The organism is Streptomyces celluloflavus, from assembly GCA_000720995.1.
Taxonomy (GTDB): Bacteria; Actinomycetota; Actinomycetes; order Streptomycetales; family Streptomycetaceae; genus Streptomyces; species Streptomyces celluloflavus.
Map to the genome: position 1 here is coordinate 1 of JOEL01000035.1, position 56,520 is coordinate 56,520.

55 protein-coding genes (1 of these 55 only partly in view) are annotated in these 56,520 nt (G+C 72.3%); 11 read left to right on the plus strand and 44 right to left on the minus strand.

What is annotated here, in order from left to right; translation table 11 throughout:
- Window positions 1-177: 177 nt before the first annotated feature.
- From IH09_RS25855 to IH09_RS25920, 14 genes are all read right to left on the minus strand, one after another.
- Window positions 178-1,815, minus strand: coding sequence for a YifB family Mg chelatase-like AAA ATPase (locus tag IH09_RS25855; protein WP_052859890.1), 1,638 nt, complete (start codon window positions 1,813-1,815; stop codon window positions 178-180).
- On the minus strand, window positions 1,815-2,135 hold the full coding sequence (locus tag IH09_RS25860; protein ID WP_052859942.1) for a YraN family protein: 321 nt from the start codon (window positions 2,133-2,135) through the stop codon (window positions 1,815-1,817). Before IH09_RS25860 ends, IH09_RS25855 begins: the two co-directional genes overlap by 1 nt.
- 442 nt (window positions 2,136-2,577) lie before the next feature.
- A complete protein-coding gene (locus tag IH09_RS25865) occupies window positions 2,578-2,886 on the minus strand; it encodes a DUF2469 domain-containing protein (RefSeq protein ID WP_003980220.1) in 309 nt (102 codons plus the stop codon).
- A gap of 38 nt (window positions 2,887-2,924) precedes the next feature.
- Window positions 2,925-3,446 (minus strand): NUDIX hydrolase, encoded by a 522-nt coding sequence (locus IH09_RS25870; protein WP_052859891.1) that lies wholly within the window; start codon window positions 3,444-3,446, stop codon window positions 2,925-2,927.
- The gene (gene lepB, locus IH09_RS25875) at window positions 3,439-4,167 is read right to left on the minus strand and encodes a signal peptidase I (RefSeq protein WP_052859892.1); all 729 of its coding nucleotides are present in this window, start codon (window positions 4,165-4,167) and stop codon (window positions 3,439-3,441) included. The genes IH09_RS25870 and lepB (IH09_RS25875) overlap by 8 nt, the downstream gene beginning before the upstream one ends.
- A gap of 54 nt (window positions 4,168-4,221) precedes the next feature.
- On the minus strand, window positions 4,222-4,995 hold the full coding sequence (lepB, locus tag IH09_RS25880) for a signal peptidase I (RefSeq protein ID WP_052859893.1): 774 nt from the start codon (window positions 4,993-4,995) through the stop codon (window positions 4,222-4,224).
- A 91-nt stretch (window positions 4,996-5,086) separates the two neighbouring features.
- Entirely contained in the window at window positions 5,087-6,112 is a 1,026-nt protein-coding gene (gene lepB, locus IH09_RS25885; RefSeq protein ID WP_052859894.1) for a signal peptidase I, read from the minus strand.
- Window positions 6,105-6,869, minus strand: coding sequence for a signal peptidase I (gene lepB, locus IH09_RS25890; protein ID WP_052859895.1), 765 nt, complete (start codon window positions 6,867-6,869; stop codon window positions 6,105-6,107). Before lepB (IH09_RS25890) ends, lepB (IH09_RS25885) begins: the two co-directional genes overlap by 8 nt.
- Before the next feature lie 96 nt (window positions 6,870-6,965).
- Window positions 6,966-7,313 (minus strand): 50S ribosomal protein L19, encoded by a 348-nt coding sequence (gene rplS, locus IH09_RS25895; RefSeq protein WP_052859896.1) that lies wholly within the window; start codon window positions 7,311-7,313, stop codon window positions 6,966-6,968.
- A 131-nt stretch (window positions 7,314-7,444) separates the two neighbouring features.
- On the minus strand, window positions 7,445-8,254 hold the full coding sequence (gene trmD, locus IH09_RS25900; RefSeq protein ID WP_052859897.1) for a tRNA (guanosine(37)-N1)-methyltransferase TrmD: 810 nt from the start codon (window positions 8,252-8,254) through the stop codon (window positions 7,445-7,447).
- Entirely contained in the window at window positions 8,254-8,799 is a 546-nt protein-coding gene (gene rimM / locus IH09_RS25905) for a ribosome maturation factor RimM (protein ID WP_052859898.1), read from the minus strand. Before rimM ends, trmD begins: the two co-directional genes overlap by 1 nt.
- Window positions 8,800-9,000: 201 nt before the next feature.
- Entirely contained in the window at window positions 9,001-9,240 is a 240-nt protein-coding gene (locus tag IH09_RS25910; protein ID WP_052859899.1) for an RNA-binding protein, read from the minus strand.
- 2 nt (window positions 9,241-9,242) lie between these two features.
- The gene (gene rpsP / locus IH09_RS25915; protein WP_052859900.1) at window positions 9,243-9,686 is read right to left on the minus strand and encodes a 30S ribosomal protein S16; all 444 of its coding nucleotides are present in this window, start codon (window positions 9,684-9,686) and stop codon (window positions 9,243-9,245) included.
- A gap of 156 nt (window positions 9,687-9,842) precedes the next feature.
- Window positions 9,843-10,433, minus strand: coding sequence for a hypothetical protein (locus tag IH09_RS25920; protein ID WP_052859901.1), 591 nt, complete (start codon window positions 10,431-10,433; stop codon window positions 9,843-9,845).
- Window positions 10,434-11,019: 586 nt separating this feature from the next.
- Between IH09_RS25920 and IH09_RS25925 the strand changes: the two genes are divergently transcribed.
- The gene (locus tag IH09_RS25925) at window positions 11,020-11,895 is read left to right on the plus strand and encodes a methyltransferase type 11 (protein ID WP_052859902.1); all 876 of its coding nucleotides are present in this window, start codon (window positions 11,020-11,022) and stop codon (window positions 11,893-11,895) included.
- Window positions 11,896-12,247: 352 nt separating this feature from the next.
- On the opposite strand, the gene ffh is transcribed toward IH09_RS25925, so the two are convergent.
- The 5 genes from ffh to nsdA form a co-directional block, all read right to left on the minus strand.
- Complete coding sequence (ffh, locus tag IH09_RS25930) at window positions 12,248-13,798, minus strand: signal recognition particle protein (protein ID WP_052859903.1); 1,551 nt, start codon at window positions 13,796-13,798, stop codon at window positions 12,248-12,250.
- 127 nt (window positions 13,799-13,925) lie between these two features.
- Window positions 13,926-16,463 (minus strand): [protein-PII] uridylyltransferase, encoded by a 2,538-nt coding sequence (locus IH09_RS25935; RefSeq protein ID WP_205379075.1) that lies wholly within the window; start codon window positions 16,461-16,463, stop codon window positions 13,926-13,928.
- Between the two features lie 173 nt (window positions 16,464-16,636).
- On the minus strand, window positions 16,637-16,975 hold the full coding sequence (locus tag IH09_RS25940) for a P-II family nitrogen regulator (protein WP_052859904.1): 339 nt from the start codon (window positions 16,973-16,975) through the stop codon (window positions 16,637-16,639).
- Window positions 16,972-18,354: an ammonium transporter gene (locus tag IH09_RS25945; protein ID WP_052859905.1), complete on the minus strand. Its 1,383-nt coding sequence runs from the start codon at window positions 18,352-18,354 to the stop codon at window positions 16,972-16,974. Before IH09_RS25945 ends, IH09_RS25940 begins: the two co-directional genes overlap by 4 nt.
- Window positions 18,355-18,695: 341 nt before the next feature.
- Window positions 18,696-20,189 carry a transcriptional repressor NsdA gene (nsdA, locus tag IH09_RS25950; protein ID WP_052859906.1) on the minus strand — a complete coding sequence of 498 codons (1,494 nt, stop codon included), beginning with the start codon at window positions 20,187-20,189 and terminating at the stop codon, window positions 18,696-18,698.
- A 480-nt stretch (window positions 20,190-20,669) separates the two neighbouring features.
- On the opposite strand from nsdA, the gene IH09_RS25955 reads away from it, so the two are divergent.
- Window positions 20,670-21,338, plus strand: a complete 669-nt coding sequence (locus tag IH09_RS25955) for a bifunctional DNA primase/polymerase (RefSeq protein ID WP_052859907.1) — start codon at window positions 20,670-20,672, stop codon at window positions 21,336-21,338.
- A gap of 76 nt (window positions 21,339-21,414) precedes the next feature.
- On the plus strand, window positions 21,415-21,588 hold the full coding sequence (locus tag IH09_RS39320) for a hypothetical protein (RefSeq protein WP_190233413.1): 174 nt from the start codon (window positions 21,415-21,417) through the stop codon (window positions 21,586-21,588).
- Between the two features lie 122 nt (window positions 21,589-21,710).
- Here the strand turns inward: IH09_RS39320 and ftsY are convergent, their stop codons facing one another.
- A complete protein-coding gene (gene ftsY / locus IH09_RS25960) occupies window positions 21,711-22,946 on the minus strand; it encodes a signal recognition particle-docking protein FtsY (RefSeq protein ID WP_052859908.1) in 1,236 nt (411 codons plus the stop codon).
- Window positions 22,947-23,270: 324 nt separating this feature from the next.
- On the opposite strand from ftsY, the gene IH09_RS25965 reads away from it, so the two are divergent.
- Both IH09_RS25965 and IH09_RS25970 read left to right on the plus strand, forming a co-directional pair.
- Window positions 23,271-24,740: a purine-cytosine permease family protein gene (locus IH09_RS25965; RefSeq protein WP_052859909.1), complete on the plus strand. Its 1,470-nt coding sequence runs from the start codon at window positions 23,271-23,273 to the stop codon at window positions 24,738-24,740.
- Window positions 24,741-24,846: 106 nt separating this feature from the next.
- Window positions 24,847-25,833 (plus strand): LLM class flavin-dependent oxidoreductase, encoded by a 987-nt coding sequence (locus IH09_RS25970; protein WP_052859910.1) that lies wholly within the window; start codon window positions 24,847-24,849, stop codon window positions 25,831-25,833.
- An 18-nt stretch (window positions 25,834-25,851) separates the two neighbouring features.
- Here the strand turns inward: IH09_RS25970 and IH09_RS25975 are convergent, their stop codons facing one another.
- Window positions 25,852-26,175 (minus strand): cupin domain-containing protein, encoded by a 324-nt coding sequence (locus IH09_RS25975; RefSeq protein ID WP_052859944.1) that lies wholly within the window; start codon window positions 26,173-26,175, stop codon window positions 25,852-25,854.
- 166 nt (window positions 26,176-26,341) lie between these two features.
- Here IH09_RS25975 and IH09_RS25980 point away from each other — a divergent pair, with 166 nt between their 5' ends.
- Entirely contained in the window at window positions 26,342-27,499 is a 1,158-nt protein-coding gene (locus IH09_RS25980) for a GlxA family transcriptional regulator (RefSeq protein ID WP_110952586.1), read from the plus strand.
- A 45-nt stretch (window positions 27,500-27,544) separates the two neighbouring features.
- On the opposite strand, the gene IH09_RS25985 is transcribed toward IH09_RS25980, so the two are convergent.
- The 4 genes from IH09_RS25985 to IH09_RS26000 all read right to left on the minus strand — a co-directional run bounded on the left by IH09_RS25985 (window position 27,545) and on the right by IH09_RS26000 (window position 34,327).
- The gene (locus IH09_RS25985; protein WP_052859911.1) at window positions 27,545-28,963 is read right to left on the minus strand and encodes a sugar porter family MFS transporter; all 1,419 of its coding nucleotides are present in this window, start codon (window positions 28,961-28,963) and stop codon (window positions 27,545-27,547) included.
- Window positions 28,964-29,174: 211 nt separating this feature from the next.
- Window positions 29,175-33,161: an AAA family ATPase gene (locus IH09_RS25990; RefSeq protein WP_052859912.1), complete on the minus strand. Its 3,987-nt coding sequence runs from the start codon at window positions 33,159-33,161 to the stop codon at window positions 29,175-29,177.
- 298 nt (window positions 33,162-33,459) lie between these two features.
- Window positions 33,460-33,663 (minus strand): hypothetical protein, encoded by a 204-nt coding sequence (locus IH09_RS25995; protein WP_052859913.1) that lies wholly within the window; start codon window positions 33,661-33,663, stop codon window positions 33,460-33,462.
- 382 nt (window positions 33,664-34,045) lie between these two features.
- Complete coding sequence (locus IH09_RS26000; protein WP_052859914.1) at window positions 34,046-34,327, minus strand: acylphosphatase; 282 nt, start codon at window positions 34,325-34,327, stop codon at window positions 34,046-34,048.
- Window positions 34,328-34,456: 129 nt separating this feature from the next.
- Between IH09_RS26000 and IH09_RS26005 the strand changes: the two genes are divergently transcribed.
- Window positions 34,457-35,374 carry a CAP domain-containing protein gene (locus IH09_RS26005; protein ID WP_052859915.1) on the plus strand — a complete coding sequence of 306 codons (918 nt, stop codon included), beginning with the start codon at window positions 34,457-34,459 and terminating at the stop codon, window positions 35,372-35,374.
- 46 nt (window positions 35,375-35,420) lie between these two features.
- Here the strand turns inward: IH09_RS26005 and mutM are convergent, their stop codons facing one another.
- The 9 genes from mutM to IH09_RS26050 all read right to left on the minus strand — a co-directional run bounded on the left by mutM (window position 35,421) and on the right by IH09_RS26050 (window position 45,852).
- Complete coding sequence (mutM, locus tag IH09_RS26010) at window positions 35,421-36,356, minus strand: bifunctional DNA-formamidopyrimidine glycosylase/DNA-(apurinic or apyrimidinic site) lyase (RefSeq protein WP_052859916.1); 936 nt, start codon at window positions 36,354-36,356, stop codon at window positions 35,421-35,423.
- A 73-nt stretch (window positions 36,357-36,429) separates the two neighbouring features.
- Window positions 36,430-37,281: a ribonuclease III gene (gene rnc, locus IH09_RS26015; RefSeq protein WP_052859917.1), complete on the minus strand. Its 852-nt coding sequence runs from the start codon at window positions 37,279-37,281 to the stop codon at window positions 36,430-36,432.
- A 19-nt stretch (window positions 37,282-37,300) separates the two neighbouring features.
- Window positions 37,301-37,474 carry a 50S ribosomal protein L32 gene (rpmF, locus tag IH09_RS26020; protein ID WP_052859918.1) on the minus strand — a complete coding sequence of 58 codons (174 nt, stop codon included), beginning with the start codon at window positions 37,472-37,474 and terminating at the stop codon, window positions 37,301-37,303.
- 2 nt (window positions 37,475-37,476) lie between these two features.
- A complete protein-coding gene (locus tag IH09_RS26025) occupies window positions 37,477-38,070 on the minus strand; it encodes a YceD family protein (RefSeq protein WP_244933911.1) in 594 nt (197 codons plus the stop codon).
- Between the two features lie 195 nt (window positions 38,071-38,265).
- Entirely contained in the window at window positions 38,266-39,390 is a 1,125-nt protein-coding gene (locus IH09_RS26030) for an ATP synthase subunit B family protein (protein ID WP_052859920.1), read from the minus strand.
- 127 nt (window positions 39,391-39,517) lie between these two features.
- Window positions 39,518-40,000 carry a pantetheine-phosphate adenylyltransferase gene (gene coaD, locus IH09_RS26035; RefSeq protein ID WP_275126141.1) on the minus strand — a complete coding sequence of 161 codons (483 nt, stop codon included), beginning with the start codon at window positions 39,998-40,000 and terminating at the stop codon, window positions 39,518-39,520.
- A gap of 26 nt (window positions 40,001-40,026) precedes the next feature.
- Complete coding sequence (gene rsmD, locus IH09_RS26040; RefSeq protein ID WP_052859922.1) at window positions 40,027-40,626, minus strand: 16S rRNA (guanine(966)-N(2))-methyltransferase RsmD; 600 nt, start codon at window positions 40,624-40,626, stop codon at window positions 40,027-40,029.
- Window positions 40,627-40,822: 196 nt separating this feature from the next.
- Window positions 40,823-44,029 (minus strand): helicase-related protein, encoded by a 3,207-nt coding sequence (locus tag IH09_RS26045; RefSeq protein WP_052859923.1) that lies wholly within the window; start codon window positions 44,027-44,029, stop codon window positions 40,823-40,825.
- Between the two features lie 161 nt (window positions 44,030-44,190).
- Entirely contained in the window at window positions 44,191-45,852 is a 1,662-nt protein-coding gene (locus IH09_RS26050; protein ID WP_052859945.1) for a DAK2 domain-containing protein, read from the minus strand.
- A gap of 232 nt (window positions 45,853-46,084) precedes the next feature.
- On the opposite strand from IH09_RS26050, the gene rpmB reads away from it, so the two are divergent.
- On the plus strand, window positions 46,085-46,270 hold the full coding sequence (rpmB, locus tag IH09_RS26055; protein WP_003984695.1) for a 50S ribosomal protein L28: 186 nt from the start codon (window positions 46,085-46,087) through the stop codon (window positions 46,268-46,270).
- A 167-nt stretch (window positions 46,271-46,437) separates the two neighbouring features.
- Here the strand turns inward: rpmB and thiD are convergent, their stop codons facing one another.
- Together thiD and IH09_RS26065 are read right to left on the minus strand one after the other, a co-directional pair.
- Window positions 46,438-47,259: a bifunctional hydroxymethylpyrimidine kinase/phosphomethylpyrimidine kinase gene (thiD, locus tag IH09_RS26060; RefSeq protein WP_052859924.1), complete on the minus strand. Its 822-nt coding sequence runs from the start codon at window positions 47,257-47,259 to the stop codon at window positions 46,438-46,440.
- 10 nt (window positions 47,260-47,269) lie between these two features.
- Complete coding sequence (locus IH09_RS26065) at window positions 47,270-48,238, minus strand: thiamine-phosphate kinase (protein WP_052859925.1); 969 nt, start codon at window positions 48,236-48,238, stop codon at window positions 47,270-47,272.
- Between the two features lie 158 nt (window positions 48,239-48,396).
- Here IH09_RS26065 and IH09_RS26070 point away from each other — a divergent pair, with 158 nt between their 5' ends.
- Both IH09_RS26070 and IH09_RS26075 read left to right on the plus strand, forming a co-directional pair.
- Complete coding sequence (locus tag IH09_RS26070; RefSeq protein WP_052859926.1) at window positions 48,397-48,630, plus strand: Lrp/AsnC family transcriptional regulator; 234 nt, start codon at window positions 48,397-48,399, stop codon at window positions 48,628-48,630.
- A gap of 21 nt (window positions 48,631-48,651) precedes the next feature.
- Entirely contained in the window at window positions 48,652-49,146 is a 495-nt protein-coding gene (locus IH09_RS26075) for a DUF3515 domain-containing protein (RefSeq protein WP_242640615.1), read from the plus strand.
- A gap of 27 nt (window positions 49,147-49,173) precedes the next feature.
- Here IH09_RS26075 and IH09_RS26080 read toward each other — a convergent pair whose 3' ends face one another.
- From IH09_RS26080 to IH09_RS26090, 3 genes are all read right to left on the minus strand, one after another.
- On the minus strand, window positions 49,174-50,310 hold the full coding sequence (locus IH09_RS26080) for a D-alanine--D-alanine ligase family protein (protein WP_052859928.1): 1,137 nt from the start codon (window positions 50,308-50,310) through the stop codon (window positions 49,174-49,176).
- A 112-nt stretch (window positions 50,311-50,422) separates the two neighbouring features.
- Entirely contained in the window at window positions 50,423-51,424 is a 1,002-nt protein-coding gene (locus IH09_RS26085) for an NAD(P)H-dependent glycerol-3-phosphate dehydrogenase (protein ID WP_052859929.1), read from the minus strand.
- Entirely contained in the window at window positions 51,421-52,323 is a 903-nt protein-coding gene (locus IH09_RS26090) for a 1-acyl-sn-glycerol-3-phosphate acyltransferase (protein WP_052859930.1), read from the minus strand. Before IH09_RS26090 ends, IH09_RS26085 begins: the two co-directional genes overlap by 4 nt.
- A 140-nt stretch (window positions 52,324-52,463) precedes the next feature.
- Here IH09_RS26090 and cofC point away from each other — a divergent pair, with 140 nt between their 5' ends.
- Window positions 52,464-53,177, plus strand: a complete 714-nt coding sequence (gene cofC / locus IH09_RS26095) for a 2-phospho-L-lactate guanylyltransferase (protein WP_052859931.1) — start codon at window positions 52,464-52,466, stop codon at window positions 53,175-53,177.
- Here the strand turns inward: cofC and IH09_RS26100 are convergent.
- The 5 genes from IH09_RS26100 to leuC all read right to left on the minus strand — a co-directional run.
- Window positions 53,158-53,373, minus strand: a complete 216-nt coding sequence (locus IH09_RS26100; protein WP_052859932.1) for a hypothetical protein — start codon at window positions 53,371-53,373, stop codon at window positions 53,158-53,160. The two genes, cofC and IH09_RS26100, sit on opposite strands and share 20 nt — an antisense overlap.
- A 100-nt stretch (window positions 53,374-53,473) precedes the next feature.
- The gene (locus tag IH09_RS26105; RefSeq protein ID WP_052859933.1) at window positions 53,474-54,166 is read right to left on the minus strand and encodes an HU family DNA-binding protein; all 693 of its coding nucleotides are present in this window, start codon (window positions 54,164-54,166) and stop codon (window positions 53,474-53,476) included.
- A 125-nt stretch (window positions 54,167-54,291) separates the two neighbouring features.
- Window positions 54,292-54,537, minus strand: a complete 246-nt coding sequence (locus IH09_RS26110; protein ID WP_052859934.1) for an SCO5555 family protein — start codon at window positions 54,535-54,537, stop codon at window positions 54,292-54,294.
- Between the two features lie 136 nt (window positions 54,538-54,673).
- Entirely contained in the window at window positions 54,674-55,267 is a 594-nt protein-coding gene (gene leuD / locus IH09_RS26115) for a 3-isopropylmalate dehydratase small subunit (protein ID WP_052859935.1), read from the minus strand.
- Between the two features lie 3 nt (window positions 55,268-55,270).
- Window positions 55,271-56,520: the 3' portion of a 3-isopropylmalate dehydratase large subunit gene (gene leuC, locus IH09_RS26120; RefSeq protein WP_052859936.1), read on the minus strand. 181 nt of this gene lie beyond the right edge of the window; the window shows 1,250 of its 1,431 coding nt (coding positions 182-1,431); its start codon lies beyond the right edge, outside the window; its stop codon occupies window positions 55,271-55,273.

A 56,520-nucleotide genomic window follows, 5' to 3' on the forward strand; every position in this document is an offset into this window, starting at 1 on the left:
ATTTGGAATGCGGCCTGCTGACGGTCCGTGGACTGGATCGCGTACTGCGCGTCGCCTGGGCGGCCGCCGACCCCGCGGGCCCCCACCCCCACCACACCTCAGCTCACCGCACCCTCACCATGGCCACTCAATCCACAGAAGCCGCATAAGCCCCTTAAGTTACAGAAGCCACTGAGGTCACGAAATCCCCGAATTCCTCGCACTCCCCCCTGCCACCGCCACCCCGCCCCGTCGCACCCCGGTCCGGAGCTCCAGAGCCCAGTTGACGTCTTCCTTTGTGGGGCGGTCGTGGCCCGCGAGGTCGGCGGCCGTCCAGGCGACGCGCAGTACGCGATCCAGTCCACGGACCGTCAGCAGGCCGCATTCCAAATCGCGTTCGGCCAGGGCCAGGGCGCCTGGGTCCACCTGCCAACGGGTCCTGAGTTCGTGGCCGGGTACCTCGCTGTTGGTGTTCCACGGTGTGCCGGTCAAGCGTGCCGCGGCGCGTTCGCGGGCGGCCCGTACACGTTCGGCGACCTGCGCGGTGGACTCGGCGCCGCGGCCGAACGCGACCAGTTCGGAACGGGCGACGGGTTCCACGGCGATCCGCAGGTCGACGCGGTCCATCAGGGGGCCGGAGAGCCGGGCCCGGTAGCGGCGGATCGAGGAGGGCCGGCATTCGCAGCCGCCGCCGGTCGTGCCGTGCCTGCCGCACGGGCAGGGGTTGGCGGCCAGGGCCAGGAGGAAGCGGGCGGGCAGCCGCATCATGCCGGCGGCCCGCGCGACGACCACATGTCCGGATTCCAGCGGCTGGCGCAGTGCGTCCAGGACGCGTGCGCTGCATTCTGCCGCCTCGTCCAGAAAAAGTACGCCGTGGTGAGCCAGCGATACGGCCCCAGGGCGAGGCAGTCCGCTGCCGCCTCCGACAAGGGACGCCATGGTCGCGGAGTGGTGCGGTGCGCAGTAGGGCGGGCGTGCGACGAGTGGCTGTCCCGGCGGGAGGGTGCCGGCCACCGAGTGGACGGCGGTGACCTCCAGCGATTCCTTGGGGGACAGGGGCGGCAGCAGCCCGGGGAGGCGTTCGGCGAGCATCGTCTTGCCGGCTCCGGGCGGGCCTTTGAAGAAGATGTGGTGGCGTCCTGCGGCGGCCACCTCCAGAGCGCGGCGGGCGCCGTGCTGGCCTGCGACATCGGAGAGATCGGGTAAGCGGTCCCCGGGCGGCAGTCCCGCGCCGATGCCGATGCCGGTGCCGGGCACGACCAGCCCGGCGAGCAGCGGGTCGGGGCGGCCCTCTTCGAGGGTGTCGTCCTCGTCGGGCACCGGTTCATCCGTGAGCACGGCGATCAGCTGGCGCAGACTGCGGACACCGAGGACGGAGACGCCGGGTACGAGTGATGCCTCGGCGGCGGTGCGTTCCGCCACGACGACCTGGCGGTATCCGGCCTCGGCCGCGGCCAGGACGGCGGGCAGCACTCCGCGTACGGGCCGTACCCGGCCGTCCAGGCCCAGTTCGCCGATCATCACGAGGTCGGTGAGTTCGCGGGGGTCGAGGCGTTCGGCGGCGCCGAGGACGGCGCAGGCCACGGCGAGATCGAAGCCGCTGCCGCCTTTGGGGACGGATGCGGGGCTGAGCCCGACGGTGAGCTTCTTCTGCGGCCACTCGGCGCCGGAGTTCGCCACCGCCGCGCGTACCCGGTCCTTCGATTCGACCAGGCTCTTGTCGGGCAGTCCGACCAGGGTGAAGGCCGCGACGCCGGGTTCCAGGTCGGCCTGGACCTCGACGACCACGCCTTCGACGCCGACCAGGGCGACGGAGCAGGTGCGGGCGAAGGCCATCACGCCACCCCTCGTGCGTGTTCGACGACCGGGGCGCCGCGGGCCGGCAGGAGTACGCCGATCACGTCGATCCGTACGCCGCCGGGTGGCGGGCCGCCGTGTCGCTCCAGCCAGCGTTCCGCCAGCAGGCGCAGCCGTGCGGTCTTCTCGGCCCGTACGGCCGCCATGGGGTGTTCGTACCATCCCGCGCGGCGGGTTTTGACCTCGCAGACGACCAGGGCGTCGCCGTCGGCGGCCACGATGTCGATCTCTCCGTCGCGGCAGCGCCAGTTACGGTCCAGGATCCGCATCCCGGCCTCGATGAGCCGCCGGGCCGCCAGGTCCTCCCCGTAGCGTCCGAGCGCGCGCCGGGCGTCGGTCGCCGGTGTGTCGGCGGGACGGCGCTCCGTGGTCCTGTCCGGCTGCCGGCGGCGGCCGGTGCGCTCGCGGCGCCTCTGCCCGTTCCCCGGTGCCGTGCTCCCGGGGTGCTTCTTGCGGTCCCCGCTCCGTACGTCGTCCGTGGCCTGTCGGCCGGTGTGCATGGCGTTCATGCGGCACCACCTCCGGCACCGACGGTGACGCTCTCGCCCAGATCTGTTGGATCTTGGTGGACAACGGACCGGTTGGGGAAAACCCGGTCACCCGCGTGGGGGAAGAACCGGTCGGCCGCGCTCATCGCCGTCCGCGCACCGCACGCGGACGGCGGGCCGATCGGCCGGCCTCACTCCCTCGCCCGAACGGCGAATCCCCGCTCCGGCGCCCCTCCCCCGGCGTGCTCGCTTCTCAGCTTCCCGGCAGATCGAGGTCGCTCTTGTTGAGCTCTTCGATGTTCACGTCCTTGAACGTCAGCACTCTCACCTGCTTGACGAAGCGGGCCGGGCGGTACATGTCCCACACCCATGCGTCGGCCATCGAGACCTCGAAGAAGACCTCACCCTGAACCGAGTGCACCTGCATTTCGTAATCGTTGGTGAGGTAGAACCGTCGTTCGGTCTCGATCACGTACTTGAACAGACCGACGACGTCGCGGTACTCCCGGTAGAGCTTCAGCTCCATCTCGGTCTCGTACTTCTCGAGGTCCTCGGCGCTCATGGCAGATCCCCTTCAGCCGTGCGTCCCCCTATTGTGCGTCAGACCCTTTCGGTCTCCAGGAGCACCGGCGCACGCGGGGGGCCTTCGTCGAGCAGCGTGCGCAGCAGCCCGGCGAGTCTGGTCGGGTACACCGTCTCATGCGACACCGACAGTTCCTCCGCGGTCCACCACCTCAGCCCCGAGACGCTGCGCCGTTCCAGGTCCGTATGGCCGCCGGTGTCGGTCGCGGTCCGGTCGGTTCGTCCCAGGTAGTACCACTCGTCCTGCTCCCAGCGTCGCCCGTCGAACGGGAACGAGCAGCGGCGCCGCCACAGGAGGGGACCGAGGACCACATCCGTGATCCCGGTCTCCTCGGCCAGTTCGCGGCGGGCCGCCGCCTCGCGGGTCTCGGTGCCCTCCAGGCCGCCGCCCGGGGTGAACCACCAGGTATCGGAGGGATGGCCTGGTTCGAAGCCGTGCAGCAGCAGGATCCGGTCGTCGGGGTCGAGCAACACGACGCGGGAGACCTGGCGCACCTCGGCGGGCCGGTCGGCGGCGGTCGCCGCCCGGTCCTCAGCCACGCCTGCGCGCCAGGCGCCGGGCGATCGGGCCGTGGGCCGCGCCGCCGAGGATGAGCACCGCGCCGGCGGCGACGGCGAAGGTGAGGGGCCGGATCGGTCCGGGCTGCGAGATACCCCCGGGGAGCCCCGCGAAGCCGGTGGGACGCTGCATCATGCCGATACTGTCCAGCGGCCAGGCGCGGGCGTCCACCCGAGCGTCGACCGCGCTGCGCGGTACGGAGCCCTGGGCCCCGTCGGTGAGGTGCACACGGGAGTCGAGGGAGCCGCTGCGGTGGTCGCCGAGGAGGAAGAGGTGGCTGGCGGGGACGGTGGCCTGGAAGACGGCCGGTGAGGCGGGTCCGCTGCCGTGCAGATACGGCTCCTCGACGGGGGTTCCGTTGACCGTCAGCAGGCCGGCCTTGCTGCAGCAGGAGACCTTGTCCCCGCCGATGCCGACGACGCGCTTGAGCATGGGCTGGTCGCCCCACACCGAGTCCTTGAAGACGACGACGTCGCCGCGGCGTATCTCGGAGTCCGCCACCCGCTCGGCCAGCACCCGGCCGCCGGCCGCGATCGTCGGTGACATCGAATCGGTCGGCACCGTGTACGGGCGGTAGAGCAGCGCCGCCCATACGAAGCCGCCCAGGAACAGCACACAGCCGACGGCCACGGCCAGACCGGACAGCACACTGCCCTTGGTCCGGCCGCGGCCGTCGGTACTGCGTCCGGTACTGCCGCTCATCCCAGCGCTCCCACCCCGCGGGCACGGCCCGCGTCGAAGATCTGGGACGGCACCCTACCCGGGGGTACTTTCCTTGGTCAGCCTCCTGCGGCGCCACAGCACGATCGGCACCGCGCCGGCGAGGCCGAGCGCGGCCGGCGCCGCGGCCATCGCCTTGTTGATGCCGGGCTGGTCGAAGGTGTCGGGCACCGGCAGCGTGGACCAGCGGTTGATCGGCCAGGCGATGGTGAAGGCGCGGCCGACGACCTCGTTGACCGAGACCGTGCCGTTGCCCTTGAGGTTCTGGTGGTAGCGGGAGTCCAGTGAGTCGTCGCGGTGGTCGCCCATCACCCAGATCCGGTCCTTGGGGACGTGGATCGGGCCGAACGGCCGGTCACCGCACGGGGTGGCTCCGGGGAAGACGTACGAGTCCTCCTTGAGGGCCTTGCCGTTGACCTTCACCGGTCCGGTGCCCTGGCACTCCACGGTGTCGCCGCCGACCGCGATGACCCGCTTGATCAGGTCCTTCTCCTCGGCCGAGGGCATCAGGCCGATGAAGCTGAGGACCTTCTGGACGGGGTTGGGCTCGGGCGTCGGGGCTTCGTTGAGCCAGCCGCCCGGGTCGTGGAAGACGACGACCTCGCCGCGCTCGGGCTTCGAGCCGAACCACGGCGTCAGTTTGTCCACCAGCACCCGGTCTCCGCGCTGCAGGGTGTTCTGCATGGAGTCGGACGGGATGGAGAACGCCTGCACCAGGAAGGTCTTGATCAACAGCGCGAGGAGCAGGGCGATGCCGATGAGGATCGGCAGCTCTTTCCAGAAGGCACGCGGCTTCTTGCCCTTCGTCACTCTGCCGCTCTCCTCCTCGGCCGCCGGCCGTTCTGACTGTGCTGACCGCGGCTGTGACGGATGCACGGAACGCGTCGCCGCCTGCGGGGACTCACCGTGCCCCGCCGGCTCTTCGGGCTCTTCGGTTCCGGACCGCGCGCCGACCGCAAAGTCCCCCACATCTGCTCCTTACTCCGCGCTCACGCCCGCCCGTCAACCGGTGCAGGCCCACCACTCCCATAACGAGCGGGAGTTCCGCAGGGGTCGGGAGGTCGTCCAATGTCTCGGGGGACACCCTATGCGGCGTTCGTGCGGCCGCGGCCTTCGCGCCCGGCGCGTCGCGCACGGTCGCATAGGTGCCGGGCTCTTCGAGACGCCGCCAGTGGCCGATCGGCCAGGCGATCACCACGGCCCGGCCCACGACATTCTCCTCCGAGACCGTGCCACGGTACGGCTCGTCCAGGTGGAACCGCGAATCCGCGGAGTTCGAGCGATGGTCGCCGAGAACGAAGATCCGTCCGGTGGGGACGTTGACCGTGAACCTGATCTGCGAGGGCGGGTTTCCGGGGTGGACGTACGGCTCGGTCAGTGGAGTGCCGTTGATGGTGATCCGGTTTTGGGTGTCGCAGCAGCGGACGGTGTCGCCGCCGACCGCCACGACCCGTTTGATCAGGTCTTGTTCGTCGGCCGACGGAAGCAGCCCGATGAAGGTCAGAAACTGCTTGACCTGTTTGACGCCCGCCGGGTCGTCGGCGGGCGCGGTCTGCTCGCCCTTGAGCCAGCCGCCGGGGTCCTTGAAGACGACGACGTCACCGCGCGCCGGCTTCGCACCGAACCAGGGGGTGAGCTTGTCCACCAGCACCCGGTCGCCGATCCGGATCGTCTGCTCCATGGAGCCCGACGGGATCACGAACGCCTGCACCAGGAAGGTCTTCAGGACGAGGGCGATGACCAGCGCCACGCCGATGAGGAGGGGTATTTCCTTGAGGTAGGAGCGGCGTCTGCGGCGGGTGACGCGCCGCTCCTGACGCCGTCGCTCGGCCCGCCCGCCGACGGCCGGCGGGCCGGTGTCCGAGGCGGGTCCCTCGCCGCTCTCCTGGTGGCTGTCGTCCTCCGGGTCGCGCCCGCGGCTACCCATGGTGGCCTGCCGGGGCGGGTACGGCGTCGAAGGACGGCGGCCGGTCGATGGTGCTCCAGCGGCTCACCGGCCAGCTGATCCAGTCCGCCCGGCCGATCACCTTGCCGACCGGGACCACCCCGCCGCCCGGTTCCCCGAGGTGGTCACGGGAATCCCGGGATTTCGACCGGTGGTCCCCCATGACCCACAGCTTTCCCTCCGGCACCACGATGTCGAACTCCACCGAGGACGGCCCGTCCCCCGGATAGAGATAGCCCTCGGTCACGGGCTCGCCGTTCACTTCGATCCGCCCCCGTTTGTCGCAGCAGGTCACGCGGTCGCCGCCGATCCCGATCACGCGTTTGACGTAGTCGGTCTCGGCGGGCCGGGCCAGGCCCAGCGCCGCACCGGCTCCGCGCAGCAGTCCCGTGACGGGATTCTCTTCCGGTTCGCTCTGGACGAAAGACCCCCTCCCGTCGAAGACCACGACATCGCCCCGCCGCGGCTCCCCGCCGAACCGGTACGCCAGCTTGTTGACCAGCACCCGGTCCCCGATCCGCAGGGTGTTCTCCATGGAGGAGCTGGGGATCAGAAAGGGCTGCGCGACAAAGGTGCTGAGCAGCAGGAGGAAGGCCAGGCAGAGGGCGAGGAGGGTGACCGGCCGGTACCGCAGGCGGGCCAGCCGGGTGCGGAAACGCGCGGAGCGCGACCGCTGCTCCGGCCCCTGGTCGGGGTCCGGAGAGCGGTCGCGCTCCGAGAGCTGTGCGTCGGTGTCCATCGGGCCCTGAGCCTATCCGGCCGGGTCCGGACACCTGACGTGAGCGTCGCTACGCGGTGCCTCGGTGCGGGAATCCGCGGTCCGGGGCGGCGTGGCTCACCTGTCGCGCTTCTCCTTGATCTTCGCGGCCTTGCCGCGGAGCTCACGGAGGAAGTACAGCTTGGCGCGACGGACGTCACCGCGGGTCACGACCTCGATCTTCTCGACGATCGGGGTGTGCACCGGGAAGGTGCGCTCGACGCCGACGGAGAAGCTGACCTTGCGGACCGTGAAGGTCTCGCGCACGCCGGCGCCCTGACGGCGGATGACAACGCCCTTGAACTGCTGCACACGGGAGCGGTTGCCCTCGATGACGCGGACGTGGACGTTGACGGTGTCACCCGGGCGGAAGGCCGGGATGTCGCTGCGCAGCGACGCGGCGTCGACGTTGTCGAGAAGGTGCATGACCTACTGCTTTCTTCGTTGATGCCACAGGTCATCAACGGGATATCGGGATGATGTTCGGAAGCCGTTCCGTCGGACGGGCGTCGTTCCCCCTGTGGCAGGGGCGCGCGCCGGACGCACACAGCAGCGGCCTATTCTTCCACGGCCTCGCACGTACGCCCAAATCGGCCGTCCTCGCCCAGGGACCAGCCCAGCGCGGCGAGTATCGCGCGGTCGTGTTTGTCGAACGCGGCGGGGTCGGCGCGTTCGATCAGATCGGGGCGGTTGCGGTCGGTGCGGCGGAAGGCTTCGTCGCGGCGCCAGCGGGCGATCTTGCCGTGGTGGCCGCTGAGCAGGATCTCGGGGATACCGCGGCCGCGCCACTCGGGGGGCTTGGTGTAGACGGGGCCCTCCAGGAGGTCGGCCATCGCTCCGGGGGCGAACGAGTCGTCCTGGTGGGAGGCGGCGTTGCCGAGGACACCGGGCAGCAGCCGGGCGACGGCCTCGACCATGACCAGGACGGGGGCCTCGCCGCCGGCCAGGACGTAATCCCCGATGGAGACCTCGCGCACGTCCAGGCGGTCGCCGTACTCCTCGATGACACGGCGGTCGATGCCTTCGTAGCGGGCCGGGGTGAACACCAGCCAGGGTTTGGCGGAGAGTTCGACGGCGAGCTGCTGGGTGAAGGGTTCGCCACTGGGCGTGGGGACGACGAGGACCGGGGCGCCGTCGCCGGAGGCCAGGATCTCGTCCAGTGCCGCGCCCCACGGCTCGGGCTTCATGACCATGCCGGGGCCGCCGCCGTAGGGGGTGTCGTCGACGGTGTGGTGCCTGTCGTGGGTCCACTCCCGCAGGTCGTGGATGCGCACATCGAGCTGTCCGCGGGCGCGCGCCTTGCCGACGAGGGAGACGTTCAGCGGTTCGAGGTATTCGGGGAAGATCGTGACGACGTCGAGGCGCATCAGCTGTCCTCGCGTTCGGCGGCGATCTCGACCTGGCTCTCGTCGAGGAGGCCGGGGGGCGGGTCGATGACCGCACGCTGCTCCTGGAGGTCGATCTCCGGGACGATCTCGCCGACGAACGGGATCAGGACTTCACTGCCGTCGGGCCGCCTGACGATCAGCAGGTCCTGGTAGGGCAGGTGCGAGATCTCGGCGATCCGGCCGACGGTGGTGCCGTCGCGGGTGACGACGTCGAGGTCGATCAGCTGGTGGTCGTAGAACTCCTCGGGGTCCTCCGGGACCTCCTCGGGGTCCACCTCGGCGATCAGCAGGGTGTTGCGCAGCGCCTCGGCGCCCGTACGGTCCTGGACGCCTTCGAAGCGCAGCAGCAGCCGGCCGCTGTGCACCCGGCCGGTCGCGATGGTCAGCGGTCCGGTGGCGGACGGCTCCGTGGCCAGCACGGCGCCGGGCGCGAGCCGCAGTTCGGGCTCGTCGGTCCGCACCTCTACCGTGACCTCGCCCTTGATGCCGTGGGCCCGGCCGATCCGTGCGACTACCAGCTGCACGCTGTGCTCCTCTTTGCGACTGAACCGCCACCGCTCTCGCGGGGTGGCCGAGGACCGTCGTGGTTCCTCAAACGATGGTGCGGAATGGGCGGTGTGGAAGGGGCGGCGAAACGCCGCCGGTGGCGGACACCGTGGCCGCGGACGACAAAGGCCGGGGACGGCTCGAAAGCCCTCCCCGGCCCGAGCCGGTGTTCCCTTTGTTCAGCGGACCTGGTCCACGTCGACGAGGTCGACGCGGATGCCCCGCCCGCCGAGAGCGCCTACGACGGTCCGCAGCGCGCGGGCGGTACGGCCGTTGCGGCCGATCACCTTGCCGAGGTCGTCGGGGTGCACCCGTACCTCCAGCACGCGCCCGCGGCGCAGGGTGCGCGAGGCTACCTGCACGTCGTCGGGGTTGTCGACGATGCCCTTGACGAGGTGCTCAAGGGCTTCCTCGAGCATGCTCAGGCCTCGGTCGACTCGGAGGTGGACTCGGCCTCAGCAGCCTCGTCCGCCTTCTTGTCAGCCTTCTTCGCCTTCGGGGTGATGGCCTCACCCTTGGGCTCGTTGCCGGACGCCTTGGCGGCGGCCTCGAAGAGGTGGCGCTTGTCGGCCTTCGGCTCGGCGACCTTCATCGGCGCCGGGGCCGGCAGGCCCTTGAACTTCTGCCAGTCGCCGGTCACCTTGAGGATGGCCATGACGGGCTCGGTCGGCTGCGCGCCGACACCCAGCCAGTACTGGACACGCTCGGAGTTGACCTCGATGCGCGAGGGGTTCTGCACCGGGTGGTACAGGCCGATCTCCTCGATGGCCCGGCCGTCACGGCGGGTACGGGAGTCGGCGATGACGATGCGGTAGTGAGGCGCGCGGATCTTGCCCAGACGCTTCAGCTTGATCTTGACTGCCACGGAAGTGGTGTCTCCTGGTCTTGACGTGGTGGGGCACAACGGGATGCCACGTGGGGTTGCGGTACTCGGGGTGCCCGATGGACGCGTCAGCCGGAGGAGAGAGGGGTCCTATGCGACTGTCGAGTACAGCTAGCCATTGTGCCACACGCCCCGGGATCAGCCGACCGCGGCCACCTCGGGGATCCGGAACGGCTTACCGCAGCCACCGCAGACGATCGGGGCCTGGGCCAGCACCGACGGGACGACCCGGACGTTGCGCCCGCAGTCGCAGACGGCCTTGACGCGGACACCGCCTCCGGAGGAGCCGTGCCGGGCAGCCGGGCCGCGGAAGCTGCGCGTGGTGTCGGTGGCCGTCGCGGCGGTGTGCGCCTTGAGGGCTCTGGCCAGCCGCTCGATGGTGGGGCGGTAGCGCCTCCTGGCCTCGGGGTTGAGCGTGACCAGGGAGAAGCCGCTGCTGGGATGCGGCTCGTCGGCGTGGTCGAGGCCCAGCTCCTCGGCGATCGCCAGGAAACGTCGGTTGTGGTAGCGGCCTGCGCGGGAGGTGTCGCGGATGCCGCGGGCGGCGGCGATGCCGTGGACGGCCTCGTGGAGCAGCCGTTCGAAGGAGAGCTCGGCGCCACAGGCGGACGAGGATTCTCCGATCAGGGACTCGGGGGCGGCCAGGTCCGGCAGCTCGGAGTGGTGCCGTTGAATATCGGCCCAGGCGAGCGCCAGCTCGGCGGCGAGAACAGGCGGTGTCGTGCTCACGTCGTGACAACGAGCCGGGGTCGCCCAGTGTTCCGATTCCGGGGCATCCCAAATAATTTGCACGTACCAGTCAGTTTCCGGTCATGGGTCATGCCGCGGGCCGGGTGCGCTGATCTGCGAAGAAGGCGCCCATCAGCCATCAAGTTGGCGCGTACCCACGCGTACGCCCACATGGCGCAGCCTGTCGCAGGCCGGAGGCACACCGGCCGGATGGGGGCCGGACGCCGGGGGCGACGATCGTCGCCGCGGCGATGTTACTGCGGGTATCTCCGGTCCCCGACACCGGCCCCACGGCCGGACCGTCCGGCATCGGCCACCACCGGCCGGCCGGCCCCGTCGGGCAGCGCCGCGCGGACCGGACGGCGGACGCTGCCGTGGCGGAACGGCGCGGGGCGGGGCACTCTGGAACGGCACGTCACGGCGCGTGCCCGGCGCATCCGGGGGCGCGCGGGAGACAACCCCGGCGCATCCTCTGGACGCCTGGACGGATGCGCAGTTGTCTGGATCGCGGGGGCGCACCACGCGCGGACACGGGGGCGATCGGCACGGAACAGCTTCGGGTTCTCGGCGAATAGGGGCGCTTGCGATGTCACCCACGCTCGTACGGCACCAGCTTCCGGACTCCGGCTCCACGGATCGTCCGGATCCCGTGGCGACGGCTTCCGACGGCCTGTGCGCGCCCGCCGGCCCGCGGGCGCGCGCCCGGGACTGGGCCGAGATACAGGAGCGGATGCTGGTCCCGCTGTACGAGGCCGCGTACACCCGGCTGGGCGTCGGTCCCGGCACCCGGCTGCTGGGGCTGGGCTGCGGTTCCGGGCTGGCGCTGCTGCTCGCGGCGGGGCGCGGGGCGCGGGTCGGCGGCGTGGACACGGACGAGTACCGGCTGGAGCTGGCGCGGGAGCGGCTCGTGCCGGACGGCCGGACCGGGGCCGCGCGGCCGGTCGGCGGCCGGCTCGACGAGGTGGCCGGCGGCGGCCCGTTCACCGTGGTGACCGCGTTCCCTCCGGTGGGCGGCGCGGGCTTCGCCGAGGGGCCGGTGGCCGCCCTGACGGCGGCGGCGGGCCTGGCGGAGCGCGGCAGCGCGGTGGTGCTGGGCGGCTGGGGCCCGGTGGAGCGGTGCGCGACGGCCGGGGTGCTGCGGGTGGCGCAGCGGCTGGCCGATCCGCTGCGGACGGCGGGCGGCTGGTGGCCCGGCGGCCGGGACGATCTGGAGGAACTGGCGGAGACGGCCGGGCTGCGGCCGGACGGGTCGGGCCGGGTGGCCTGCCCGTTCGGGTACGCGGACGCGGCGAGCGCGGTGCGCGGACTGCTGTCGACGGGCGCGTTCGACGCGGCGCTGGAGGCGGCCGGGCAGCCGCAGGTGGAAAAGGAGCTCCGCGAGGCGCTGCATCCGTATCTGCGGGCGGACGGGACGGTCTGGATGCCGAATGTGTTCCGGTATCTGATCGCGCGGACGCGGTAGGGGGACGCGGCGGGACCGTACGCGGGACGAGGGCCGTACGCGGGACGGCTTCGGTGGCGGACCGGGGTGACCCCACGGGCCGGGTGGCGCGGATCTGCTGACGGCTCGTCAACATCCGGGAGCCTGTGTGCCGTTACGTGTATGAACGCCATCCGTGACCGCCATCGACGAGCGGTTCCTGACCCGTGACGGAGACGCCGCCCGGCGACTGGCGGTGCCGCTGGGCGCGGCCGGCGACCGGCTGATCGCCACCAACGACCCCACCATCGACCGCGGCCGACGGGCCCAAAGCGCGCGTGAGCCCCCGGCCGTCCGGCGGTCGGGGGCTCACGGAGCGCGGTGGCTCCGGGGGTCAGCCCATGAACTTCTTGAATTCCTCGGGGAGTTCGAAGTTCTGCGGCTGGTCGCCGCCCTGCGGCAGGCCCAGCGGGTTGCCGGCCTGGGCGGCCTCGCGGCGGGCGACCGCGGCCTCTTCGTCGGCCTTGCGCTTCATCGGGTTGCCGCTCTTGCGCTTGCCCTTGGCCTGCTTCTGCTGCTTCTTCTGGCGGCCGGGGCCGCCGCCCATGCCCGGCATCCCCGGCATGCCCGGCATGCCGCCGCCCTGGGCCATCTTCGACATCATCTTGCGGGCGTCGAAGAACCGCTCGACGAGGTTCTTCACCGCGCTGACGTCGACGCCGGAGCCCTTGGCGATCCGGGCGCGGCGCGAGCCGTTGATGATCGTCGGCTCCTGGCGCTCGGCCGGCGTCATCGACTTGATGATGGCGGCCGTGCGGTCCACCTCGCGCTCGTCGAGGTTGTTGATCTGCTCCTTCATCTGCCCCATGCCGGGCAGCATGCCGAGCAGCTTGGAGATGGAGCCCATCTTGCGGACCTGCTCCATCTGGGCCAGGAAGTCGTCGAGCGTGAACTCCTTGGGGCCCTTCTGGAGCTTGGCCGCCATCTTCTCGGCCTCGGCCTGGCTGAAGGTCTGCTCGGCCTTCTCGATGAGCGAGAGCATGTCGCCCATGCCGAGGATGCGGGACGCCATGCGGTCCGGGTGGAACGCGTCGAACTCGTCCAGCTTCTCGCCGTTGGAGGCGAACATGATCTGCTTGCCGGTGACGTGCGCGATGGACAGCGCGGCACCGCCGCGGGCGTCGCCGTCGAGCTTGGAGAGCACCACACCGTCGAAGCCGACGCCGTCGCGGAACGCCTCGGCGGTGTTGACGGCGTCCTGGCCGATCATCGCGTCGACGACGAAGAGGACCTCGTCGGGGCTGACCGCGTCGCGGATGTCCGCGGCCTGCTGCATCAGTTCCTGGTCGATGCCCAGCCGGCCGGCGGTGTCGACGACGACGACGTCGTACTGCTTGCTACGGGCGTACTCGATGGAGTCCTTGGCGACCTGGACCGGGTCGCCGACGCCGTTGCCCGGCTGGGGCGCGTAGACGGCGACCCCGGCGCGCTCGGCGACGACGGAGAGCTGGTTGACGGCGTTGGGGCGCTGGAGGTCACAGGCGACGAGCAGCGGGGTGTGGCCCTGGGAGGTGAGCCAGCGGCCGAGCTTTCCGGCGAGGGTGGTCTTACCGGCGCCCTGGAGGCCGGCCAGCATGATGACGGTCGGCGCGGTCTTGGCGAAGCGCAGCCGGCGGGTCTCGCCGCCGAGGATGCCGACGAGCTCCTCGTTGACGATCTTGACGATCTGCTGTGCCGGGTTGAGGGCCCGGGAGACCTCTTCCCCGCGGGCGCGCTCCTTGACCGCCGCGATGAAGGCCCGTACGACGGGCAGCGCGACGTCGGCCTCCAGCAGGGCGATACGGATCTCGCGTGCCGTGGCATCGATATCGGCCTCGCTCAGGCGGCCCTTGCCCCGGAGGTTTTTGAAAGTACTCGCCAAGCGGTCGGAAAGCGTATCGAACACGGCGGTCGTCGATCCTCGGGGTCGGGGGCAGAGGCAATCGCTTCCTAGGGTATCCGGCCCGCCGGGCGAGCCACCGCGGACCGCCGGTACCGGGGCGGCCGGGCGGACGCGGGCGAGGTGGCGCGGGTCACTCCAGGGCCCCCTGTACCTCGCGGGCGACGGCCGCGGCCCGCTCGGCGGTCAGCGGGGCGCCCGCGGTGTCGGTCACGTAGAAGGCGTCCACCGCGTTCGCCCCCAGGGTGCTGATGTGCGCGCTGCGGACGGTGACCCGGGTCGCCTCCAGGGCGCGGCCGATGCGGTGCAGCAGACCGTGGGCGTCCTGGGCACGGACCTCGATCACGGTGGCGGCGCGGGAGCCGCCGGGGGCGACGGTGACGGTGGGCGGCGGGACGGGGAGGGCCGCGCGCCGGTGCCGGGCGTAGGCGCGCTCGCGCTCCGCGAGGCGGGCGGGGATGTCGAGGGAGCCGTCCAGGGCGCGCACCAGATCCGCGCGCAGCCGGTCGGCCTGCGGCAGCGCGCCGTATTCGGCGGCCACCCGCCAGCGCAGCAGCAGGACCGGGCCGGCGCCGGCCGGGTCGAGGGTGCGCAGGTCGGCGGCGTGCACGGTGAGGCGGTGCAGGGCCAGTACGCCGGCCGCGGCGGGCAGTACGCCCGGCTGGTCGGGGACGGCGATGAGCAGTTCGACGCCGACGGGTTCCGGGTCGGCGCCCGGGGTGCGGGGTGCCGTCGCGGCCGGGGAGCCGGCCGGGGTGTGCAGGGCCAGTACGGGCCCGCCGGTGCGTCGTGCCACGACGGCCAGCCGCTCCTGCTCCGGTGTCGGCCCGGCCACGGCGCGGGCGGGGCGGGAGCGGCCCGCCAGGTGGGCGGCGACGCGGTCGGCCAGGTCGGCGACGAGCCCGGCGCGCCAGGTGCTCCAGGCGGCGGGCCCGGTGGCGAGGGCGTCGGCCTCGGTCAGGGCGTGCAGCAGTTCCAGGGTGCCGGTGGTGCCGACGGCCTCGGCGACCGCGGCGACCGTCGCCGGGTCGTCCAGGTCGCGGCGGGTGGCGGTCTCGGTGAGCAGCAGGTGGTGCCGGACGAGGGTGGCGATCACCGTGGCGTCGCGGGCGTCGAGGCCGAGCCGGGCGGCCACGTCGCGGGCGATGGTCTCGCCGGCCACCGCGTGGTCGCCGGGCCAGCCCTTGCCGATGTCGTGCAGCAGGGCGGCGATCAGCAGCAGGTCGGGGCGGTGCACCCGGCGGGTCAGGGCGGCGGCCCGGACGGCGGTCTCGACCAGGTGGCGGTCCACGGTCCAGGTGTGCACGGGGTTGCGCTGCGGCCGGCAGCGGACGCGTTCCCAGTCGGGCAGCAGCCGCGTCACGATGCCCTCGGCCTCCAGGGACTCCCAGACGGGCACGGTGTGCGGGCCCGCGCCGAGCAGGGTCACCAGCTGTTCGCGGGCTTCGGCGGGCCAGGGCACGGGCAGCGGGTGGGCGGCCATGGCCAGGCCGCACCGGCGGATCGCGTGCATCGCGAGCGGCAGTCCGGCCCGTGCGGCGGCGGCCGCGGCGCGCAGCACCAGCACCGGGTCCCGTTCGGGGCGCGCGGAGCGGGCCAGCACCGCCTCGCCGTCGTGCTCGACGACGCCCTCGGCGAGCGGCAGCCGGCCCGCGCCGCGGCCGTGCAGCAGCCCGCGCAGCACCGGTCTGCAGGAGCGGGCCCGCAGCACCCGGGCGACCTCGCGCCAGGTGACGTCGGTGGCGTAGGAGATGGTGCGGGCGGATTCGTAGGTCTGCCGCAGCAGGACGTCGGCGTCCAGCATGCCGAGGATGTGGGCGACCTGGTCCTGTTCCTGGAGGGCGAGCCGGTCGGTGGCGCGGCCGGTGACGAGGTGCAGGGCGTCCCGGGTGTCGAGCAGCCGGGCGCGGGCGGTTTCCAGGCCGCCGCGCGGGGCGTCGGCGAGCCAGGAGGCGGCGACCGCGCGGAGTGCGGTGGCGTCCCGCAGCCCGCCTCTGGCCTCCTTGAGGTCCGGTTCGAGGAGGTACTGGAGCTCGCCCTGCCGGCCGGCGCGTTCCCGGCACAGGTCGTGGAGTTCGGGCAGCCGGGTGGGGGCGCTCTCGCGCCAGTCGGCGTAGGCGGTGGTCCGCAGGGCGGCGGTGAGCGCCGGGTCGCCGGCCAGGTGGCGGGCGTCGAGCAGGCCCAGTTGCACCTTGAGGTCCGCGCGGCCGACCTTGCGGGCCTCGGCGGGGGTGCGGACGGCGTGGTCGAGGTCCAGGCCGAGGTCCCAGACGGGGTACCAGAGGCGGTCGGCGAGCGCGGCGAGGGCGCCGGCGGCGGCCCGGCCGTCGTGCAGCAGCAGGAGGTCGAGGTCGCTGCGCGGGGAGAGTTCGCCGCGGCCGTAGCCGCCGACGGCGACGAGGGCGGCGCCGGGTACGCCGGTCTCGGCGGCGGCGCCGGTCAGCAGGGCGCCGAGCCAGTCGTCGGTCAGCCGGGCGAGGGCGGCGCGGCGGGCCGGGCCCGCCGGTGCGGCGTCCTGGAGGAGCCGCAGCCGGGCCGCGGCGTAGCCGCCGTCGGGGGCTGGGCCGGTCCCCTGGGGTGTGTGCGGTCCCGGTAGGCGGTCCGGTTCCGCTGTGTCCTCGGCGTCCTGGGCGTCCTCGATGGACTTGATGTCCTCGGCGCTGTCGGTCAACTCGGGTGCTCCTCGGTCGTGTTGTCCCCGGCACTGTCGCCCCCCGGGATCAGTCTGGGCCGCGGCGGCGGGGGGCGGCTATCCGCCGCACGGGCGTCCCGCGCGCCCGGTGCGACGGGGCGGTTTCCCGGCGCCCCGCCGCACCGCCGGGACCGCCGCGGACCGCGCCGCCGTCACAGCGCGTCGGGCCCCCGCTCGCCGGTCCGCACCCGCACCGCTTCGTCGACGGGGACGCTCCACACCTTCCCGTCGCCGATCTTGCCGGTGCGGGCCGCCTGGACGACGACCTCCACCACCCGCTCGGCGTCCACGTCCGACACCAGCACCTCGATGCGGATCTTGGGCACCAGGTCCACGGTGTACTCGGCGCCCCGGTACACCTCCGTGTGCCCGTGCTGCCTGCCGTAGCCGCTGGCCTCGGTGACGGTCAGGCCGTGTACGCCGAACGCCTGCAACGCCTCCTTCACCTCGTCCAGCCGGTGCGGTTTGATCACTGCCGTGATGAGCTTCACGCGTCCACCTTTCTCGTCGTGCCCGGCGCCGTGGCCGCGTGGGATGCGGTGGCCGCACCCGGTGCCGGGGCCGTACGGGCCACCGTGCCACCTCCCGCCCCGGTGAAGTCGTATGCCGACTCGGCGTGTGCGCTCAGGTCGACGCCGGTGACCTCCTCGTCCTCGCCGACCCGGAAGCCCAGCAGCAGGTCGATGGCCTTGGCGAGGACGAAGGAGACGGCCAGGGAGTACAGCAGCACGCAGACCACACCGACCGTCTGCTTGCCGAGCTGCGCGAAACCGCCGCCGTAGAAGAGGCCCCTGGCGTCGCTCTGGACACCGCCGGTGGCGAACAGGCCGACCAGCAGCGAGCCCGCGATTCCGCCGACGAGGTGGACGCCGATGACATCGAGCGAGTCGTCGTAGCCGAACCGGTATTTCAGGCCGATGGCCGCCGCGCACAGCACCCCGGCGATCACCCCGGTCGCGAGGGAGCCCAGCGGGCTGACCGCGCCGCAGGCCGGGGTGATCGCGACGAGTCCGGCGACCGCACCGGAGGCGGCGCCGAGCGTGGTGAACGAGCCGTGCCGGATCCGTTCGTACACGAGCCAGCCGAGCATCGCGGCGGCGGTGGCGACCTGGGTGTTGACGAAGGCGACCGCGCCGACACCGTCGTCGTTGCCGAGCCAGGAGCCGGCGTTGAAGCCGAACCAGCCGAACCACAGCAGACCGGCGCCGAGCATCACCAGGGGCAGGCTGTGCGGCCGCATCGGGTCCTTCGTGAAGCCGATGCGTCTGCCGACGACGAGGAGCACGCCGATGGCCGCGGCGCCGGCGTTGATGTGGACGGCCGTACCGCCGGCGAAGTCGATGACGCCCAGGCCGGAGAGCCAGCCGCCCGCGGCCCACACCCAGTGGGCGACGGGGAAGTAGACGAGCGTGACCCACAGCGCGACGAACAGCGCCCAGGCGGTGAACTTCACCCGGTCCGCGAGCGCACCGCTGATCAGCGCGGGCGTGATGACCGCGAACATCAGCTGGAAGACCGCGAAGACATGGACGGGGACGGTGCTGGTGCCCCACAGCTCGGTCAGGCCGATACCGCTGAGGCCGGCGAAGCGGCCCTGCCAGCCGATGAATCCGCCGTGGTCGGTGCCGAAGGCGAGCCCGAAGCCGTACAGGACCCACAGGGTCGTGACGATGCCCAGGCTGATGAAGCTCATCATCAGCATGTTGAGCACGCTCTTGACCCGGACCATGCCGCCGTAGAAGAAGGCGAGCCCGGGGGTCATGATCATCACCAGTGCGGAGCAGATCAGCAGGAACCCGGTGTTGGCCGGGCTCAGGGAGATCCGCTGCGCCGCGAGGTCCGCTGCGGTCGTCATGGTGCCTGGGGCCATCGGCGTCTCCTCGTCGTCGATGCGGCCCGTGCGGGTGCGATTCGCGGGTGGGCCGGCTGTCGCCATGAGGGTGTCGCGGCACCGTTTCGGCCGAAACCCGCCGGTGTTTCACCTCGGTGACGAAGCCTTCGCCAGTGTTACGCCCCGGTGAACTCCGCGTGCGGCGCGCCGCACGGAGTCCGGGCCCGCGACAGCCCCAACGGCGCAATCCCGCGGCGGGCGGCCCCGCCAAGGGGCGGGACAGCAGCCCGGCCGCGGCTGCCACCCGGGTGACCTGGCATGGGGGAGCCGAGTCGGGCTGTCCGGGGTGGCGGCCGCGGCCGGTGTCCGGGGGTGTGCCGTCAGACGGCCTCCGCCGCGGTCTCCGGCAGCTGGCGGCAGAGTTCATCGCTCAGCCGGACCACCTCGGCGACGTCTTCGAACTCGCGCAGCGCGGTGTCGACGGTCTTGCGCAGCCGGGTGTTGACCCGTTCCGAGCGGACCTTCTGGGCGAACGGGATCGCCTGCTGCACCAGCGCCGCGCCGCGCTCCGGCTCCTTCTGCAGCAGATGCACGGTGGCCATCCCGATGAGATTGAGCGCGTAGGACCGCTGGTGCTCGGGGTCCTTGCCGAAGAGCTCCACGGCGCGCGCCATGACGGGTTCGGCGAGCGAGGCGTAGGTGGGGCTGCGGCCCGCGACATAGGCGAGGTCGCGGTAGGAGTGGGCGTTCTCGGCGTTCAGCTCGGCCTCGGAGAAGAACCGGATCCAGTCCGGCTCGGGCTCGCCGGGCAGCACGTCGGAGAAGGTGTCCTCGGCCATCCGCACCGCCCGCTTGACCTTGCTCGGCTGGCCCATCCCGGCGTACGCGCGCGCCTCCATCGCATACAGCATGGCCTGGGTGCGGGCGGTGGCCGTCTCGCGGCTGCCGTACTGCGCGAGATGGATCAGCTCCAGCGCGTCGTCCGGCCGGCCGAGGTGGATCATCTGCCGGCTCATGCTGGAGAGGACGTACGAGCCCAGGGGGCGGTCGCCGGCCTCCTTGGCGGCGTGCAGCGCGAGCACGAAGTACTTCTGGGCGGTGGGCTGGAGCCCGATGTCGTAGCTCATCCAGCCGGCCAGTTCGGCGAGCTCGGCGGCGACCCGGAACAGCCGCCGGGCGGCGTCCGCGGGCTGCGGTTCCTGGAGGAGGTCGGTGACCTCGTGCAGTTGGCCGACCACCGCCTTGCGGCGCAGTCCGCCGCCGCACTGCGCGTCCCACTGCCGGAACATCGCGGTGGTCGACTCCAGCAGCTCCAGCTCCGGCCCGGAGAGCCGGGAGGGCCGCTTGGCGCGGTCCTGGTGCGGTTCCCCGCCGCCCGGCGCGGCGGGCACCGGGACCAGCCAGCGCTGCATCGGTTCGATGAGGGTGGGTCCGGCGGCCAGCGTCAGCGAGGTGCCGAGGAAGCCGCGGCGGGCCAGCATCAGGTCGCTGCGGGAGAACTCGCTGATCAGGCTGACCGTTTGGGGACCGGCCCAGGGCAGGTCCACCCCGGAGACGGACGGGGAGCGGTGGGCGCTGCGCAGTCCCAGCTCCTCGACGCCGACGACGCAGCCGAAGCGCTCCGAGAACAGTTCGGACAGGATGCGCGGGATGGGCTCGCGCGGCTGTTCGCCGTCCAGCCAGCGGCGCACCCGAGAGGTATCGGTGCTGATGTGGTGGGCGCCCATCTGGCGGGCCCGGCGGTTGACCTGCCGCGCCAGCTCGCCCTTGGACCAGCCGCTGCGCACGAACCACGAACTCAGCTGTGCGTTGGGGCGCTTGGCGGTCTCGCCGCCGCCCGCGCCGCCGGAGTCCGCGGTGCCGTTGCCGCCCACTGGAGTGCCCCCGTCCCGATCGTCGCCTCGTTGCGAACCACCCACAGGATGCCGCCTGTTGCGGCGCCTGTGCGCGGTAGCTCTACCCGAGCACGGGTTCCGGCCACACCTCCGGGCGCCGCACGACGGGCGCGTTGCCGCTGGCATACCCGTACGAACGTTGCCCCGTGAGGGTTCACGCACCGAACGTAATCGTACGATCACGACGGTCGCGAGGCGGGTCGCGCAAACGCCACCATTCGCCACCCCTTCGCATGAACTCCCGGTCCGCTCTGCGCGATTGACTTGACACCGGTCGAAACGGGTCGAGAAGGGCCGGGCGGAGTGCAGTGCGTGAGGGCGCGCGCTCCGCACCGCACCACCCGGCGCACGACGGGCGCGCCATCGGCGCCGTGGTCCGGCGACGGAGCGTCACCCCGCCTCGCCGGACCACCGGCACCGGCCCGTCATCACAGGCACGCATCACCCGTTGGAGGGGGCATGGGCTTCACGATCGCCGGCATGCGGGAGATCCGGACCGGCTCGCGGCGCCGCGTCCGCCCGGCCGAGAGCACGGCGGTGGCGGAGTACACCGGGCTGTGGGGCTGGGACGTCGTCCCCGGCGCTCGTACGGTCCGCGGCGGCAGCGGCCGCCCGGACTGCTCCTGCGGCGCCGCCGGCTGCGCCGCCCCCGGCGCGCACCCGCTGACCGCCGGCCGGGAGCTGGCGGCCGGCGCGACGCTGGAGGAGACCGCCGCGGCATGGGCACGGACACCGGGCGCGGCGGTGCTGCTGCCGGTGGGCCGGTCGTTCGACATCCTCGACGTACCGGAGCCCGCGGGCCGCGGCGCGCTGGCGCGCCTGGAACGGATGGGGCTGCCACTCGGCCCGGTGGCCGCCACCCCGACCGGCCGCGCGCTGTTCTTCGTCGCCCCGGGCGCGGCCGCCGGCCTGCCCGGTCTGCTCTACCGGACGGGCTGGGACGACGCCCGTCTCGACCTGCGCCCGCTGGGCCCCGGTGACCACATCACCGCGCCCCCGTCCGACCTCGGCGGCCACGGCCCGATGCGCTGGCTGCGCCCTCCGACGCTGGACACCGCGGGCCGCCCACCGCAGGCCCGCCTGCTGCTGGGCACCCTGGCGTACGCCTGCCACCGCTCCGCGGCCTGACGGCGGCGCACGGCGCGACGACGGCCGGGGGCGAGCACCGGGCGGCGTTGTCAGTGGCCGCTGCGACTACTCGACCATGACCACCGCGGCGCCCTTCCCCGGCCCCTCGCCCTCCGCACCCGCCGCCGCATACGGCCCGGCGAGCGATCTCCTGCTGCCCCTGTACGGCCGCCGCACCCTGGACGGCATGCGCCTCAACGGTGACCGCGCGCCGGTCAAGGAACTGATCACCCGGCCGTCGCCGGCCTGACACCCCCGGAACTCCGGGCCCGTCGCCCATTGCCCGCCACGCGGAACGGCACCGGCCCCCGGCTCCCGCGGGCGGCGGGTACCGGAGGCCGGTGGCGGGCGGGGCTCGGTGGCCCCGGCGGGTCAGTCGCCGATCAGGGCGTCGACGAACGCCTCGGGCTCGAACGGTGCCAGGTCGTCGGCGCCCTCGCCCAGGCCGACCAACTTGACCGGCACGCCCAGCTCGCGCTGGACGGCGACGATGATGCCGCCCTTGGCGGTGCCGTCCAGCTTGGTCAGCACCACGCCGGTGATGTCCACGACCTCCGCGAACACCCGCGCCTGGACCAGACCGTTCTGGCCGGTGGTGGCGTCCAGGACGAGCAGCACCTCGCCGACCGGGCCGTGCTTCTCGACGACCCGCTTGACCTTGCCGAGCTCGTCCATCAGCCCGGTCTTGGTGTGCAGCCGGCCCGCGGTGTCGATGAGGACGACATCGGCGGTCTCGGCGATGCCCTCCTTCACGGCGTCAAAGGCGATGGAGGCGGGGTCGCCGCCCTCGGGCCCGCGGACCGTCCGGGCGCCGACCCGCTCGCCCCAGGTCTGCAGCTGGTCGGCGGCAGCGGCCCGGAAGGTGTCGGCCGCGCCCAGCACGACGGACTTGCCGTCGGCGACCAGCACCCGGGCGAGCTTGCCGGTGGTCGTGGTCTTGCCGGTGCCGTTGACGCCGACGACCATGACGACGCCCGGGATCTCCTGGCCGTCCTTGCCGAGACCGTTGCCGGTGTGCACGGAGCGGTCGGCGTCGGTGCCGATCAGGGTGAGCAGTTCCTCACGCAGCAGCTCGCGCAGGCCCTCGGGCGTACGGGTGCCGAGGACCTTGACGCGCTCGCGCAGCCGGTCGACCAACTCCTGGGTGGGGGCGACGCCGACATCGGCGGTCAGCAGGGTGTCCTCGATCTCCTCCCAGGTGTCCTCGTCGAGGTGTTCGCGGGAGAGCAGGGTCAGCAGACCCTTGCCGAGGGAGTTCTGCGAGCGGGAGAGCCGGGCGCGCAGCCGGACCAGCCGGCCGGCGGTCGGCTCGGGGACCTCGATCTCCGGCACGGGGGGCGCCGCGGGCGCCTCGGGCTCGGCGACCGGTGCCGCGGCCTCGGGGGCCTCGGCGGTCGGCAGCCCGACTTCTTCGATGGTGCGACGGGCTTCGTCGCGGGGGGTCTCGGCCTCCTCACCGACCTGCGGTTCGGCGGGGGGCGCGGTGACTGACGGGGTGGCCGGCGGGGACGGCGGCAGCTGCTTCTTCTTGCGGCCGCTGACGACGAGCCCGCTGATCGCGCCGAGCACGACCACGGCGATGACTACAGCAAGGATGACGAATTCCATAACCCGTCCAGTATCCGTCACACACCGCCGCGGCAGGCCGCACGCGCCGAACCCGGAGATACGGCGTCCTGCCGCGGCTCCGGCCCCCTGCGGACCGCCGGACCGGGCCTCCGCTGGACCCTTCGACGAGGACGGAAGGGACGTACCCTCGTTGAGGGATCCAACCGGACGTACAGGAAGAAGTTGGATCAAAGTACGATGGTGGACGGCCACGCAACGCGCGTAGAGTCCTGGCATCCACTCTGGCCAGGCACCACAGCCGCTGCCTGCACCTCCTCCCCCGGGGGTGCCTCCCAGACCCCCGCGCACGGAGACACCTGCACCATGGGCACCACGTCCGCTCCTGAAACCGACGGCGCCGTCGAGACCCGAGGCATCGAACCGGTTCCCGATCACGAACGTCAGGGCCGCGTCCGCGAGCTCTTCCCCACCTGGGTCGCCGCCAACATCAGCGTGTTGTTGCTCACCATGGGTGCGGCGCTGGTGGTCACCAACGGCCTGAACTTCTGGCAGGTCCTGCTGGTGGCGGCCATCGCGGCCACCGTCGCCTTCGGGATGGTCGGCGTGCTGTCGGTGTCCGGGAAGTGGGGCGGCGCGCCCGGCGCGCTGCTCTCCCGGGCCGCCTTCGGGGTCCGCGGCAACTACTTCCCCGGCGCGATCCTGTGGGTCGCCCGCTTCGGCTGGGAGACGATCAACGCGGTCACCGGCGCGTACGCCGTGCTGACCGTGCTGAACCTGCTGTTCGGCGTCAAGAGCAACAACGTCCTGGTCGTGGTCACCCTGCTCGCCTTCGTGGCCTGCACGTTCCTGGTGAGCGGTCTGGGGCGCAAGGCGCTGAACGTCTGCAACAAGTACTCGACGTATCTGTTCGGCCTGTTCAGCATCATGGTGCTCGTCTACCTGGTCGCCACCATGGACTGGCACGCGGTCTTCGCCAAGAAGGCCGGTACCACCGCGATGGTGATCGCGGGCATCGGCACGATCGCGGCCGGCGGCATCAGCTGGGTGCCCACCGGCCCCGACTTCACCCGCTACCTCCCGCACTCCGCGTCCGGCCGCAAGATCGTCGGCACGACCGTCTCCGGCGCGGCCCTGGTGCTGGTGCCGATGGTGCTGATGGGCGGCGTGCTGGCGGTGTCCGAGCCGACACTGGCGGCCGGGAACACCGACCCGATGTCGTTCCTGGGCGGCGCCCTGCCGATCTGGCTGGCGGTGCCGTACCTGATCACCGCGCTGGTCGGGATGGTGCTGATCAACAGCCTCTCGATGTACTCGGCGGGCTTCACCGCCCAGACGATGGGCGTCAAGCTGCCGCGCGCCTTGGCGGTCAGCATCAACGCCGCCATCAGCCTCGTCGGCGGGCTGTTCATGATGCTGGTGGCCAAGGACTTCATCGGCCAGTTCATCACCTTCCTGACGCTGCTCGCGGTCTCCTTCTCCGCCTGGATCGGTGTCTACGGCGTCGATATGGCCCGGCGGCGCCGGATGGCCGTCCGCTATGACGCGGACAGCCTGATGAACACCGGCCGCGGCAGCCGCTACTGGTACACCGGCGGCTTCTGCTGGCAGGCCATGACGGCGTGGGCGGTCGCGCTCGCCGCGGGGCTGTGCTTCACCAAGGTCCAGTGGTTCACCGGCCCACTGGCCACCACCTGGGTCGGTAAGAACGGCCTGGGCTGGGCGGCCACGATCCTGATCGCCGCAGTGATCTTCGCGGTGCTGCCGGCGCCCCGGGAGACCGACCCCGCCACCGGCCGGCCGGCCGCGGCCCCGCAGCCGGCCCCGGTCGGCTGACCACCGCACCGGCCCGGACCGGCGGATCCCGCCGCCCGCTAGAGATCTGACGCAACGTCAGCTACCGTCCCCTTCGCCCACCACGCCGGCGAAGAGGACGTCCGCCATGCCCGTCACGGTCCTGCGCCTCAACCTCGTCGACCCCGCACCCACCCCCGACACCCTGACCGCGCGCTACCGGGCCGCCGTCGAGATGGCGGCCTTCGCCGACGACCGCGGGCTGACCACGGTCCAGACCGAGGAGCACCACGCCACCGCCAACGGCTGGCTGCCCTCCCCGCTCACCTTCGCGGGCGCCGTCTTCGGCGCCACCCGCCGCATCGGCGTCACCGTCTCGGCGCTGATCACTCCGCTGCACGACCCGCTGCGGCTGGCCGAGGACATCGCCGTGCTCGATCTCCTCAGCGGCGGCCGCCTGGTTACCGTCGCCGGCCTCGGCTACCGGCCGCAGGAGTACGCGGCGCACGGCCGGGACTGGGCGGGCCGCGGCGCCCTCCAGGACGAGGTGCTCCAAACCCTGCTGGCCGCCTGGACGGGCGAACCGTTCCCCTATCGGGGCCGTACGGTCCGCGTCACCCCGCGCCCGTACACCCGGCCGCATCCGCCGCTGCTGATCGGCGGCAGCTCCCGGGCCGCGGCCCGGCGCGCCGCGCGGCTGGGGCTGCCCCTCTTCCCCAGCGCCCATCTGCCGGAGCTGGCGGCGTACTACGACGCGCAGCGCGCCGTGCACGGCACCGACGGCTGGGTGCTGCTGCCGCCGGAGCACACCTGGCTGCTGCACCTGTCCGAGGACCCGGACCGCACCTGGGCCGAGTACGGCGGACATCTGCTGCACGAGGCGCGCACCTACGCGTCCTGGCAGACCCCCGGCAGCCGCTCCGCGGTGCACTCCGCCGCCGAGGACGCCGAGGCGCTGCGCGCGGAGGGCGTCTACCGGGTCGTCACCCCGGACGAATGCCTGCGGCTGGCGGCGGAGGCGGGGCCGCGGGGCTCGCTGATCCTGCATCCGCTCTGCGGCGGGATGCCCGTCGACGAGGGCTGGCGCTCGCTGCACCTGTTCGCCGAGCGGGTGCTGCCCCGCCTCGCGGACTGACGGCGGGGCGGGCCGGGCTCAGCCCTCCGGGTAGAAAACGAAGAGGGTGCAGCCCTCGGTCGTCTGCGGGACGTGCCAGGAACCGGCCGGTGCGTGCAGGAAGGTGCCCGCCGGGTGGTCCCGGTCCCCGTCGTGGAAGGTGCCCGCGACGACGAAGACCTCCTCGGGACCGGGCTCGTGCACATCGACGCCCTCCCAGCAGCTGCCCGGGTCCATTTCGAGGACCTGGGCCTTCGCACCGTCGCCACCGGTCCACAGCGGCCGGACCCGGATCCCGGGAAACACTTCCCGCACCGGGGCGTCGCCCACCGCGGTCCACACGTACCCGGCCGTCCCGCCCACCCCGGGCGCGCGCCGCCCGTCCGTCCCCTGCTCCTGCTGCTCCCGCTCCCGTGCCTGCGCCTGCGCCTGCTGCCGCTGCTGTGTCTGCTCGCTCATGTCTCCACCCTGGCCGGGCCCGCCGCGCTCCCCCAGTGTCAGAAAAGACGTCCTCGGGTACTTTCCTGCCATGCCTGCCGACCCCGCCGTATCCGCGCCCGTCCCCGGCCCGGCGTCCGCGCACGGGCTCGCCGCCGGCGCGCCGCAGCCCCGGCGGCACCAGGTCGTCGCACTGGCGCACCCGCCCCAGTCCACCTTCGAACTCGCCCTGGCCGCCGAGGTGTTCGGCACCCGCCGCCCCGCCCTGCCCGCCCACTACGACTTCCGGGTCTGTACGCCGGGTCCGGGGCCGGTCCGTACGACCGCGGGCTACGACATGCTGGTCACCGAGGGGTTGACGGCCCTGGACTCCGCGGACACCGTCGTCATCCCGGGCTGGACCCCGGACGACGCGCCGCTGGACCCCGCCGTCCACCGGGCGCTGCGGCGCGCGCACCGGCGGGGCGCCCGGCTGGTCAGCATCTGTTCCGGCGCGTTCGCACTGGCGCAGACCGGGCTGCTGGACGGCCGCCGGGCGACCACGCACTGGAGCCGGGCCGCCGACCTGGCGTCCCGCTTCCCCCGCGTCGAGGTGGATGCCGATGTGCTGTACATCGACCACGGCGACCTCGCGACCAGCGCCGGAGCTGCGGCCGGTGTCGATCTCTGTCTCCATCTGGTGCGCGGCGACCACGGCGCGGCCCATGCCGCGCAGATCGCCCGCCACATGGTGATGCCGCCGCACCGTGAGGGGGGCCAGGCCCAGTACGCGGCGCCGCCCTCGGCGGACCGTACGGACGGGGCGCGGATGGCGCAGTCGCTCGCCCCGCTGCTGGGCTGGGTGAGCGAGCGGCTCGCCGAACCGGTCACGGTCGAGGACATGGCGGCGCGGCTGCGGATCTCCGCACGCACCCTCGCCCGCCGATTCGCCGACCAGCTGGGCACCAGCCCCGGCCAGTGGCTGCTCGGCCTGCGTATCGGCGCGGCCCGGACGCTCCTGGAGGAGACCGATCTGCCCGTGGAGGCGGTCGCCCTGCGCGTCGGGCTGTCCTCCGCCACCAACCTCCGCCGGCGCTTCCACCAGGCGCTGCACACCACTCCCGCCCGCTACCGCCGCGCGTTCCGGCTCACCGAGCGGGAACCGGCGCGGACCGCCGGGGCCCGGGGCGCGGGCGGAAACACGGACGAGGACGCAGCCGAGGGCGCAGCCGTGAACGCGGACAAGGCACTGCCCCGGCTCGCCGAATGAGCCGGGGCAGTACCAGGAACCGAGGAGAAAGGCGGGCGGGGTGGGTCAGCCCATCTCCTCCAACGCCTTGCCCTTGGTCTCCTTCACGAACTTGAGCACGAAGGGGATCGAGAGCAGGGCGAAGACCATGTAGATGACGTACGTACCCGAGAGGTTCCAGTCCGACAGGCTCGGGAAGCTGGCCGTGATGGCCCAGTTGGCGATCCACTGCGCGGAGGCGGCGACACCGAGGGCGGCGGCCCGGATCCGGTTCGGGAACATCTCGCCGAGGAAGACCCAGACCACGACACCCCACGAGAGGGCGAAGAAGAGGACGAAGGCGTGCGCGGCGATCAGGGCGACGGTGCCTTCGGTGGTCGGCAGCGTGCCGGCCGCGGTCTTGGCGGAGAAGGCCCAGGCTTCCAGGGCCAGGGCGACGGCCATACCGGCCGAGCCGATCAGGGCCAGCGGTCGGCGGCCGATCCGGTCGACGAAGATCATCGCGATCACGGTGCCGATGATGTTGATGATCGAGGTCGTGAAGCTGTAGAGGAACGAGCTGCTCGGGTCGATGCCGACGGACTGCCAGAGCGTCGAGGAGTAGTAGAAGGCGACGTTGATGCCGACCAGCTGCTGGAAGACGGAGAGCCCGATACCGACCCAGACGATCGGCAGGAAGCCCCGCTTGCCGCCGAGCAGGTCCCGGAAGGTCGACTTGTGCTCGCGGTGCATCGCGTCCTGGATCTCGACGACCCGGGCGTCGAGATCGACGGTGTGGCCCTCGACGTCGGCGAGCACCTCCTTGGCGCGGGTGATCCTGCCGACGGAGATCAGGAACCGCGGCGACTCGGGGATCGCGAAGGAGAGCAGCCCGTAGAGGATGGCCGGCACGACCATCACGCCGAGCATCCACTGCCACGCTTCCAGGCCGGCGAGCTTGCCGCGCTGGTCGCCGCCGGCGAGGTTGAGGATGCCCCAGTTGACGAGCTGGGAGATGGCGATGCCGACGACGATCGCGGCCTGCTGGAAGGAGCCGAGCCGGCCGCGGTAGGCGGGGGGCGAGACCTCGGCGATATAGGCCGGGCCGATCACCGAGGCCATACCGATGGCGATACCGCCCAGGACGCGCCACATGGCCAGGTCCCAGAGGGCGAACGGCAGCGCCGACCCGACGGCGCTGACGGTGAACAGCACGGCGGCGATCTGCATCACCCGGATACGGCCGATACGGTCCGCGATCCGCCCGGCCGTCGCGGCGCCGATGGCACAGCCGATCAGCGCGATCGCGATCACCTGGGCGAGGACGGCCGACCCGACGTCGTACCGGCCGCGGATCGCCTCCACCGCACCGTTGATGACGGAGCTGTCATAGCCGAAGAGGAAACCGCCCATGGCGGCGGCCGCGGTGATGAAGATGACATGGCCGAGGTGATCCGGCTGGGCCTTGCGGCCTTCCGGAACGGTCGGCGGCGCGGTGCTGGTCAACGTGTACTCCAGTGGCCCGGCTGCGCTGCCGGGCGTAGGTGGACTGGCCCTTCCAGTGGCGCACAGGTTAGGGACACCCACCACTTGAAGGTAAAAACAACGTTGCCGAGACTATGCCTTCAAGTTTCGAAGTCAATAGGCAGAAGGAACTTCATTATTGGATCAACCGTGGATGTCTTCGTTCAAAACTTGAACAGACTTCCCTTGTGGGTCAGCGCAGCCGCTGGCTGATGACCTTCGAGACGCCGTCACCCTGCATGGAGACCCCGTACAGGGCGTCCGCGACCTCCATGGTCCGCTTCTGATGGGTGATCACGATCAGCTGGGAGCTCTCCTGGAGTTCCTCCATGATCCCGATCAGCCGCTGCAGATTGGTGTCGTCCAGCGCCGCCTCGACCTCGTCCATCACATAGAACGGGCTGGGCCGCGCCTTGAAGATCGACACCAGCAGCGCCACCGCCGTCAGCGACCGCTCGCCGCCCGACAGCAGTGACAGCCGCTTGACCTTCTTCCCTGGCGGACGCGCCTCCACGTCCACCCCGGTCGCCAGCATGTCGTCCGGGTTCGTCAGGACCAGCCGCCCCTCGCCGCCCGGGAAGAGCCGCGCGAAGACGCCCTCGAACTCCCGCGCGGTGTCCTGGTACGCCTCGGTGAAGACCTGCTCCACCCGTACGTCGACCTCCTTGACCACCCGCATCAGGTCGGTCCTGGTCTTCTTCAGGTCTTCAAGCTGTTCGCTGAGGAACTTGTGCCGCTCCTCCAGCGCCGCGAACTCCTCCAGCGCCAGCGGGTTCACCTTCCCGAGCTGCTGGTACGCCCGCTCGGCCGCCTTGAGCCGCTTCTCCTGCTCGCCCCGCGCGTACGGCACCGGGCGGTGCCGCGGATGCTCCGGATCCGCCGGCAGTTCCTCGCCCTCGGCGGGCGGCGCCGGCGGTACGAGCTGATCGGGGCCGTACTCGGCCACCAGCCCGGCCGGCTCCATCCCCAGCTCCTCCAGCGCCCTGGCCTCCAGCTGCTCGATCCGCAGCCGCTTCTCCGCGCCCAGCACCTCGCCCCGGTGCACCGAGTCCGTCAGCTTGTCCAGCTCCGACTTCAGCTCCCGGCCCGTGTTCCGCTCGGCGACCAGCGCCTGTTCACGTTCGGCCTTGGCCCGCTCGCCGGCCGCGCGCTCCTCCTCGGCCCGTACGACCGACACCTCGATATGCGCCAGCAGCTGCCGCGCACCGGCCGCGACCGCCCCGGCCACCGCCGCCTCGTGGCGCAGCCGGGCCCGCCGCCGGGCGGCCCGCGCCCGCGCCTCGCGCTCGGCCCGCGCCCCCCGGTCCAGCGCGTCCGCCCGCCCCGCGAGCGCCTTCACCCGCTCCTCGTGCGTACGCGCCTGGAGCCGGGCCTCCATCTCCGTCTGCCGGGCGTTGGCCCCGTCGGCGGCCAGCCGGTCCCGCACCGCCGTATCGGGCTCCGCCTCACCCGCGCCCGGGTCCTCCTCGGCCACCGCCAGCCGCTCGGCCAGCTCCTCGGCCTCCTCGGTGGCCCGCAGCAGCGCCTCCTCGGCTCGGGCGGCCGCCGCGCCGGACCGCTCCGCCTCGCCCGCGGCCGCCCGCGCCTGCCCGCCGAGCCGCCCCAGGTCCCCCGCGACCCCGGACTTCTCCCGGTCCGCCGCGCGCCGCCGCTCGTCCCACTCCTCGACCAGCGCGGCGCACGCGTCACGCCGCTCCCCCGCGGCCCGCTGTACCAGCGCCAGCTCCTGGCAGCGCGCCGCCAGCGCCACCAGCTCCGCCGCCGCCTCGTCGACGGACGCCTGCACCTCCAGCAGGCTCGGCGCACCGGCCGACCCGCCCTGCGCGAAATGCGCCCCGAGCAGATCGCCCTCCCCGGTCACCGCCGTCAGCTCCGGCCGCGCGGCCACCAGATCCTCGGCGTCCTCCAGCGTCCCGACGACCACCACGTCCCGCAGCAGCCGCGCCACCGCGGCGGTCAACCCCGGTGGCCCGCACACCAGTTCGCTCACCCTGACCGGCTCGGCGGAGCTGTCGGGCACCCGGGGTCCGGCGGGCGCGGGGATCCCGGCGCCGCCCGCCACCCCGGCGGACACACCGGCCCGCTCCGCGAAACCGGCCCCGTCCGGCACTCCGGTCGCCTCCCCCACACCGGTAGGACGGCCGGAACCGACCGCCACACCTGCCACACCGGTCATGCCGTCAGCACCATCCGCACGGGCCCCGCTGACCGACCCCTCCGCGCCGACCGCCGCACCCAGCCGCCCCGTCACACCACTCGTACCGACCGCCTCGGCCGCCTCCGCAGCCTCGGGCACACCCGTCCCCTGAGAGCCGATCACCGTACGCCCCGCACCGCCGCCACCCCCCGGGTCCGCCGCCCCGGCCGCCCGCGCGGGGCCCGGCACCCGTACCGCCCCGGACGCAACCGCGCCCGCGGCACCCGTCACCTCACCCGCCGCCCTGCCTGCGCCGCCCCCGCTTCCGGCACCCAGCACCATCGCCGCCCGCCCCGCGTCCTGTTTGCGCAGCAGGCGGATGGCGTCGGCGGCGGTGGCCGGATCGGTGACCGCGAGGGCGTCCGCGGCCGCGCCGAGCGCCGCCGCGACCGGGATCTCGAAGCCGGGCCGGACGGTCAGCAGCTCCGCCGCCGGACCGAGCACACCGGTGAGCTGGTCCGCGGCGGCCAGCAGCGCCCCCGTACCGTCCTTGCGGCGCAGCCCGAGCGCCAGCGCGTCGTGCCGGGCGGCGGTCGCGGCGCGCTTGCGCTCGGCCGCGGTCAGCGCCTCCCGGGCGGCACTCAGCGCGGTCTCCGCCGCGGCCAGTTCCCGCCGGGCCGCGCCGTGCCGGGCCGCGGTCTCCTCGTCGTCCGCGTCCAGCCCGGCCACCTCGGCCCGCAGTTGCTCGTACGCCTCCTGGGCCGCGGTCGCGCGCTGCCGGGCGCCGTCCCTGGCCTCGGCGAGCCGGCCGATCTCCGCCTGGGCCGAGGCCGCCCGGCCGCGCGCGGCGGTGACCTGCCCGCTCAGCCGCGCGAGCCCCTCGCGCCGGTCGGCGATGGCACGGGCCAGGTCGCGCAGCCGCCGCTCCTCGTCCGCCAACTGCCGCTCCAGCCCGGCACGGTGTTCGACGGTGTCCTCCAGCGCCCGGTTCGCCGCCTCCAGCGCCGCCGCCAGCTCCGCCTCCTGCTCGCGGATCCGGGCCGCCTCGCGCTCCAGCTCCTCGGGGTCGCGCCCGCGCCCCTCGTCCGGCGGGGCCGCCGCGGCGCTCCGGACCCGCGCCTCGGCCAGCGAGACCGTGCCGCGCACCCGCTCCGCGAGCTGCGACAGCTCGTACCAGGTCTGCTGCGCCCGCTGCACCCGCGGTGTCAGCGTGCGCACCTCCTCCTGCAGCACCGCCTCGCGCTGCTGGGCGGTGCGCAGCCGCGCCTGGGCCGCCTCCCGGCGTTCCCGCAGCGCCGCCTCATCGGCGATCTCGGCGCGCAGCGCCCGGCGCAGGGTGACGAGGTCGTCGGCGAGCAGCCGCAGCCGGGCGTCGCGCAGCTCGGCCTGGATGACGGCGGCCCGCCGGGCCACGGCGGCCTGCCGCCCCAGCGGTTTGAGCTGCCGCCGCAGCTCCTCGGTCAGATCCTGGACGCGGGCGAGATTGGCCCGCATCGCGTCCAGCTTCCGCAGCGCCTTCTCCTTGCGCTTGCGGTGCTTGAGGACGCCGGCCGCCTCCTCGATGAACGCCCGGCGCCCCATGGGGTCGGCGTGCAGTACGGAGTCGAGCTGGCCCTGGCCGACGATGACGTGCATCTCGCGGCCGATACCGGAGTCCGACAGCAGCTCCTGGATGTCCAGCAGCCGGCAGGTGTCACCGTTGATCTGGTATTCGCTGCCGCCGTTGCGGAACATGGTCCGGGTGAGGGTGACTTCGGCGTACTCGATGGGCAGCGCGCCGTCGGAGTTGTCGATGGTGAGCGCGACCTCGGCGCGGCCCAGCGGCAGCCGGCCGGTCGTCCCGGCGAAGATGACGTCCTCCATCTTGCCGCCGCGCAGCGATTTGGCGCCCTGCTCGCCCATGACCCAGGACAGCGCGTCCACGACATTGGACTTGCCGGAACCATTGGGGCCCACGACACAGGTGATGCCGGGTTCGAATCGCAGCGTCGTGGCGGAGGCGAAGGACTTGAAGCCTCGCAGGGTCAGACTCTTGAGATGCACGTCTTTGGACTTTACCGCCCGTCCGGCGGCGGCCCGGCCGCAACATTCCCGTCGCCCGCGGCCGTCCGGGAACGGGCCGTGGCCTGCGCAGCGGGGCGCATCGGCGGCGGGGGACCGCTGTTGTTTTCGGTTTCACCAAGGAAAGCGCAGGGCACACCATGCGGTAAGGAAAGCGCCGGAAAGCCGAAGCGGAAATGACGGGGAAACGACGAAGGGACGCCGAAGCGTCCCTTGCAGATCTTGTAGAAGAACGGTGCCTCGAGCGACTGGCGAGCAGTCCACCGTCCGGGGGTTGGGGTCAGGTGAGCGCAGGCTCCGCCTGGGGTACGTCGATGTCGAGCATCGAGCCGTCGCGACGTGCGGCAGCGGACAGCATGTCGTTCTCGGCCTGCATCCGGATCAGTTCGGATTCCAGGTCCTGGACACGCTGCTGAAGCCGTCGCATCTCGGAGTGGACTCGGGGGTCGGAGCCGCCGACGTAACCGAGAAGCGCCTTTGCCATGATGGATGGTCCTCCACAATGAGTGACCGACCGAAGCGGTGTGGGTCGTGAGGGATTCGCACCCGCGGTGCTTGTCATTACCTGGTGCACTCAATGGCAAACAGCTAAGGTGCGCGGGGATTCCAGCGTCTCACCAAACGGTTTGAGGGTCAACACGATCACGCCCCGTATCCTCGGGTGCCTGAGAGTGCGCGGCCGTATGGGCACTGCGCGAACTCTCCAGAAAGGCCCCGCGGGGGCGTGGAGATCATGCCTACAGCGGCAGCCTTGCACGGGTCGGCCGAGTTGGCAACCACCAGCCGATATCTCCCGTGAGCAGGCGACACGCGCGGGGCGCCAAGATCACCTCGACCGACCGTCCGGCCGGTTTCCGGGAGCCCCCTCAGCGGATCGCGAAGCCGTCGTAACCACCGCGGGGAGTGGCCCAGATCTCAGTGACGCCATCGACCCGGCCGGGCGTGTCTCCGGTGCGCAGCCACTCCAGCAACTGCTCGCAGTGATCCTTCGGGCCCTCGGCGACGACCTGGACGCGGCCGTCCTCAAGGTTGAGGGCGAACCCGACGAGCGCGCCGATGCGCAGCGCGTTGGCCCGCGCGAACCAACGGAATCCGACCCCTTGAACCCGGCCGCGCACCCATGCGGTCACCCGGACATCTTCATTCATGTGTGCACGTTAACCGGACAATTGCACAACGGGCACTTCGGCCTCTTGCGTGATGGCGTACAGTCCGCCGACAGCGTCCCTCACCCATACGGGTGAGGGACGTTCACACTGACGGAAGGAAGACAGCGGATGGGCCGCCATCGACGCTCCGCTCCCCCGGCGCCGGAATCCATAGGCGCGCCGCCCGGTGACGTACGACCGGCCGCGCCGCCCGTCACGGAGGCCGCCACCCGGCCCCGCGGCCGGCGCGCGGCGCGCGGGCGCCGGACGGTACCGCTGCGCACGGGGCTGCTCGGCGCCTCCGCCGCCGTGGCCATGGGCACCGTGGCGGTCGCCTCCGGACTGCTGCCCGGCGGCGACCGGTTCGAGCCGGGCGGCGGCGGCCTCGGTGAGCGGGTACGCGCCGACTCGCTGCCGGACGCCGCGCCGCAGGACGGCGGCGCCACCGCGTCGGCCGGACCCACCGCGGACCCGGCGGGCCGCGGCACCGGCCGCCCGTCGGCCCCGGAGACCGGCCGGCCGTCCTCGGCCGCGGCTCCCTCGACCACCCCGTCGCCCCGGCAACCGTCGCAGCCCTCAGCCGGAACGGCCGGTGCGCACCGCCCCGCCACCCCCGCAACCCCCGCGGCGCCGCAGCGCGCCTCGCATCCGCCGAAGGCCGCGGACGGCGGGTCGTCGGCCGAGGCCCAGGTGCTGTCCCTCGTGAACCAGGAGCGCGCCCAAGCCGGCTGCTCCCCGGTGACCGCCAACCACGAACTGGGCGGTCTGGCTCAGCAGTTCAGCGACGACATGGCCCGGCGCCAGTTCTTCGACCACACCGACCCGGACGGTGCGAGCCCCTGGGACCGCGCCCGCCACCGGGGCATCGGCGACCTGGGCGGCGAGAACATCGCCCGCGGCCAGGCCGACGCCCAATCGGTGATGAAGACCTGGATGAACAGCCCCGGCCACCGCGCCAACATCCTCAACTGCGAGTACCGGACCCTCGGCGTCGGAGCCCACTTCGGCCCCGGCGGCCCCTGGTGGACCCAGGAATTCGGCTTCTGACCCCGGTACGTCACCCGCGGGCCGCTGCCGGTCCCCGGCCCGCGCCTCAGCCGCCGTGGATGGGCCGGGGCGGGCGCTGGCAGCGGGGGCAGAAGTAGCTGGAGCGGTTCATCCAGGGCCGGCGGCGGATGGGCGTTCCGCAGCGGCGGCAGGGTTCGTCCGCGCGTCCGTAGGCGTCCAGGGACCGCGCGAAGTAGCCGGATTCGCCGTTCACATTGACGTAGAGACTGTCGAAGCTGGTGCCCCCGACGGCGAGCGCGGCGTTCATCACCTCCCGGACGTGGCCGAGCAGCTCGGCGGTGCGGGGCCGGGTGAAGCCGGCGGTCGGCCGCTCGTAGTGCAGCCGCGAGCGCCACAGCGCCTCGTCGGCGTAGATGTTGCCGACGCCGCTGATCAGCGACTGGTCGAGCAGAGCGCGTTTGACGGTGGTCCGGCGGCGGCGCAGCGCGTCGTGGAAGGCGGCGTCGTCGAAGGCCGCGTCGAGCGGGTCGCGGGCGATGTGCGCGATGACGTCGGGGAGGTCGTCGGCGTCGCCCGGGACGGTGTCGTGCAGCGAGAGGCCGCCGAAGGTGCGCTGGTCGACGAAGCGGAGCTCGGTGTCCTCGGCGTCGTCGAAGCGGATCCGGACGCGCAGATGCTTCTCGTCCGGGGCGTCCTGCGGCTGGACCAGCAGCTGACCGCTCATACCGAGGTGCGCGAGGACCGCGAGGCCGTGGCCCTCGGACGGCACCAGGGCGGCCGGAGCCCCCTCCGGAACGGCGGACCATATCTCGCCGCCGGCCACCGGGAGCCAGAGGTATTTGCCGCGGCGGCGCGCCTCGCCGATGCGCAGTCCCTTGAGCCGGGCCGCGAAATCGGCCGCACCCGCCGCGTGCCGGCGGATCGCGCGCGGGTGCAGGACCTCGACGGTGTCGACCGTACGGCCGCTGACCCAGCGTGCCAGTCCGCGGCGGACGACCTCGACCTCGGGCAGCTCGGGCAAAGGGACTCCTCGGGAAAGACTTCTGACCCTGTCCGGGCGGCGGGACCGCCCGGACAGGGTCAGAAGAGGGGATTCAGGATGCCTGCGACGTGGTGTCGTCGGCCGGCGGCACGTCCTCGGCCGCCTGCGACGCCTCGTCGCCGGAAGCCGCTTCCTCGGCCGCCGAATCCGCCGCGGCGCTGATCGCGCGCCACGCGGACTCCGCCGCCTGCTGCTCGGCTTCCTTCTTGCTGCGGCCGGTGCCGGTGCCGTACGAGACACCACCGACGCGGGCAGCAGCAGTGAAGGTCTTCTCGTGGTCGGGACCGGTCTCGCTGACCAGGTACTCCGGGACACCGAGACCTTGGGTCGCGGTGAGTTCCTGGAGGCTCGTCTTCCAGTCGAGGCCCGCGCCCAGACGGGAGGACTTCTCGATGAGCGGGTCGAAGAGCCGGTGTACCAGCTCACCCGCCGCGTCGAGGCCCTGATCGAGATAGACCGCGCCGATCACCGCTTCCAGGGTGTCGGCGAGGATGGATGCCTTGTCCCGGCCGCCCGTGCCCTCTTCGCCCCGGCCGAGGCGGATGAAGGCACCGAGGTCGAGGCCGCGCCCCACCTCGGCGAGTGCACGCGAGTTGACCACCGCGGCCCGCAGTTTGGCCAGCTGGCCTTCCGGCAGATCGGGGTGGATCTTGTACAGCGTGTCCGTGACCACCAGGCCGAGCACCGAATCCCCGAGGAATTCGAGCCGCTCGTTGGTGGGCAGACCGCCGTTCTCGTATGCGTACGAGCGGTGCGTCAGCGCACGCACCAGAAGGGCGGACTCGAGCTGGTACCCGAGCCGCCCTTCCAGAAGCGTGTGGGACGAGGCTGTGTCTGCCGGCGCCGGTTCACCGTCGCGCGGCTCACCCCCGCGCTGGCGGGGAGCCGAATTGGCTTCTGACATGGAGCCCGTCACCAGCCGCTCAGACCTCGAGGACCTGGCGCTTGTTGTAGGTGCCGCAGCTCGGGCACGCGATGTGCTGCTGCTTCGGCTCATGGCAGCGCTCGCACGACACCAGGGTGGGGACCGCAGCCTTCCACTGCGACCGGCGGTGGCGCGTGTTGCTGCGCGACATCTTCCGCTTCGGAACAGCCACGGCTACTTCTCCTGAGGTTCATCCCCGCCAAGGCGGGGGGCGTTGTCCTTCTCGCCGTCCTGGTTGGCACCGGCGAGTTCCTGCAAAGCCGCCCAACGGGCGTCGACGGCATCGTGATGGTGGTCCGGGTCGTCCGCGAGCCGCACTCCGCATTCGGAGCACAGACCGGGGCAGTCGTCCTGGCACACCGGCTGCAGCGGAAGTGCGAGCACCACCGCGTCCCGCAGCACGGGTTCGAGGTCGAACAAATCGTCCTCGACGAAGAGGGTGTCCTCCTCGTCCTCGGCGTCGTCGCCGGATTCCGCGGGGCGGATCCGGGCGTCGGCGTCGGGGTAGGAGAACATCTCCTGGAAGTCCGCGTGGAACTCTCGCTCCAGCGGCTCCAGACACCTTACGCACTCCCCCTTCACGGTTGCACGGGCGGTGCCTGTGACAAGCACCCCGTCCATGACCGATTCCAGGCGGAGGTCGAGTTCGACCGGCGCGCCCTCGGGCACTCCGATGACCTCGTTGCCGAGGTCCCGGGGGGCCTCGACGGTGCGGGAGAGCCGCTTGAGCGTGCCGGGACGACGACCCAGCTCGCGTGTGTCGAACACGAGCGGGGAACGATGGTCGAGGCGGGCGTTGATGGCTTCCTGCTTTCTGTACTGCGGTACGAGCCGCCCGTCACCGGATCGGTGGTTGGGCAGCAGAGATCGCGGACGTACACGCGACCGAAGAGCCAGGATACTGGACGGGCCCCGATAGGCCCAATCCGCTTCCGGCCGCTCACCGGCGGCCCCGGCCGGTACCTACGGACGGCCCTCTTCGTACTGCCGGAGCTGATCCAGATTGATCATGCTGGTGTCGAAGAGACTGGTCTCGTCGAGCGCACCGGCCCGGTCCTGCGGGGCGTGCCGGGGCTGCTGCGGCACCTGCTGCTGCGGGAGGTAGCCGGCGTTCGGGTCGTAGCCCTGCTGCTGCCAGCCGTAGCCGTACGGATCCTGCTGCTGGACGTACGGGTCCTGCTGGGCCTGCTGAGGCTGCTGATAGCCGTAGGCGTCCTGCTGCTGGTAGGCCGGGTCCGCGTAGTAGGGCTGCTGGGGCTGGAGTGGCTGCTGGGGGTCCTGGTGGTGCTCGTGGGGCTGATGGTTCTGGGGCTGCGGCTCGGGGGCCTGGGGCATCCGGGGTGTCTGCGGAGGCCGGTCTTCACCGATGCCCGCGAGGCCCGCCAGATAGTCGGCGTCGGCCTGTGGCGCGCCGGCCTGGAGTTCGTCCTGCGCTGCCAGATGCGCGCCGAGCTCGTCGATGGGCCGGGCGCCCTGAAGCTTGTCGCGGCCGCGGCCGACCGCTTCCAGGGTCTTGGTCAGTACGGCCTGGAACGCGCCGAACTTGGCGTCGACATAGGTGTCGGCGCGCTGCTTGAGCGTCTCCGGGTCGGCGCTGCGCTCGGGGGCCTCGGTGTCCTCGTAGCCCTGCTCGTCGAGGCCGGGGCCGCGGCCGAGCAGCTTCTCCCGGCCGCGGTCCACGGAACCGATGGTCTTGGTGAGGACCACCTCGAAGTTGGCGAGCTTGCTGTCGACGTAGTCGTCCGCCTCGGCCCGGATCTCCTCCGCCTCCCGGCGGGCGTCGCCGAGGATCCGGTCCGCCTCGTCCTGGGACTGCCGGGCGACCTCGGTGTCGGAGATCAGCGAACCGCGGTGGGCGTGCGCGGACTCGATGATCCGCTCCGCCTCGGCCTGCGCCTGCTCGACCATCTGCCGGCGTCCGCCGAGCAGCTCCTGCGCCTGGGCGAGGGAGTCGGGCAGCGCCGCGCGCACCTCGTCGAGCATGGCGAGCAGCTCGGCGCGGTTGACCACGCACGAGGCCGACATGGGTACCGACCGGGCGCTGCCGATGGCCCGGACGATGTCGTCGAGCTTCTTCTGCACGTCCACCTTGGACTCGCCACTCTCTGAAGGGTTGGAACGAGGGAACGGGACGACTCTACGGCCATCGGACCCGGCCCCGACACCTGCTGACGGGGCGTCAGTCCTGCTGGGTGCGCGCCGGGCCGCGCACCCGTCAGTGCTTGTTCCGCAGGCGTTCGGTGAGGGCTTCGAGGACGAACGGCGGCACCAGGTGGGCGACATCGCCGCCCCACGCCGCGACCTCCTTGACGAGGCTGGAGGAGAGGAAGCTGTAGGTGGGGTTGGTGGGGACGAAGAGGGTCTCCACTCCGGAGAGCCCGTTGTTCATCTGGGCCATCTGGAGCTCGTAGTCGAAGTCGCTGACCGCGCGCAGCCCCTTGACGATGGCGGGGATGTCGCGCTGTTTGCAGAAGTCGACGAGGAGGCCGTGGAAGGACTCGACCTCGACGTTGCCGTACTCGGCGGTGGCCCGGCGGATCAGCTCGATCCGCTCCTCGACCGTGAACAGCCCCTGCTTGGACTTGTTGATCATCACGGCGACGTGGACGACGTCGTACAGCTTGGAGGCACGGGCGATGATGTCCAGGTGCCCGTTGGTGATGGGGTCGAACGACCCCGGACAGACGGCGCGGCGCAACTCGGGTTCCTCGCTCTCCGATCCGGTCATGACTCGCTTGCTGACGTCGATTCGGCGGACGTCGAAGCGGCGCGACCGTACCAAAGCGTCCCCTCGCCGTAACGACGGGCCCTGATCGCTTCGAAACCGTCCGGCCATGGGAACGTGCCGCCTCTGGTGCTGCGTTCCACGGTGACGAGTGCCTCTTCCGCAAGCCACCCCTGCCCCCGGAGTGTGAGCAGGATCTCGCGGAGTTCCTCGTCGGTGACGGCGTACGGCGGGTCCAGGAACACGATGTCGTACGGGTCGGCCGGGGCCGGGGACGCCGCGGTCTGCTCGGCCTTGCCCGGCCGCACTTCGGCGCCCGGCAGGCCCACGGCCCGGACGTTCTCGCGGATGGTGCGGGCGGCACGGGCGTCGGCCTCGACGAGCAGGACATGGGCGGCGCCGCGGGAGAGCGCCTCCAGGCCGACCGCGCCGGAGCCGCCGTACAGGTCCAGGACGCGGGCGCCGGCCAGCGGGCCGTCGAGCGACTCCCAGGTGGAGAAGAGGCCCTCGCGCGCCCGGTCGGAGGTCGGGCGGGTACCCGTCCCCGGTGGTACGGCCAGGCGGCGGCCGCCGGCGGTACCGGCGATCACGCGGGTCATGGGCCCGTCCTTACGTCGTACGTGGTCAGTGGCGGTGCGGGAGCCGGGCAGGCCCCACTCCCCCACGATATTCCGTCGGGCAGCGGGCAACGTCCGGCCGGGCCGCCGGGCGGTGCGGTGAGGGATCTCACGTGGCCCGGCGTCCGGCGGGTGCCCCTCGCCGTGCCGGGGCCGCCGGCCGCTTCCGCCGGGGCCGTCAGCCCTTGTCCAGGTACTGCTCGCGGGTGTCGTCCAGCAGGGCGGCCAGCGCGGTCCGCAGCTCGGGGTGGCCGGTCAGGCCGGGGTCGGCGGCGACCAGCGCGGTGGCCTCCTCGCGGGCGGCCGCGATCACCTCCTCGTCGTCGATGACCGTGAGCACCCGCAGCGAGGAGCGGACGCCGGACTGCGCCTGTCCGAGGACATCGCCCTCGCGGCGCTGCTCCAGGTCGATACGCGAGAGCGCGAAGCCGTCGAGGGTGCCGGCGACGGCGGCGAGCCGGGCGCGGGCCGGGCTGGCCTCGGGCATCTCGCTGACCAGCAGGCACAGACCGGGCGCCGCGCCGCGGCCGACCCGGCCGCGCAGCTGGTGCAGTTGGGAGACGCCGAAGCGGTCCGCGTCCATGATCACCATCGCGGTGGCGTTCGGGACGTTCACCCCGACCTCGATGACGGTCGTCGCGACCAGGACGTCCACCTCGCCGGCGGCGAACCGGCGCATCACGTCGTCCTTGTCGTCCGGGGCCATCCTGCCGTGCAGCACCGCCACCCGCAGGCCCGCGAGGGGGCCCTTGGTGAGCTGCTCGGCGATGTCCAGCACCGCCAGCGGCGGCCGCTTCTCCGCCGCGTCCTCCGGTGAGACCTCCGCCGCTGCGCCCTTCGCCCCCTTGCCGGCGCCCTTCCCGGCGCCCTTGGGGGCATCCTCCTCGTCGCCGATCCGGGGGCACACCACATACCCCTGGTGCCCGGCCCCGACCTCTTCGCGGACCCGCTCCCAGGCCCGTGCGAGGAAGTGCGGCTTGTCCTTGGCGGGCACCACATGGGTGGCGATCGGGGAACGTCCGGCGGGGAGCTGGTCCAGTACGGAGGTCTCCAGATCGCCGAAGACGGTCATCGCGACCGTGCGCGGAATGGGGGTCGCGGTCATCACCAGGAGGTGCGGCGGCTGTTTGCCCTTGCCGCGCAGCGCGTCCCGCTGCTCGACGCCGAAGCGGTGCTGCTCGTCGACGACGACCAGGCCCAGGTCGTGGAACCGCACCTTGTCCTCGATCAGGGCATGTGTGCCGATGACGATCCCGGCCTCGCCGGTGACCAGGTCCAGCAGCGCCTGGCGCCGGGCCGCGGCGCCCATGGAGCCCGTCAGCAGCACCACCTTCGTGCCGTGTTCGGCGCCGCCCAGCATGCCACCCTGGGCCAGTTCCCCCATCATCTCGGTGACCGAGCGGTGGTGCTGCTGCGCCAGGACCTCGGTCGGCGCGAGCATCGCGGCCTGGCCGCCGCCGTCCACCACCCCGAGCATGGCGCGGAGCGCGACCATGGTGTTGTGCGTGACCGTGAAGTGGTCGGTCACATAGGCGTGGTCCGGATGCGCGACGCTGATGCACTGGACGGGCTTGCGGCCGGCGTACTCGACGGCGTGGACGGCCCGCCGGAAGCCGGGGTCGTCCGCGGGCCGCGGGGCGAGGCGGCCCGGCTCCGCCCGCCGGAAGGGCGGGTACTCCCCGGGCAGTGCCACCGAGACGCCGTACGCGGCGTCCGCCCCGGGTGCGGGGCGGGCGTCCCGCACCCGCGCAGGGCGGACCTGCGCCCGGCCGCCCAGGGACCGCACGAGCCAGGCGAGGTCGTCGGCCAGCCGCGCCGAGTCCGTACGGAACCACGCGCTCGCCGGGGCGGGCGCACCGGACCGGGGACCCGCGGCCGGCTCGCCCATGCCGTCCGGCACAACCGGCCCGTCCGGCTCATCCGGCTCCCCCGCCCGGACCGTGCCCGCCGCGTCCATCAGGCCTTGGAGCACCGCCAGCCGGTCCTTGACCGGCGCGTTCCGGTAGGCGGCGGGTACGCACCGCTCGTGCGGTACGTCCACCGGCACACCGGAGTCCGGCTGCGCCCCTGGATCCGGGTCGCCGCCGCCCAGCAGCAGCCCCAGCCGGTACGGGTCGAGCGGCCGGTCCTCGCCACCGTCGAGATCCACCGGGGTCGCCGGCACGATGGACCACCTGGGCCGGCCGTCGGCGTCCCGGAGCCCGGCCCGCAGCTCGCGGGTCGTGAGGACCCTTGACGCGCCCTGCCCCTGCTCCCCGGTGCCGGTGGCCGTGACGATCCAGAGGTGTTCGTCGTCGCATTCGATGCGGCTGCCGTCGGACAGCACCAGCCGCCAGACCTCCCGCTCGCCCTGCGGGAAGACCCCGTCCACGACGGCGGTCTCGCCCGTCGGCACCACCACCTCGGCGCCCACGGCCAGCTCCCCCATGGGGCGGAACCCCCGGGGTGTCAGCACCAGCGCGTCCAGCGGCTGCGCCTTGCCGGAGCCCACCTCGCCCTGGAGGAGGCGGTGCATGGGGTGGTCGGTCGCCAGATCGTCGAAGATCTCCCGGCTGACCTTCTGCTGTCCCTCGGTGAGGGTGAACGGCAGCTTGGCGTCGAAGGCGTCGAGGATGCCGTCCGCCACCAACGTCCGTGGTACGGCCGGGAGTTGGGTCTCGGCCAGCCGCCGCCTGGCGAGCGCGACCTGGAGGACGAACGCCTCGTCCCACTTCAGCCGGGCCCGCGCATCGGCGATATCGGCCTTGGTCGCCGGCCGGTGGATCTTCAGCAGCGCCTCCGGCAGCGGCACCAGCGCACGGCCCGCGCGCAGCGCCTCGGGCAGCGGGTCGACGGCGTCCGGGGCGCTGGGGAGCACCGCGTCGACCGCCTTGGCGAGTTTCCACGACGCCATCTGCTGGCAGGCCGGATAGATCGGCAGGAGCCGGCCGGCGAAGGCGTCGACCGCGCCGGTGTCGTCATCGCGGTCGAGGAGTTGGTATTCGGGGTGCGCGAGCTGGAGTTTGCGGTTGAAAACGGAGACCTTTCCCGCGAACAGCGCGCGGCTCCCCGGCAGCAGGTCTTTGTGCGGTTTGTGGATGCCCTTGCCGAAAAAGACCAGCTGCAGCCGGCCGCTGCCGTCGGTGAGCGTCACTTCCAGCCGCTGTCCGCGGCCGCCGTTGAATTTCATGACACGGGCGTCGGCGACCTGCGCGACGACCGTGACGTGTTCGTCCAGCGGCAGATCGGCGAGGCGGGTGAGTTCACCGCGCTCGGCATAGCGCCGGGGATAGTGATGCAGCAAATCCCCGACCGTATGCAGGTCGAGATGCTCGGCCAGCACCTTCGCGGTGGTGCCACCGAGGATTTTCTTCAGGGGTTCGTCGAGCGCGGCCACGCGGTCCATTGCACACCACACCACTGACAACGGACCAGAATCACCGTCTTTCGGGCTACCGCTCTTCCGGTCCGCCCGCCTTTTCCGCCCCGGGCGCAGCCTTCCACCCCGGGCGCAGTCTTCCACCCCGGGCGCAGCCCTAATTCGGTCCCATTCGGTCCTCTTCGGCCCTATTCGACGCCGATGAGCAGCGGCGCGGCGTGCTGTCCGCCTTCGTAGACCACGGTGTCCACGGCGAGATGGCGCTCGCGGACGTACCGCTCCAGCCGCCGGCCCAGGGCGGCGGGGGCGTCCGCGCCCAGCACCAGGGTGACCAGTTCCCCGCCCGCGGAGAGCATCCGGTCCAGGACCGTCATCGCGGTCCGCGCCAGGTCGGCGCCGATCACCGCGACATCGCCGTCGATCAGGCCGAGTACGTCCCCGGCCTGGCAGATGCCGGCCATCGTCCAGGACTGCCGCTCGGCGACGGCCAGCTCGGCGTAGCGGGTGGCGCCCGCTGCCGAGGTCATCGCGACCACGTCCTCGTCGAAGCTGCGGGCCGGTTCGTGGACGGCCAGCGCCGCGAGGCCCTGGACGGCGGACCGGGTGGGGATGAGCGCGACCCGGACACCTTCGGTGCGGGCCTCTTCCGCGGCGGCCGCCGCGGTGTGCCGCAGGCCGGGGTCGTTGGGCAGCAGCATCACCTCGCGGGCGTGCGCCTGCCGGATCGCCTGCACCAGCTCGCCGCTGGCGGGCGGCTCCCCGGGACGGGTGGTCACCGCGGTCGCGCCCGCCCCGGCGCACAGCCCGGCGAGCCCGTCGCCCGGCACCACCGCGACGACGGCCCGCGCCGCCATCTCGGGCTCCTTCGTGCGGGCGGTGCCGCCGAAGTGGGTGATGCGGATCCGGTACGGGCGGCCCGCCTCGATCCCGGCCTCGACGGCGGCTCCCGCGTCGTCGACATGGACGTGGACGTTCCACAGGCCGTCCCCGCCGACCACCACCAGGGAGTCGCCGAGCCCGTCGAGCCGGGTCCGCAGCCGCGCCACGGCGGCGTCGCCCGCCTCCAGGAGATAGATCACTTCGAAGGCGGGCCCCTCGGCGTCCGGCGGGTCACCGGCGCCGCAGCCGGCCGCCGCCCCGTGCGCCGCCGCGGGACCGGCCGCCACGGGGAGCGGGGCGTCGGCCCGTACGGCGACGGGGGCGGCCGAGACCTCGCCGGACAGCGCGTCGGCGAGCGCGCCGAGCAGCGCGACCAGTCCGCAGCCGCCCGCGTCCACGACGCCCGCCCGGCCGAGGACCGCGAGCTGCCCTGGGGTCGCCCGCAGGGCGGTGCGCGCCTGCGCGCAGGCGGCCCGCGCGACCTCGACGACCTCGCCGCGGGCCCGCTCCGCGCCTGCCGCGGCGGCGGTCGCCACCGTCAGCACGGTGCCCTCCACCGGGTGCTCGACGGCCGCGTACGCGGACTCGGCGGCCCGGCGCAGCGCCCGCCGCAGCGCGTCGGCGTCCGCGCCGCCGGGCCCGTCCGTGGCCGCCAGCACCTCGGTCATGCCGCGCAGCAGTTGCGCGAGGATCGTGCCGGAGTTGCCGCGGGCCCCTATGAGGGCGCCGTGCGCCATGGCGCCGAGGGCATCGGCGAGGCGGGGCGCGGTGCCGGCGGCGGCGTGCCCGTCGAACGCCGCCTCGACGGCGCGGGCGGCGGATTCGAGGGTCAGGTAGAGGTTGGTGCCGGTGTCGCCGTCGGCCACCGGGTAGACGTTGATCGCGTCGATCCGCGCCCGCTCCCGGCCGAGTGCCTCCAGGGCCAGCCCGCACCAGGCACGTACCGCTGCGGCGTCGAGCGGGTACGGCACGTCGTCCTCCTGGGTCACGGGATGCACCGCACAGTAGCGGCGGTCCGGTGGGGAGGCCGGGGCGGGGGCCCGGGGCGCTCATGGTAGTTTCGTTCTACGGGAGCGGCCGTTGTATGCTGCTCCGGTTGCCCGATGCGAATCGGGCCATTCCTCTCCTGGCGGCGCCGGTCGGTCAATGCACTCGGCCCGTTGGGATTCACCGTAAGTGCATCTGAAGTCTTTGGAGTGACCCGTGGCTGCCAACTGCGACGTCTGCGGCAAGGGGCCGGGCTTCGGCAAGAGTGTCTCGCACTCGCATCGCCGCACCAACCGTCGTTGGAATCCCAACATCCAGACGGTCCGTGCAGTGATCGGGCGCACGCCGAAGCGGCTCAACGTCTGCACCTCGTGCATCAAGGCCGGCAAGGTCTCGCGCTGACGTCTTAGCCGTAGCGCAGCCCAGCCGGTTGCTGTGAGAAGCCGGTCCACCGGAAGGTGGGCCGGCTTTCGCTTGTCCGCACGGCGGCCGACTCGCCCCTGAGGGCTTTCCCTCAGGGGCTTTCCCTCAGGGGCTTTCCCGGTGCGGCGTCGTCTTCCGGTCGGGCCTCAGCCGTCCCGGCGCAGCCGCCAGCCGTGGTCCACGGGGCCGATGCCCGCACCCAGCCGGAAGCCGGCCGCGAGGGCGCCGGTGACGTACTCCTTCGCCGCCGCCACGGCCCGCGGGACGGTGTCGCCCTTGGCGAGCTGTGCGGCGATGGCGCTGGCGAGGGTGCAACCGGTGCCGTGGGTGTGCCGGTTGCCGTGCCGGGGGGCGCGCAGCCAGTGTTCGTCGGTGCCGTCGGTGAGCAGGTCGACGGCCTCGACGGGAACCGCGCGCGCCGGGTCCGTCGGCAGATGGCCGCCCTTGATCAGCGCCCAGCGCGGTCCGAGGGCCAGGATCGCGTCGGCCGCCCGCGGCATATCGGCCGTTTCCCGCACCCGTACCCCGGTCAGCTGGGCGACCTCGTCCAGGTTGGGGGTGGCCACCGTCGCGGTCGGCAGCAGCTTGGTGCGGACCGCGTCCAGGGCGGTGGCGGCCAGCAGGGTGTCGCCGTGCTTGGAGACCCCGACCGGGTCGACGACGACCGGCACCCGCAGCCCGGCCAGCAGTTCCGCGACGGTCGTGACGAGGGCGGGCGAGGAGAGCATCCCGGTCTTCACCGCCTGGACGCCGATATCGTCGACGACGCTGCGGAACTGGGCCCGGACGGCCTCGACCGGCAGTTCCCACGCGCCGTGCACACCGAGCGAGTTCTGCGCGGTGACGGCGGTGAGCACGCTCATACCGTGGGTGCCCAGCGCCAGCATCGTCTTGAGATCGGCCTGGATACCCGCGCCGCCGCCGGAGTCGGACCCGGCGACGGTCAGGACGCGTGGAGGTGTGCGCATGGCGCCGAATCTACTCGGCGTCCCCGTTGTCCCCGAAGTGGTCCCAGCCGGTCTTCGTCCAGGAGGCGCCGTCCACCGTCACCTGCGGCAGCGCGGAGGGGTGGAGCACCTCGCCGATCACCTTCCAGCGGGCGGGCAGCTTCACATCCGGCGGGAAGGTGGCCACGATCGCGTGGTCCTCACCGCCGTTGAGCACCCACTGCATCGGATCCACGCCGACGGCCGTACCGATATCGGCCATCTGCGAGGGGATGTCGATCGCGGCGGAGCGCAGGTCGATGCGGACCTTGCTGGCCTCGGCGATGTGCCGCAGGTCGGCGACGAGGCCGTCGCTGACGTCCGTCATCGCGGTGGCGCCGAGCCCGGCGGCGGCCGGGCCCGCGTGGTACGGCGGTTCGGGGCGGCGGTGCGCCTCGACGAAGGCGCGCGGCGAGCGGAAGCCGCGGGTGAGGACGGCGTAACCGGCGGCGGACCAGCCGAGCCAGCCCGTCACCGCGACGACGTCGCCGGGCTGCGCACCCCCGCGAGTGACCGGCTCCTGGTTGCGCAGGTCGCCGAGCGCGGTGATGGCGACGGTGATGACGTCGCCGCGGACGACATCGCCGCCGACCACCGCGGCGCCGGCCACCTGGCACTCGTCGCGCAGCCCGTCCATCAGCTCGGTCGCCCAGGTCGCGGGGAGTTCCGCGGGGACGACCAGGCCGAGCAGGATCGCGGTCGGCACCGCGCCCATCGCCGCGATGTCGGCGAGGTTCTGCGCGGCGGCCTTGCGGCCCACGTCATAGGCGGTGGACCAGTCACGGCGGAAGTGCCGGCCCTCCAGGAGAACGTCCGTACTGGCCACGACCCTCCGGTCGGGCGCGGTGACCACCGCGGCGTCGTCACCCGGCCCGATCCGTACGGCCGGGGTGGAGGTGAGCCGGGAGGTGAGCTCCCTGATCAGCCCGAATTCCCCCAGCTCGCCCACGGTGCCCTTCATGCTGTTGCCCTTCTGATGCGTACGGACGGTCCGTACTCCGCTGCGACTGCGCCGCCCGGTGCCGCGTTCACCGCGCGGGTCTCCCCGCGCCGCCCGGTGACGCGGTACCGTGGCGTCCCTTCTTCCCACATGATCCTCGTAGCCGCCCTGGAGGTCCCGTGGTACAGGCGTACATCCTGATCCAGACCGAGGTCGGCAAGTCCTCGGCGGTGGCGGAAGTGATCGCGAAGATCCCCGGTGTGCTGCTGGCCGAGGATGTGACCGGTCCCTACGACGTCATCGTGCGCGCGCAGGCCGACACGGTCGATGAGCTGGGTCGCATGGTGGTCGCCAAGGTCCAGCAAGTGGACGGCATCACGCGGACCCTCACCTGCCCGGTCGTCCATATCTAGCCCCCCCGTATCCTCGGCCGGGTGATTTCTTCGCGTCGCCGGCCGCTGCGCCTGGCCCTGCCCGTGCTCGCCGCGTTTCTCGCCGCGGTGAGCTGTTCGTCAGCGGACAGCGCGGCGGGGCCGGCGATTCCCGCCGCGACGGGCGAGGCCGCGCGGCACTGCCGGGCGCTCCAGAAGGCACTGCCGCAGACCGTGAAAGGGCTGGAGCGGCGTGCCACCGTACCGGCCTCCGACTTCACTGCTCTCTGGGGCGATCCTGCCGTGCAACTGCGCTGTGGGGTGCCAAAACCCGAGGTGTTGACGTTCGGGAGTGAACATTACAACCCCTACGCCGACGCGGCGGAAGTCGACGGCGTCACCTGGCTCTTCGAGAAACAGCGGGACGGATACCGCTTCACCACGGTGCTGCGGAAGTCCTATGTCGAGGTGACCGTTCCGGGGCGGTACGCCCCCGAGGTCGATGTGCTCACCGCCCTCGCGGGCGCCGTGCGCGGGGCCGTCCCCGCCGGGGTCTGAGGCGCCGGGAAACCCGGCGCCCCGGCCCTAGCGCAGCCCGGTGGAGCGGCGCAGCGCCGCCTGGATGAGCCGGTCGATCAGCTCCGGGTAGTCCACCCCGCTCTCCCGCCACATCCGCGGGTACATCGAGATGGGGGTGAAGCCGGGGAGCGTGTTGATCTCGTTGATCACGAACTCGCCGTTGTCCTGGAGGAAGAAGTCCGCGCGGACCAGGCCCTCGCAGGACGCCGCCTCGAAGGCCGCGACGGCCAGTTCCTGCACCTTCGCCGTCTGCTCGGGGCTCAGCGGCGCCGGGACGATCCCGTCGGCCGAGTCGATGTACTTGGCCTCGAAGTCGTAGAAGTCGTGGGCGGTGACCGGCGGGATCTCGGCCGGCAGGCTGGCCCGCGGGCCGTCCTCGAACTCCAGCACCCCGCACTCGATCTCCCGGCCGCTCAGCAGCGACTCCACCAGGATCTTGGGGTCGTGCCGCCGCGCCTCCTCGATCGCCGCGTCCAGGCCGTCGAGGGCGTCGACCTTGGTGATGCCCATGGACGAGCCGGCCCGTGCGGGCTTCACGAAGAGCGGCCAGCCGTGCTCACCGGCGAAGTCCACGATCTTCTTACGGGCGGCCGCGGGGTCCTGCTCCCACTCGCGCGGCCGGACGACCTCGTACGGGCCGACGGGCAGCCCGAAGGAGGTGAACACCCGCTTCATGTAGTCCTTGTCCTGGCCGACGGCCGAGGCGAGCACACCCGAGCCGACGTAGGGGACACCGGAGAGTTCCAGCAGGCCCTGGAGGGTGCCGTCCTCTCCGTAGGGGCCGTGCAGGACGGGGAAGACGACGTCGACCTCGCCGAGCGCCTTGGGGACGGAGCCCGGTTCGCTGTAGACGACCTCGCGGTTGACCGGGTCGACCGGGAGCACGACGGTGCCGTCGGTGGACTCGGCGAGCTCGGCCACGCTGGGCAGGCGGCGCTCTGTGATGGCCATCCGCTCGGGGTCGTCGGCGGTCAGCGCCCAGCGGCCGTCGGTCGTGATGCCGATGGGCAGCACGTCGTACTTCTCGCGGTCGATGGCGCTCAGCACGGCTCCGGCGGTGACCACGGAGATGGCGTGCTCGGAGCTGCGGCCGCCGAACACGACGGCGACGCGGGGCTTCTGGGAGGAGGTCTCGCTGCTCATATCGGGTCGAGGGTACCTGCTGACCGCCGCGGAGTCAGTGCTGCGGCGGCCGTTGGGGTGCCGGGTGGTCCCGTGCGGGACCACCCGGCGGTGCGGTCCGGGTCCCGCCGGATCAGTGCCGTTCGGCCTTGGCGCTGCGCGACATCAGGTCCTTGAGGGCCACCAGCGGCGGCTTGCCGCCGTGGACGATGTCCACGACCGTCTCGGTCAGCGGCATCTCGACGCCGTGCCGGCGGGCCAGATCCAGCACCGATTCGCAGGACTTGACGCCCTCGGCGGTCTGCTTGGTGACCGCGATGGTCTCCGCGAGCGTCATCCCGCGGCCGAGGTTGTGGCCGAAGGTGTTGTTGCGCGACAGCGGCGAGGAGCAGGTGGCGACGAGGTCGCCCATACCGGCCAGGCCCGCGAAGGTGTGCGCGTCGGCGCCCATGGCGAGGCCGAGGCGGGTGGTCTCGGCGAGACCGCGGGTGATCAGCGACGCCTTGGCGTTGTCGCCCAGGCCCATCCCGTCCGCGATGCCGACCGCCAGCGCGATGACGTTCTTGACCGCGCCGCCCAGTTCGCAGCCGACCACGTCGGTGTTGGTGTACGGGCGGAAGTACGGGGTGTGGCAGGCGGTCTGCAGGCGCCGGGCGACCGCTTCGTCGGCGCAGGCCACGACGGCCGCGGCGGGCTGCCGGGCGGCGACCTCCTTGGCGAGGTTGGGACCGGTCAGCACCGCGACGCGCTCCGCCGGTGCCTTGGCGACCTCGCCGATGACCTCGCTCATCCGCTTGGCGGTGCCCAGTTCGACACCCTTCATCAGGGAGACCAGGACCGAGTCGGCGGGCAGCAGCGGCGCCCACTCGGCGAGGTTGGCCCGCAGCGTCTGCGAGGGGATGACGAGGAAGGCGAACTCCGCGCCGCGCGCCGCCTGTGCCGGGTCGGTGGTGGCCCGTACGGACCCGGGGAGCTCGACCCCCGGCAGGTAGTCGGGGTTGGTGTGGCCGTTGTTGATGGCCTCGGCGACGTCGGCGCGGCGCCCCCACAGGGTCACCTCGCATCCCGCGTCGGCGAGCACCATGGCGAATGCGGTGCCCCAGGACCCCGTGCCGTAGACGGCGCAGCGCGTCACTTGCCTTCATCCTCCTGTGTCTGCCGGTTGCTTCGGGCCTGCTGCGTACCGATGACCGGACCGGCCGCGGCGGCCGGTCCGGCGGCGGGCTGCGGGCCGGCCGCGGGCTGCGGGCCGGCCGCGGGCTGCGGGCCGGCCGCGGCGCGGGCCGCCCTGGCGGCCTCCCGGGCCACCCGCCGCTCCCGGGCGATGACCTTGCGGTGGTCGTACGGTTCGGCCGGCACGGGCTCGCCGCGGACCTCGGCGAGCTGGGCGGTGACGGCGGCCATGATGGTGTCCGTGACGGCGCGCAGCACCTCGGCGGTGGGCTCCTGGCCGTAAAACGCGCTCAGGTCGACCGGCGGCCCCGCCTTCACCCGCAGCGTCTTGCGCGGGAACAGCCGCAGCTTCTTCTCCTTGGCGTACGGCGGCATCACGTCGTTGGCGCCCCACTGCGCGACGGGAATGACCGGCGCCTTGGTGAGCAACGCCACTCGCGCGGCACCGGTCTTGCCCTGCATGGGCCACATCTCGGGGTCGCGGGTCAGGGTGCCCTCGGGGTAGAAGGCAACGCATTCGCCCTTGTCGATGGCGGCCACGGCGGCGCGGAAGGCGACGGCGGCGTCGGTGGTTTCCCGGTAGACGGGGATCTGTCCGGTGCCGCGCATCATCAGGCCGACAAAGCCGCCCTTGAAGAGCCCGGCCTTCGCGAGGAATCGGGGAACACGTCCGGTGTTGTACTGATAGTGCGCATAGGACAGCGGATCAAGATACGAGTTGTGGTTGACCGCGGTGATAAATCCGCCGTCGGCCGGAATGTGCTCCATTCCCTGCCAGTCCCGCTTGAACAGAACCAAGAGCGGCGGTTTGCAGATGACCGCGGCCAAGCGGTACCAGAAGCCGATTCTGCGGCGGGACACTGGGACACCCTCCTTGTGGGACCTGCTGAGCTGCTGCGAGCCGGCAGCCGCACAAGTGTCGCCCCAGGTACCCGCTATGTCGAGAACACCGTAACCCCGCCGCTGCCGGAATGCGGCGGCAGCAGGTGAGAATGATGGCGATGCGAAGAGACGGAGCGGATGTGGGCTGGAGTCTGGTGGTGCCGCTGAAACCGCTGGTGCGGGCCAAGAGCAGGCTCTCCGCGGCCACCGGCGAGGAGTTCCGGCCCCGGTTGGCGCTGGCGTTCGCGCTGGATACCGTGGCCGCGGCGCTGGCCTGCGCGGACGTACGTGATGTGGCGGTTGTCACGGATGATCCGCTGGCCGGTGAGCGGCTGGCGGCCCTGGGGGCGCGCATCGTGCCCGATATTCCGGCCCGCGGCCTGAACGCGGCGCTGGCGCACGGTGCGGACGCAGTGCGGGCACGGCGTCCCGGCGCTGCTGTCGCCACGCTGAACGCCGATCTGCCGGCGCTGCGCCCGGCCGAGCTGGGCCGGGTGCTCCATTCCGCCGCGCAATTCCCGCGCGCATTTCTCGCAGATGCGGCGGATATCGGGACAACACTTCTGACCGCGGCTTCCGGAGTGGAATTGGCCCCGGCATTCGGCGGCCCTTCGCGCGCCCGTCACCTGGCATCGGGCGCCCGGGAGATCACGGTGGCGCGGGTGGCGTCGGTGCGCCGGGACGTGGACACCGGCGAGGATCTGCGCGCCGCCCTGGCCCTGGGCGTCGGCCCGCACACGGCACGGCAGGCGCTGCGGCACCCGGACGGGGCGGCAGCCACTAACGGGGCGGCCGGGGCGCCGCCCCCGGAGCTCAGAGCGTATGGAGCGTGACGAGAACGACCCGCCGGCCGTCTCCCCCGTCCCCGCTCTCGCCTTCGATATCGATACGGACCCGCTGCCCGGACCGCAGCAGCCGCAGGCCGCCCGCGTCGAAGGCCGCCGCATCGAAGGGCAGCGGCGTCCCGTCGTCCAGCAGCACACTGCCGGCGCGGGTCCGGGGATCGTAGGTGTAGACGGTGGCCTGCATGGACCGAAGCCTAGACGGCGGGGCACCGGTGCCACGCACCGCGGGCCGGACTCCCCGAAGGGAGTCCGGCCCGACGCGTGGCGTCGCCGCTGCTGGTGGATTACCGCTTGCGGGCGGTGGTCTTCTTGGCGGTGGTCTTGCGCGCCGTGGCCTTCTTGGCCGGGGCCTTCTTCGCCACCGCCTTCTTGGCGGGAGCGGTCTTCTTCGCCACGGCCTTCTTCGCGGTGGCGGTGGCCTTCTTGGCCGGGGCCGCCTTCTTGGCGGTGACGGCCTTCTTCGCCGGAGCGGCCTTCTTCGCCGTGGTGGCCTTCTTCGCCGCCGCCGTGGTCTTCTTGGCGGTGGTCTTCTTCGCCACAGCGGTGGTCTTCTTCGCCGGCGTCGCCTTCTTCGCGGCGGCCTTCTTGGCGGTGACGGCCTTCTTCGCCGCGGCCTTCTTCACCGTCGTACGGGTGGAAGCGCCGCCCGAGAGGCTGCCCTTGGGGGCCTTCTTGACCGCGACCTCATTCTTGGGGAGCTTCTTCGAGCCGCTCACCAGGTCCTTGAAACCCTGGCCCGCGCGGAAACGCGGCACCGAGGTCTTCTTGACCCGCACCCGCTCACCCGTCTGCGGGTTACGGGCGTATCGGGCCGGCCGGTCGACCTTCTCGAACGAACCGAATCCGGTGACCGAAACGCGGTCGCCGGAGACAACTGCACGGACGATTGCGTCCAGTACCGCGTCCACCGCATCCGCGGCGTTCTGACGGCCGCCGAGCTTGTCGGCAATGGCTTCTACGAGCTGCGCCTTGTTCACGTCTTCCCCTTCGGAGACATTGCTGGAACGAAAGTGTCCAAGCTTTTTCGCACGTTAGGCAGATATATACCGCAAATCAAACACGAAACGGGCTAATCACCCTTGTGCCGCAACGAACTCGACCTTCACGGACTTCCATCGGCACGCGCATCTTCGGGAAAGCGACCTGCGTCGAGGTCGTCCATGAACCACTCCAGACGCCTTGCCGCGTCCGCAAGATCGTGTTTTGCCGCGGCCGTGATGACGAGCAGCTTCCGGGTCAGCGCCATCCGTACGCCCTCCGGGACTTGCAGTGACCGCACTCTTGCGTGTGCGACCTTGAGCCGGTCGGCGACGTAACCGTAGAGCTCAAGTTGGCCGTCGCGTTCCATGCGCTAATTGTGCCATCTGCGGCGAGTTGTCGCTTCACAGGGCCTCAACAGCCACCCGGACAAGCCGATGCGCCCCCTGCCAACTGCACAGGAGGCGCATCGTACGCAATAAGGCTTTGAGCCATAAAACCCGAGGTCAGACCACTACCGTACGCGGTGTGAAGGACGGCCTGTTCGCCTCGAACGCCGCGATCGCGGGCTCCTCCCGAAGGGTGAGACTGATGTCGTCCAGGCCCTCCAGCAGCCGCCAGCGAGCGTTCTCGTCCAACTCGAAGCCGGCCGTGACACCTTCCGCGCGGACCTGGCGGGCGACCAGGTCGACGGTCACCTCGGCCGTCGGATCGGTCTCGGCGAGCCGCTGGAGCTCCTCGACGGTCTCCTGCGGCAGGACCACCGTCAGCAGCCCGTTCTTGAGGGAGTTTCCGCGGAAGATGTCGGCGAACCGCGAGGAGATGACGGCCTTGAAGCCGTAGTTCTGGAGCGCCCAGACGGCGTGCTCACGCGAGGAGCCGGTGCCGAAGTCGGGGCCGGCCACCAGCACGGTGGCACCCTTGTGCCGCTCCTGGTTGAGGACGAACTCGGGGTCCTTGCGCCACGCCTCGAACAGCCCGTCCTCGAAACCGTCGCGGGTGACCTTCTTCAGCCAGTGCGCCGGGATGATCTGGTCGGTGTCGACATTGCTGCGGCGCAGCGGGACGGCCCGGCCGGTGTGGGTGGTGAAAGCTTCCATGGTTCAGACTCCTGCGGGCGTGGCGACGGCGGCGTCGGACAGGTCGGCCGGTGAGGCCAGATGGCCGAGAACCGCCGTCGCGGCGGCGACCTGCGGCGAGACCAGGTGCGTCCGGCCGCCCTTGCCCTGCCGCCCCTCGAAGTTGCGGTTGGAGGTGGACGCGGAGCGCTCACCGGGCGCGAGCTGATCGGGGTTCATGCCCAGGCACATCGAGCAGCCGGCGTGCCGCCACTCGGCACCCGCCGCGGTGAAGACCTTGTCCAGCCCCTCCGCGACGGCCTGCAGGGCGACCCGGACCGAGCCGGGAACGACCAGCATCCGCACCCCGTCGGCGACCGAACGGCCGTCCAGAATCGAGGCCGCGGAGCGCAGGTCCTCGATGCGGCCGTTGGTGCACGAACCTACGAAGACGGTGTCCACGCCGATCTCGCGCAGCGGCTGGCCTGCCGTCAACCCCATGTATTCCAGGGCCTTTTCGGCAGCCAGGCGCTCCGAGGCGTCGTCGTACGAAGCGGGGTCGGGGACCTGCGAGGAGAGCGGCGCACCCTGGCCCGGGTTGGTCCCCCAGGTGACGAACGGCGTCAGCGCGGCGGCGTCGATGACGACCTCGGCGTCGAAGACCGCGTCGTCGTCGGTGTGCAGCGTCTTCCAGTACGCGACCGCGGCGTCCCAGTCCTCGTCCCGGGGGGCGTGGTCGCGTCCCTGGAGGTAGTCGAAGGTGGTCTTGTCGGGGGCGATCATGCCGGCCCGCGCGCCCGCCTCGATGGACATGTTGCAGACGGTCATCCGGGCCTCCATCGACAGTTTCTCGATGGCGGAGCCGCGGTACTCCAGGACGTAGCCCTGGCCGCCGCCGGTCCCGATCTTGGCGATGATCGCCAGGATCAGGTCCTTGGCCGTCACACCGTCGGGCAGTTCGCCGTCGACGGTGATGGCCATGGTCTTGAAGGGCGCGAGCGGCAGCGTCTGGGTGGCCAGCACATGCTCGACCTGGCTGGTGCCGATGCCGAACGCCAGCGCGCCGAAGGCGCCGTGGGTGGAGGTGTGGCTGTCACCGCAGACCACGGTCATACCGGGCTGGGTCAGTCCCAACTGCGGTCCCACCACGTGGACAACGCCCTGCTCGACGTCGCCGAGCGGGTGCAGCCGTACGCCGAACTCCGCGCAGTTCTTGCGCAGCGTCTCCAGCTGGGTGCGCGAGACCGGGTCGGCGATCGGCTTGTCGATGTCGAGGGTCGGGGTGTTGTGGTCCT

Excerpts from the sequence above, each read along its gene's own strand:
- IH09_RS39320 (WP_190233413.1), top strand. The coding sequence starts at position 21,415 with ATGACCACCGCGGCGCCCTTCCCCGGCCCCTCGCCCTCCGCACCCGCC.
- IH09_RS25945 (WP_052859905.1), bottom strand. The coding sequence starts at position 18,354 with ATGGCCCCAGGCACCATGACGACCGCAGCGGACCTCGCGGCGCAGCGG.
- leuD (WP_052859935.1), bottom strand. The coding sequence starts at position 55,267 with ATGGAAGCTTTCACCACCCACACCGGCCGGGCCGTCCCGCTGCGCCGC.
- trmD (WP_052859897.1), bottom strand. The coding sequence starts at position 8,254 with ATGCGCCTCGACGTCGTCACGATCTTCCCCGAATACCTCGAACCGCTG.
- IH09_RS26000 (WP_052859914.1), bottom strand. The coding sequence starts at position 34,327 with ATGAATGAAGATGTCCGGGTGACCGCATGGGTGCGCGGCCGGGTTCAA.
- thiD (WP_052859924.1), bottom strand. The coding sequence starts at position 47,259 with ATGCGCACACCTCCACGCGTCCTGACCGTCGCCGGGTCCGACTCCGGC.
- IH09_RS25995 (WP_052859913.1), bottom strand. The coding sequence starts at position 33,663 with ATGGCAAAGGCGCTTCTCGGTTACGTCGGCGGCTCCGACCCCCGAGTC.
- cofC (WP_052859931.1), top strand. The coding sequence starts at position 52,464 with ATGCGAAGAGACGGAGCGGATGTGGGCTGGAGTCTGGTGGTGCCGCTG.
- rnc (WP_052859917.1), bottom strand. The coding sequence starts at position 37,281 with ATGTCAGAAGCCAATTCGGCTCCCCGCCAGCGCGGGGGTGAGCCGCGC.
- rplS (WP_052859896.1), bottom strand. The coding sequence starts at position 7,313 with ATGCACCTTCTCGACAACGTCGACGCCGCGTCGCTGCGCAGCGACATC.
- IH09_RS26110 (WP_052859934.1), bottom strand. The coding sequence starts at position 54,537 with ATGGAACGCGACGGCCAACTTGAGCTCTACGGTTACGTCGCCGACCGG.
- IH09_RS26100 (WP_052859932.1), bottom strand. The coding sequence starts at position 53,373 with ATGCAGGCCACCGTCTACACCTACGATCCCCGGACCCGCGCCGGCAGT.
- IH09_RS25865 (WP_003980220.1), bottom strand. The coding sequence starts at position 2,886 with ATGAGCGCCGAGGACCTCGAGAAGTACGAGACCGAGATGGAGCTGAAG.
- lepB (WP_052859892.1), bottom strand. The coding sequence starts at position 4,167 with ATGAGCGGCAGTACCGGACGCAGTACCGACGGCCGCGGCCGGACCAAG.
- IH09_RS25855 (WP_052859890.1), bottom strand. The coding sequence starts at position 1,815 with ATGGCCTTCGCCCGCACCTGCTCCGTCGCCCTGGTCGGCGTCGAAGGC.
- IH09_RS25910 (WP_052859899.1), bottom strand. The coding sequence starts at position 9,240 with ATGCTCGAGGAAGCCCTTGAGCACCTCGTCAAGGGCATCGTCGACAAC.
- rsmD (WP_052859922.1), bottom strand. The coding sequence starts at position 40,626 with ATGACCCGCGTGATCGCCGGTACCGCCGGCGGCCGCCGCCTGGCCGTA.
- IH09_RS26045 (WP_052859923.1), bottom strand. The coding sequence starts at position 44,029 with ATGGACCGCGTGGCCGCGCTCGACGAACCCCTGAAGAAAATCCTCGGT.
- IH09_RS25955 (WP_052859907.1), top strand. The coding sequence starts at position 20,670 with ATGGGCTTCACGATCGCCGGCATGCGGGAGATCCGGACCGGCTCGCGG.
- ftsY (WP_052859908.1), bottom strand. The coding sequence starts at position 22,946 with ATGGAATTCGTCATCCTTGCTGTAGTCATCGCCGTGGTCGTGCTCGGC.
- IH09_RS25980 (WP_110952586.1), top strand. The coding sequence starts at position 26,342 with ATGCCTGCCGACCCCGCCGTATCCGCGCCCGTCCCCGGCCCGGCGTCC.
- IH09_RS25970 (WP_052859910.1), top strand. The coding sequence starts at position 24,847 with ATGCCCGTCACGGTCCTGCGCCTCAACCTCGTCGACCCCGCACCCACC.
- IH09_RS26005 (WP_052859915.1), top strand. The coding sequence starts at position 34,457 with ATGGGCCGCCATCGACGCTCCGCTCCCCCGGCGCCGGAATCCATAGGC.
- lepB (WP_052859895.1), bottom strand. The coding sequence starts at position 6,869 with ATGGACACCGACGCACAGCTCTCGGAGCGCGACCGCTCTCCGGACCCC.
- IH09_RS26065 (WP_052859925.1), bottom strand. The coding sequence starts at position 48,238 with ATGAAGGGCACCGTGGGCGAGCTGGGGGAATTCGGGCTGATCAGGGAG.
- IH09_RS25965 (WP_052859909.1), top strand. The coding sequence starts at position 23,271 with ATGGGCACCACGTCCGCTCCTGAAACCGACGGCGCCGTCGAGACCCGA.
- IH09_RS25925 (WP_052859902.1), top strand. The coding sequence starts at position 11,020 with ATGTCACCCACGCTCGTACGGCACCAGCTTCCGGACTCCGGCTCCACG.
- IH09_RS26080 (WP_052859928.1), bottom strand. The coding sequence starts at position 50,310 with ATGAGCAGCGAGACCTCCTCCCAGAAGCCCCGCGTCGCCGTCGTGTTC.
- lepB (WP_052859894.1), bottom strand. The coding sequence starts at position 6,112 with ATGGGTAGCCGCGGGCGCGACCCGGAGGACGACAGCCACCAGGAGAGC.